A 55,704-nucleotide genomic window follows, 5' to 3' on the forward strand; every position below is an offset into this window, starting at 1 on the left:
GCTGGCCTTCATCATGCCCCAGGGGGTGCGCGGCGACGAGCCGCTGGACGACTACCTGGTGAGCATCGACGAGGTGGAGGCACGCACCGGCTTGAACTTCTTCCCACGCCTGCCTGTAGAGGTCGCCGAGGTGCTGGAAGGGGAGGTGGTCGCCGAAGGGTGGGCATTGGAGGAGGTGGCGCGGCTGCCGGGGCGGTTTCAATAGGCCTTCGGTGATTGGCAGGCACAAAAAAACCGCGATCGTTTCGCGGTTTTTCCTATTGGTACGGACTTGTTGTGTTACGTCCGCCCATCGACTCTGCATGACGCGGCGTGCTTGTGAAAAGCAGTGGTGCCCAGGAGAGGACTTGAACCTCCACATCCTTACGGATACTAGCACCTGAAGCTAGCGCGTCTACCAATTCCGCCACCTGGGCGCATCATGCCAATCGCTGCGATCTTGCCATTCTAACGACCGCTTTTCCGTCTGCCAACTCGTCCCTTCCAACTAGCGACTCTGCCATCGTTCGTTTATCGTCGTGGCCGCCGGGCATTGCCATCGTAATGGTGCCCAGGAGAGGACTTGAACCTCCACGTCCATACGGACACTAGCACCTGAAGCTAGCGCGTCTACCAATTCCGCCACCTGGGCGAACACGAACGACTGAACCGACAAAGAGCCTGGGGAGAGTTCTCCCCGATGCCCGACCTGGTGCGGCAGGGTATCGATGGTGCCCAGAAGAGGACTTGAACCTCCACGTCCTTACGGACACTAGCACCTGAAGCTAGCGCGTCTACCAATTCCGCCATCTGGGCAGGCGACGCGTATGTTACCCAATTTCGGGCTCAATGCAAGGCCGAGAAGGGGGCATAGGGGATAAATTTGCCATGACAGGGCGTTATGTAACCCGCCATGGTTGGGTAGTTTCCTCGCCGGCGCTATACTGCGCGCATGACAATAGACCCTAATAGCAACACCCTACGCCCGCGGCGCATTGCCTGCGCCCTCTCGAGAACGCCGTCCCCGACGTTGCCAAGGATGCCCTACGCATGACTCACTGGACGCTCAGCGACGACCCGCACGCCAGCCGCGAGGCCCATAAGTACGACAAGCCCGCCCCCAGTCGCGAATACCTGCTGGCCAGAATGGAAGAGCATGGCAAGCCGGTTACCCATGAAGCCATGAGCCGCATGCTGGGCCTCGACGACGAGGAACTCCAGGAGGCGGTGCGCCGGCGGATGGCGGCCATGGAGCGCGACGGCCAGGTGCTGCGCAACCGTGCCGGTGCCTATGCCCTGATCGACAAGCTGGATCTGGTCAAGGGCAAGGTGCTTGGCCACCGTGACGGCTTCGGCTTTCTGCTGCGCGACGATGGCAAGAAGCCGGACCTGGTACTGCCGCCGCGACAGATGCGTCGTGTCTTCCACGGTGACGCCGTGCTGGCACGGGTCAGTGGTCGCGACCGGCGCGGGCGCGACGAGGCGACGATCTCCGAGGTGCTCTCGCGCAATACGCAGACCATCGTCGGCGTCTATCGCGCCAACACCGCCGAGTTCGGCGTGCTGATTCCGGAGAACCCGCGGATTACCCAGGAAGTGATCATCCCCCATAGCGCCTGTGGCGGCGCCAAGGATGGTCAGGTGATCTCTGCGAAGATCGTCCAGCAGCCCGAGACCCGGGTGCAGCCGGTGGGCGAGGTGGTCGAGGTGCTCGGCGAGCGCATGGATCCGGGGATGGAGATCGATATCGCCATCCGCAGCTACGAGATCCCCTCGGAGTTCCCGCCGGAGGTTCAGGACCAGATCGCCGGCATGTCGGCCGAGGTGGTGGATGCCGACAAGCAGCATCGCATCGACCTGCGCGACGTCCCCTTCGTGACCATCGACGACGAGTCGGCCAAGGACTTCGATGACGCCGTCTGTGCCTGGAAGACCAAGTCGGGCAGCTGGAAGCTGCTCGTGGCCATCGCCGACGTCTCCCACTATGTGCGCCCCGGAAGCGCCCTGGACGAGGAAGCGATCACCCGCGGCAACTCGGTCTATTTCCCCGGTCAGGTCGTGCCCATGCTGCCGGAGCTGCTCTCCAACGGGCTCTGCTCGCTGAATCCCAGCGTCGATCGGCTGGCGCTGGTCTGCGAGATGAATATCTCCCAGTCCGGCGCCATCAGCCGCTATCGCTTCTACGAGGCGGTCTTCCAGTCGCATGCGCGGCTGACCTACAACAAGGTCGCGGCCATCCTCGACGAGCAGAGCGGCGAGGGGAAGGCCCTGCGCGAGGAGTACCGCGCCCTGGTGCCTTCGCTGCAGAACCTGCATTCGCTCTATCGGCTGCTGCGCGAGGCCCGCGTGGCCCGTGGCGCCATCGATTTCGAGACCACCGAGACGGCGATTCTCTTCAACGAGGAGCGCAAGATCGAGAAGATCGTGCCGCGCTCGCGCAACGATGCCCACAAGATCATCGAGGAGTGCATGCTGGCGGCCAACGTGGCCACCGCCCGCTTCCTCGACAAGCACGATCTTCCGGCGCTGTACCGTATCCACGAGAAGCCCTCGCCGGAGCGCCTGGACAAGCTGCGCCTGTTCCTCAACGAGCTGGGTCTTTCGCTGGGCGGCGGTGACGACCCGAGCCCCGAGGATTACCGCGACCTGGCCGAGGTGATCAAGGATCGTCCCGATTCCGACGTGATCCAGACCGTGATGCTGCGCTCCATGAGCCGGGCGGTCTACTCGCCGCACAACGAAGGCCACTTCGGCCTGGCCTATCCGGCCTATGCCCATTTCACTTCGCCGATCCGCCGCTATCCGGATCTGCTGGTCCACCGGGCCATCCGGTCGGTGATCCGCGGGCCGCGTCAGACCGCCACGGTGCTGCGCGCCGAAGGCGCCAAGGTGGAGCCGCCCAGCAAGTGGTGTCCCTACACCTTCGAACAGATGCTCGGGCTGGGGGAGCACTGCTCCATGACCGAGCGTCGCGCCGATGACGCCACCCGCGACGTCGAGGACTGGCTCAAGTGCGAGTTCATGTCCGACAAGCTGGGCGAGGTCTATGAGGGTACCATCGCCTCGGTGACCCAGTTCGGCATCTTCGTGCGTCTCGATGAGGTCTATGTGGAAGGCCTGGTGCACGTTACCTCGTTGCCCTCGGATTATTACCATTACGAGCCCGAAAAGCACCGCCTGAAGGGCGAGCGCACCGGCATGAGCTATCGCCTCGGCGACGGGGTCACCGTGCAGGTGGCGCGTGTCGACCTCGACGATCGCAAGATCGATTTCGCCCTGGAGGACGAGAAGCCGCGTCCCAAGCGTCAGCCGCGCAAGCGGCGTGGTGGCAGCGAGCCGGATAGCGCCACACCGCCGGCCGCCGGCACTGGTAAAGGCGATGCCAAGGTCGGCAAGGATGATGCCAAGGGCGGCAAGGGCAAGGGCGGCAAGCGTCGCCGCGGTCCGCGCAAGCCCAAGGCGCGTAGCTGATGGGCAAGCGCCAGGGCTCTCGCCAGGAGGGCGGAGTGCGACCCGATAACCGGAAACGCCACGGGAGCAAGCGGTCGCCCCAGCCTGGTGGGGTGCCGGGTGGCCTCGATGCCGTCTTCGGCGTGCATGCGGTGCGCGCGCTGCTTGATCGCGGTGAAACACCCAGAGAGCTCTGGGTGCAGGAGGGCGATGCCGAACAGCGCCTGGCCGAGCTGGTCGATATGGCTCGCCGGGGCGGCGCGCGCGTCATGCTTCGTCCTCGCGATGACCTCGAGCGCCTGGCCCAAGGCGCGGCGCATCAGGGAGTCGTGGCGTTCTGTCCGCCGCTGAGCGCCGAGAGCGAAGCCTCGCTGTGGTTCAAGCTGGAAGCCTGGCCGCTGGAGGTGCCGCCGCTGCTGTTGGTGCTGGACGGGGTGACCGATGTGCACAACTTCGGCGCCTGCCTGCGCAGCGCCGATGCTGCCGGCGCCCATGGCGTGATCGTGCCCAAGGACAAGTCGGCCCCCCTCAATGCCACGGTGCGCAAGGTCGCCAGCGGTGCGGCGGAGAGCGTTCCGGTCTATCAGGTCACCAACCTGGCCCGGGCCCTGGCTCGGCTCAAGGAACTTGGCGTCTGGGTGCTGGGTGCCGCCGGCGAGGCCGAAACGGGATTGTTCGATGCCGATTTCACCGGCCCGGTCGCGTTGGTCATGGGTGCCGAGGGCAAGGGCATGCGTCGCCTGACCCGCGAGGCCTGCGACACGCTGGTCAAGCTGCCCATGGCCGGCAGCGTTTCCAGCCTGAACGTCTCCGTGGCAGCGGGGATCGGCCTGTTCGAAGCCGTACGTCAGCGGCGTAGCGCCCAGCCCTGAGTGCCTGCCTTCAGCAGGGTCCTTGCAAGTCGCGCCGCAGCTCTCTAGAATGCATGCGCCCGTTCCTGTGTGAGCGGGCGCTTCCATTTGACTATCACTCCTTGCTTCCCCTGAAGGCCCGAAGCGGCCTCACGCGGAAGCTGCCAACCCGCAAGGAGACCCCATGCGTCATTACGAAATCGTGTTTATGGTCCATCCGGACCAGAGCGAGCAAGTGCCGTCCATGGTCGAGCGTTACTCCAGCATCGTCACCGAAAGTGGTGGCACCGTGCATCGTCTGGAGGACTGGGGCCGTCGTCACCTGGCCTACCCGATCAACAAGATCCACAAGGCTCACTACGTGCTGATGAACGTCGAGTGCAGCGGCGAGACTCTCGATGAGATCGAGAACATCTTCCGTTTCAACGACGCCATCATTCGCAGCCTGGTGGTGCGCTGCAAGGAAGCCATCACTGAAGCTTCGCCAATGATGAAACCGGCAGATGACAAGCGTGTTCGTCGTGACGACAGGTCGCGTGACACCGAAGAAACTGCCGAAGCCAACTGATCCGCACCGCCTGAAGGAGTCTTTACATGGCACGCTTTTTTCGCCGTCGCAAGTTTTGCCGTTTCACCGCCGAGGGTGTGAAGCAGATCGATTACAAGGATCTGGACACGCTCAAGGCCTATGTTACCGAGACCGGCAAGATCGTTCCCAGCCGGATCACTGGCACCAAGGCCCGCTATCAGCGCCAGCTGGCGACTGCCATCAAGCGCTCGCGCTACCTGGCACTGCTGCCCTACACCGATAGCCACCAGTAAGCCACGTAACCGATGCTACCGATTGCCCGCTGGTTGATGCGCGGCACGCCCTATGCCGCTGGCGGGGCTGCCTTGGCCGCCATCATTCCCTGGCTGTTCTGGTTCAGTGGCGCCATCGTGGCGCTGGCGACCCTGCGGCAGGGACTCATTCCGGCACTGCCCGTGCTGGTGGCGGCGGCTATCCCGGCAGGGTGGTGGTGGACCCAGGGGGACGCCATACCACTGGCCAGCGTATTGCTGGTCACGCTGATGGCGGTGGTGCTGCGAGAGCGCATGCGCTGGAGCGAAGCGCTGATCATCGGCACCCTTGCCGGGGCGATGATGATCCAGTTGGGCATCTTCGTTCCACCGGGTGGCACCGAGCAACTGCTGGAACAGCTGCGGCAGGGCTCGGTCGAGATCGATCGTATGCTCACCGAGCTGGCTCGCCAGGGCTTCGACACCCAGGAGCTGGCCACCTTGCTGATCGGTGGTATCACCGGCCTGGTGGTGCTGGTGGCCGCTATTGGTTGTCTGGCCCTGGCGCGAGCCTGGCAGGCGGGACTCTACAATCCCGGCGGTTTTCGGGAGGAGTTTCATGCCCTGCGTCTCACGCTGCGTGAGCTGGTCGTGCTGGTCGTGCTGGGCGTAGTGGGCATGGTACTGGGCATTCCGTCGTTGAGTATGCTGGCCTGGGTGCCGCTGCTCGTGGCCGGTATCGCGCTGGTGCATGGTTTCATCGGTATGAAGGGCATGAACGGGCTATGGCTGATCGCTTTCTATCTGTTGCTGATCACCACCTGGCCCATGATTCTGATCGTGCTGCTGGTGGCCTTTATCGATGTGTTCGCGGACTTCCGCGGCCGTCTGGCCCCACGTGGCGACTGACAAGAGGTTGACGAGATGGAAGTGATTCTGCTCGATAATATTGGCAAGCTGGGCGGTCTGGGCGACAAGGTCGCCGTCAAGCCTGGCTATGGCCGCAACTACCTGGTTCCCTACGGCCTGGCCGTGCCGGCAACCAAGGACAACGTGGAAGCCTTCGAAGCGCAGCGCGCCGAGCTCGAAGCCCAGGCCGCCGAGCGCAAGGCCGAAGCCGAAGCCCGTGCCGCCCAGCTCAACGAGATCGAGCTGTCGCTGGTTTCCAAGGCCGGCGAAGAAGGCAAGCTGTTCGGTTCCATCGGTCCGCGCGATCTGGCTGAAGCGCTGGGTCAGGCCGGCATCGACGTCGCCAAGAGCGAAGTTCGCATGCCGCAGGGCCCGATCCGTCAGACCGGCGAGTACGACATCGACCTGCACCTGCATGCGGAAGTCGACGCGACCGTGCGTGTCGTGGTGGTAGCCGAGTAAGGCCCACCTCGTCACGTCGTACGCCAAGGGGCGCGGGGAAAATCTCCCCGCGCCCCTTGTTTTTGGTGATATCGAAGGGCGCGTCTATTTCGACTTTGGTAGCAAGATGGCTTTTTTTCTTTGCGTCGGCACGCTTAAACGATTAAGTTTTTCGCGACATGCCCGACGCCTTCCGTTTCGTCGGGCCTGTATGGTGAGGCCGGCTGGCGTTTTTTTGTCCATGAGCTTAATCGATTAAGAGATTAAGGAATCTGCCGAGGCTCTTGCCGGCTTACTTGTAAAACAACCATAAAAGGACTCACTGCCATGAAGATTGCCTTGCTCAGAACCCCTCTCGCTGCCGCCGTGGCAGTGGCTAGTATCGGCATGACCGGGCTCGCCACCGCCGATAGTCTGGAGCAGCGTCTGCTCGACCTGGAGAATCGCGTCGCGGCAGCGGAGCAGCGCGCTTCAGCTGCGGAACAGCGGGCCGAACTGGCCGAAGCCCAGGCAGAAGGGCGCCTGAGTGGCGACGAGGTGGAAGAGCGCCTGGCCAAGGTCGAGCGCCAGGCCAGCGGCGAAGAGGGCTTCTCGTTCAACGCCTATGCCCGCTCGGGACTGCTGCTGGGCGAGGATCGCAAGAGTATCGAGGGCGGACCTTACGTGACGCCGGCCGGTGGGCTGGGAGGGGCCGTGGGGCGACTGGGCAACGAGCCCGACACCTACGCCGAGGCGATCCTCAACTATCGAATGCAGTTCGACAACGGCGCCAAGGCCCACTACCGCACCATGCTCGCCAGTGGCACCACCACCAGCAACGACTGGGACGGCGATTCCAACCTCAACGTGCGCCAGGTCTACGCCGAGTTCAGCGACCTGCCGAGCTTCACAGGCACCTTCGAGAACGCCTCGATCTGGGCCGGCAAGCGCTTCGACCGCGACAACTTCGACATCCATTGGCTCGACAGCGACTTCATCTTCCTTGCCGGCACCGGAGCCGGTATCTACGACATGCAGCTGGCCGACAATTGGCGCTCCAATGTCTCGGTCTACGGGCGCAGCTTCAGCGACTACCCGGTGCGTCCCGAGTTTCCGGGAGACGATGGCAGCACGGACAGCTTGATCCTGACCTCAAACAACTACTTCGGTAACTGGCAGTGGATGGTCAATGCCCTGTCGGCGGCCGATAACGACGAGCGCGATATCGGCGAAGGACAGGCCGCCGACAGTGGTTTTCACACCATGGTGGCCTACCACGGCGACAGCTTCTTCGGCCTGGGTGAAGGCAACTACAAGGTGGCGCTGCTCCACGGCCAGGGCCTGGGAGCGGAGGTCAAGGGGCTAGGCAGCGACGGTGAGCTGACCGAAGATGCACAGGCCACTCGACTCGGCATCTATGGCACCACCTACGTGGCGCCCAACTGGCGATTCGCTCCGGTGCTGTTCGGTGAGGTGAGCAAGGACCGGTATGTGGACGGCGACGACTACAAGTGGCTGACCCTCAATGCCCGCCTGGTCAACGAAATCACCCAGAACTTCGAGATGCAGTACGAGGCGAGCTACCAGTACATGGACCTCGACCCCAATGGCCGCGGCGATCTGAATACGGTGAACGGCGACTTCGGCAAGTTCACCATTGCCCCGACCTTCAAGCCCCAGGTGGGCGGCTTCTGGCAGCGGCCCGAGATCCGCCTGTTCGCTTCTTACACCGACTGGGATCGCGAGCTCAACGACTACGATGCGGACGCCGCTTTCGGCAGCGATGGTTTCACCGGTGGCCAGTGGAGCTTCGGTGTGCAGACCGAGGTATGGTTCTGAGATAGCGGCTCCAGGTAATTGCCCGGCTATTGTCGGGCAATGGCTCGCGTACTGTTTCGATACCTTGCCGCGACCGGAAACGGTCGCGGTTTTTGTCGCTTCGAGAGGTGGGGTGGACCACGGGCATCGGGTAGAATGGCACGGCCCGTTTTCATGTAGGTGGCCATGCCATGAACGACACTCTCGAGCTGGATCAGGAAACCGCTGCCCTGAAGATGCCACCTCATTCGCTTGAGGCGGAACAGTCGGTGCTGGGCGGCCTGATGCTCGACAACCAGGCTTGGGACAACGTGGCCGAGCGGCTGGTGGCGGATGACTTCTACCGCTACGAGCATCGCCTGATCTTCAACGCAATGACCGGCCTGGCCGAAGCCAGTCAGCCGCTGGATGTGGTGACGCTGTCCGAGGCGTTGGAAGGGCGTGATCAGCTCGGTACCATCGGTGGCCTCGCCTACCTGGCAGAGCTGGCACGCAATACGCCCTCGGCGAGCAATATCCGCGCCTACGCCGATATCGTTCGCGAGCGCGCCACCCTGCGCAAGCTGATTCGGGCGGCCAGCCAGATCGCCGATGGTGCCTTTAGCCCCCAGGGCCGGCCGGCCGACGAGCTGCTCGACGAGGCCGAGCGGCTGGTGTTCCAGATCAGCGAGGAGCGCCCCAAGTCGGGTGGCCCCATCGGCATGAGCGAGCTGCTGGCCAAGGCGGTGGACCGCATCGACGAGCTGTTCAACATGAAGGGCGAGATGACGGGGCTCTCAACCGGCTTTCGCGATCTTGACGAGATGACATCGGGACTACAGCCCTCCGATCTGGTGATCATCGCCGGGCGTCCCTCTATGGGCAAGACCACCTTTGCCATGAACCTGGTCGAGCATGCCGTGATCGCCAGTGACAAGCCGGTCATGGTGTTCTCCATGGAGATGCCCGCCGAATCGCTGATGCTACGCATGCTGTCGTCGTTGGGGCGCATCGACCAGACCCGGGTGCGTACCGGTCAGTTGGAGGACGAGGATTGGCCGCGGCTGACCTCGGCGGTGAACCTGCTCAAGGACAAGCAGCTGTTCATCGACGACACCGCAGCGCTGTCGCCCAACGAGATGCGCTCGCGGATCCGTCGGCTGGTGCGCGAGCATGGCAACATGGCGCTGGTCATGATCGACTACCTGCAGTTGATGCAGATCCCGGGCTTCTCGGAAAACCGGACCGGCGAGATATCGGAAATCTCCCGCTCGCTGAAGGGCATGGCGAAAGAGTTCGGCTGCCCGGTGGTGGCGCTGTCGCAGCTCAACCGCTCGCTGGAGCAGCGCCCAAACAAGCGACCGGTCATGTCCGACTTGCGTGAATCAGGCGCCATCGAGCAGGACGCCGACGTCATCGCTTTCGTCTATCGCGACGAGGTCTATAATCCAGACAACCCCGACAATCAGGGCCTGGCCGAGCTGGTTATCGGCAAACAGCGTAACGGCCCCATCGGCACGGTACACATGGCCTTCATTGGCAAGTACACCCGCTTCGAGGACCTGGCGCCGGACAGCTACGGTGAGTCCTTCGGAAACTGATCGCTGTCCCCGGCCTTGAGCCTGTGGGTGGGCGCCGTATAATGCCGACCCTTGACAGATACACCAGGAGGCAGCATGGCAGGCGGATTCAGACGTGGCAAACAGCAGCGTGCCCCGAAGCTCGAGGCGCGTGGCGAACTCCAGTCGCTGGAGCGGGAAGGACCTTTCAAGGAGTGGCTGGGCATGCCTGACCTTTACCGTTTTCATCTGGTTGTGGAGGGCGAGGCGTACAGCTATCAGACCGAGGATGCCGAACTTGCGGTGGCCGTCGGTGATCGCGTGGTATTTCGCTATAAGGAAACCAAGGCGGGTAAGTGGGTGGACCGTCGCTCACTGGCCAAGGCCATCGATCCCTCCGATTACCAGTAGGCGTTTATCCAGACCTCCTTTGAAAAACTGCCTTATCGCAACTCTGTCGCAATACCGACTGCCGGAGCCCGCGTCCCGGAACCCTCCGGCTGTCATATAGTCACAAGATCAATATGCTACTGTCATGCTAATGCTATCGGGCACAGTCATGCTGTGCCCGAGCGGTATCAGTTTTATGCCACCAATGTCCGCCACATGGAGGGAACCATGGACTTCGATGACCTCAAGGCCTTTGCGGCCAGTCACGATAATTATGAAATTCGCGTCATTACCCACTCCGGCAGCCACTGCTACCAGGTAGAGTTGGAGGATATGGAAGGTGCCAGACACATGCTGACACGACGTGGCAAGCCTGTTGTGTTCCGCTCGCTGGAGGATGTCTATCTGGAGCTGCAGCGGGCTGGTATCCATCGTGCCTTCCTGGTACAGCATGTGCCTCAGGATGAGGTGATTGGCCGCGAAGCCCACTATCAGGATCCACTCACGTCGCGCATTCCGCTGGTATTCTGAGCGACGCCTTCCTTCGGCGTGAGTGCCACAATGGCAGCGCCGCCCCGTCCTCCCGCTTCAGTCCCTTGCCTTTCGTCGCCGCCCCTTCAGCCAGCGCCCCAGGCGCACCCGGCGGCGCGCGAACCAGAGATATGTCGTATCCATGAGCCACGCCAGCCCAGGCTGGGTGCTCAGCCATACCAGGCGGCGATAGCCCAGCACGGCGTAGAGTGCGCGACTGGCGTCCATTCCGATGAACCATCGTCCTTGGGCGTCGCGCAGATGCAGCTGTCCCATCATCTCCACGAAGCGCCTGTCTACGGCCTCGGCATCGAAGCCCGGGGCCTGAATATCCACCAGTATCACCCGTTCGCGTCGAGGATGGCGAGACAGCCAGGCAACCTCCCGCTGACACAGCGGGCAGTGGCCGTCATGGTAGAGGGTGATCGGGGCGAGGGCATCGAGGGTCTCGCGTCGGCTCATGGTATCTCCTGGGTGTAGCCGTCCAGATGGAGGCCATGTCGTAGCGGAGCGGCCACACGCCTTCTCCTTGGGCTGTACAAATTATAGCAATGGTACAACTTTGTTCTGCCCGTGTGGCGTGATGCTGGTAAACTGGCTGGCGTTGCCAGTCGACGATCAGAAGGAAGGCCTTGCATGACAGATGTGAACGCGCCGCATGACAGCTCGGATAGCCGTCATCCCGAACATGCCCCGGCTGACCACCCCAGGGTGTCGCCGCGCAAGGTGGGGGTGGTGGTGGCCAATCTCGGCACACCGGATGCCACCGACTACTGGTCGATGCGTCGCTACCTCAATGAGTTCCTCTCCGACAAGCGGGTGGTGGACTACCCGGACTGGAAGTGGCAGCCACTGCTTCAGCTCATCATTCTGTCGCGACGCCCTTTCAGCTCCGGCGAGGCTTATCGCGGTATCTGGAATACCGAAAAGAACGAAAGTCCGCTCCTTACCATCACCCGCGATCAGACGCGCAAGCTCGCCGATGGGCTCGAGGCGCTGTATGGCGACCAGGTGGTGGTCGACTTCTGCATGCGTTATGGCAATCCTTCTACCGACAGCGTGCTGCGGCGGATGCAGGCACAGGGCTGCGATCGCATCCTGTTCTTTCCGCTCTATCCCCAGTACGCCTCGCCGACCACCGCCACGGCCAACGACCAGGCGTTTCGTACGCTGATGAAGCTCAAGTGGCAGCCGGCGTTTCGTACCGTGCCGGCCTATTTCGATGAACCGGCGTATCTCGACGCCCTGGCAGCCTCGGTGGAGGAGGGCTACGCTGCCGCCGAAACGCCGCCGGAGGTACTGGTAGCTTCCTATCACGGCGTGCCGAAGCGCTATCTGATGGAGGGTGACCCCTACCATTGCCAGTGCCAGAAGACGACGCGACTGCTCAAGGAGCGCCTGGGCTGGCGCGACGAGGCCATCGTCACCGCATTCCAGTCGAAGTTCGGTCCGGAGGAGTGGGTGGGGCCGGCCACGGTAGAGCATGTGGCCGAACTGGCCCGCCGCGGCCACAAGCATATCGCGGTGGTCTCGCCTGCCTTCTCCGCCGACTGCGTGGAGACCCTCGAGGAGATCGAGGAGGAGATCAAGGAGAGCTTCCTTGCCGCCGGCGGTGAACGGTTCACCTATATTCCGTGCCTGAACGACCGCGATGACCATATCGCCGCGCTGCTTGCGGTCATTCGGCGCGAACTGTCTGGATGGTGCTGAGAGCGCCTTTCGTTCGGCAAGTCAGTCAATGAACTACGAAGAGGGCTGCCGATCGGCAGCCCTCTTCGTTAGTGTCTTGAGTAACAGTGTCTCAGCGGCGCATGCGCGAGCGTTTGGCCTTGCGATACTTCCACGGGTGTTTGGCTCGCGCCGGACGCGCCACACGGCTCTGGCCGACGTCCTCGTCGCGGAATTCAGGAATCGAGCCACGGGTGCCGGTGATGAAGCGTAGGTGCATGTGCAGCCCGGTCTTGGCCAGCATGTGACCGGTAACCGGTGCGGTGATGAACAGGAACAGGGTGATCAGCAGCTCCTGGACATGGAGTTCGCGCTGGGTCACGGTGAAGTAGAGCATTGAGGCGATCAGAATGCAGCCGATTCCCAGGGTAGTGCCCTTGGTTGGCCCGTGCAGACGCATGAAGAAGTCCTTGAACTGCAGCATGCCCAGCGAGCCGGTAAAGGCAAATATTCCACCGGCAACCAGCAGGAAGGCGATCACGCCTTCGGCAATGACATAGAAGGTCATGGCGTCTTCCTCATTCGATGATATCGCCGCGCAGCAGGTAGCGGCAGATGGCCATGGTACTGACGAAGCCGAGCATGGCGATCAGTATCGCCGCCTCGAAGTAGGTCTTGGTATTGAGCCAAAGCCCCAGCAGTACGATCAGTGCGATGGAGTTCACGTACAGGGTGTCCAGTGCCAGAAGGCGGTCCGGGATGTCCGGACCGATGGCGAGCCGATAGATATTCATCGCCATGGCCAGGACGATCAGCGTCAGGCTGATCAGCAGGGCGGTATCTAGCATTCGAAGATCTCCTTGAGCGGCCGCTCGTAGCGTTCGCGAATCTCGCGCACCAGTTCCTGCTCCTCGTTCATGTCGAGTACGTGAATCAGCAGGGAGGAGCCGTCCAGGCGGATATTGGTGGATACGGTGCCTGGCGTCATGGTGACCGTATTGGCCAGCAGCGTGATGACCAGCCGATCCTTGACCTCCAGCGGATATTCGACGAAGCCTGGGTGTGGCTCGCGGCGGGGCAACAATATCAGCAGGCTGACATGTGCGTTGGCCTTGACGATATCCCACATGACGTAGGTGACGAACCAGGCCAGCTTGAGCGGGTGCTTCACCCGGGGCAGGGGATCCCAGAAGCCCTGGGTCAGCAGCGGTATCCCCACGGCCAGGAAGGTGCCCAGCAATAGCTGGCCTGGCGAAATGCTGCGCACCATGAGCAGCCAAACCACCAGCAGGACAAGCGAGAGGGTGGGGGTGGGCAGGTAGCGTCCCATTGCTCTCATGGCGCTTCTCCGGTGGTCTCTTGAAACTGCACGATCTCTCGCGCCGGGTCGTCACCCAGCAGCTGGCGAATCGGTTCTTGAGGGTTGGCCAATTGCTCGGCAGCTGCCTGAGTGTATGCGCTCACCGGTCCGCCGAAGACAACCAGCAGGGGAGCACTGGCCAGCAGCCATAGCACACCGGCCAGCTGGGCCCGACTCACCTTGCCGGTGGCGACCTCACCCTTGTAGCTGGCCCAGAAGAAGACCGAGCCTGCCCGGGACATGGCGATCAGGGCGCAAAGACCGGCCAGAAGCAGCAGCGGCCATAGCCAGAGTCGTGCGCTGCCTTCCGCGGCCTGCATCAGCAGCAGCTTGCCCAGCGCACCGGCAAGCGGTGGCAGCCCGGCCACGGCCACGGCGGCCAGCAGGAACATGCCGCCAAGCAGGTGGCGCTGGTGCAGGCGTCGGGCTCGAACCAGGCGGGTACCTGCCTTGCCGCGCTGCTGGCCGATCATTTCGGCGATCAGGAACAGGGCGCCACAGATCAGAGTGGTGTGGGGAAGGTAGTAGAGCAGGGCAGTAGTCGCTTCTGGCGTTCCAAGTGCCGCTCCCGCCAGCAGTGTGCCCACCGAGACGAGTACCAGATAGGCGATCAGGGGGCGCAGGTCGCGGGCGGCAAGCACGCCAACCGCCGCCAGCACGATGGTAGCCAGGCCCGACCACCACAGCCAGGCGGTGATGCCGCCTGCCGCAGAACTGTCGACGAAAATCATCGTCTGAACACGCAGAATGGCGTAAAGCCCCACCTTGGTCATGATGGCGAACAGCGCAGCAACCGGTGCTGGTGCCGCCGAGTAGGTCCGCGGCAGCCAGAAATAGAGCGGCAGCAGCGCCGCCTTGAGGCTGAATACCACCACCAGCAGCAGCGCCCCGGCGGTGACCAGGGCTGACTGGTCGCCCGTCATGGTAGCAACGCGGCGCGCCATGTCGGCCATGTTCAGGGTGCCTGTGGCGCCATAGAGCACCCCCAGGGCAATGAGGAACAGGGCCGAGCCCGCCAGGTTCAGGATGACATAGTGGAGCCCGGCACCGACACGTGCCTTGCCGCCACCATGCATCAGCAGCGCGTAGGAGGCGAGCAACAGGATCTCGAAGAAGACGAAGAGGTTGAACAGGTCACCGGTGAGGAAGGCGCCATTGAGGCCTACCAGTTGGAGCTGGAAGAGGCCGTGAAAGTTGCTGCCCTTGGCATCGTCACCGGCGCTGGCGAAAAGAACGCAGCCCAGGGCCAGCACGGCGGTGAGCGTCAACATCAGGGCCGAGAGCCGGTCGAGCATCAGCACGATGCCAAAGGGTGCCTGCCAATTACCCAGGCCGTAGAAGCTCAGCTCGCCGCTGGCGGCACGGTCCAGCAGCAGCAGGCTGATGAAAACCAGGGCGGCGGTGAGCGACACGCTGACGCGGCGATGGGTGGTAAAGCTGGCCTTGCCCATCAGCAGAAGTGTCAGGGCGCCCACCATCGGCAGCAGGATGGGCAGGATAATGAGATGCTGGTTCATCGACTCACGTCTCCCTCTTCGCCCTGCTGGCCATCCACATGGTCGCTACCCAGTTCACTGCGGGCGCGAATGGCCAGGATCACCACGAAGGCGGTCATGGCAAAGCCGATGACGATGGCGGTCAGCACCAGGGCCTGGGGCAGGGGGTCGGTGGGCGAGATCGACTCTCCGATGACGGCTGCCGCATGGGTGTTGAGGCCGCCGGTGGAAAACAGGAAGAGGTTGACGGCGTAGCCGAGCAGGGCCAGGCCGACGATGACCGGAAAGGTCCGGCCGCGCAGCAGCAGGTAAAGGCCGCTGGCGGAGAGTACGCCGACCACCAGCGAGAACAGGGCTTCCATCAGCGTTCCTCCAGCGTTGGGCGGTTCACGGTGGTGACGCGGCCCAGGTTGACCAGGATCATCAGGGTGGCGCCGACCACTGCCAGATAGACTCCCAGATCGAAGAGCATGGCCGTAGCCAGCTCGATCTCGCCGATCAGCGGAATATGGAAATGGCCGAACGCCGAAGTCAGGAAGGGGTAGCCGAATAGCCAGCTACCAAGTCCCGTGGCCGTGGCGATGGCAAGACCGGATACCGCCACTACCGGATAGGAGATCGGCAGGCGCTGCCGGGTCCAGTCATGACCGCGGGCCAAGTATTGCAGGATCAGGGCCACGGCCGTGACCAGCCCGGCGATGAAGCCACCGCCAGGCTGGTTGTGACCGCGCAGGAAGATGTAGACCGACACCAGCAATGCCAGCGGTAGCAGAATCTGCGCCACCACCGCCAGAATCATCGGATACCGATGCTTCGACCAGCGTATGCCCTCCAGGTTGCCCGACGGCATGAACAGGCGCATGCGGTTGAGCAGCTTGAAGGTGGCAAGGCCTGCCAGGGTCAGTACGGTGATCTCACCCAGGGTATCGAAGCCGCGGAAATCCACCAGGATCACGTTGACCACGTTGGTGCCGCCACCGCCAGGCAGGCTTTCCCGGAGGAAGTAGTCGGCGATGGTCAGTGTTTCACGGGTCAGCAGGGCGTAGGTGAGCATCGCCACCACCACACCCAGGGAGGCGGCCAGGATCAGGTCGCGCAGGATTCGCCGTCCCGAGACCAGCAGGGGCGGGCGCTGGGGAAGGAAGAACAGCGCCAGGATCATCAGGATCATCGAGGCGACTTCCACCGATAGCTGGGTGAGCGCCAGGTCTGGGGCAGAAAACCGCACGAAAGTGAGCGAGACGGCGAGACCCACCACCGACAGCATCAGCAGCGATACCAGCCGCCAGCGATGGCTCAGGGCGCTGCCGATGGCGCCGAAGATGATCAGCCCCGCTCCCAGGATCATCATGCCGTCCAGCGGCTGCTGACCCAGCTCGCCGGTGAGGGAGTCGAGCTGGGTCAGGCCGATACCGGTCATGATCAGGGCACAGAGAATCAGCAGTGCCTGATAACGCTGCAGCGAGCCGTTTTCCAGGCGCAGGGTCAGCCATAGCGTGATCTTGATTGCCCGCTGCATGGCCGCCTCGAAGACCAGCCCGGCGTCACGGGACGGAAAAAGTGCTGCGATGCCGGCGAAGTAACGCTGATGACGAAGCACCAGGATGCCTCCCGCCACCGCCGCCAGGCTCATCAGTAGGGGGGCGTTGATGCCATGCCACAGCGCCAGGGTAAATAGCGGTGTGGTTTCGCCCTGTACCGCCAGGCTGGCTGCATTGACCAGCGGGGCGGCCAGCGTCATCGGGAAGAGACCTACCAGCAGGCTCATCGCTGCCAGGAAGAGTCCCGGGGCCAGCATGCCGCGCGACGGGTCGTGGACTTTCATCGGCGGCTGGGCCTTCTGCTCACGGGTGAGCTTGGGCTCGGCGAAGAAGAGGCTATAGATGAGTCGTAGCGAATAGGCGACCGAGAGCATGGCAGCCACCACCACCAGCAGTGGGATAACCACGCTGAGTGCGCCCAGCAGGTTATTGATGAGGCTCTGTTCGAACAGCATCTCCTTGGAGAGGAAGCCGTTGAACGGAGGAAAACCGGCCATGGCGGACCCGGCGAGGATCGTCATGGTGCCGGTGAGCGGCATCATCGACCATAATGCCCCGAGGCGGTCGATATCCCGGGTGCCTGTCTCATGATCGATGATGCCCACCATCATGAACAGTGCCGCCTTGAAGGTAGCGTGGTTGAGGATATGAAAGACCGCAGCGACGATGGCCAGCGGACTGCCCAGCCCCAGCAACAGGGTGATAAGACCCAGGTGGCTGACAGTAGAAAAGGCCAGGATGCCCTTGAGATCGCGCTCGAGCAGGGCGAACCAGGCGGCATAGAGCATGGTGGCAAGGCCCACCAGCGACAGTGCCACGGCCCACAGCGCCGTATCGCCCAGCGCCGGATTGAGCCGCGCCATGAGGAAGACACCGGCCTTGACCATGGTCGCCGAATGGAGGAAGGCCGACACCGGTGTGGGGGCGGCCATGGCATGCGGCAGCCAGAAGTGGAACGGAAACTGGGCCGACTTGGTAAAGGCGCCAAACAGAACCAGCACCAGAATCACCGGATAGTGGGCCGAGGCGCGTATCGTGTCGCCGGCAGCCAGCACATCGCCCATGGCAAAGCTGCCGGCAGCCTGGCCGATCAGCAGGATGCCGGCCAGCAGGGCAAGCCCCCCGGCACCGGTGACCGTGAGCGCCATGCGTGCGCCGCGTCGGGCGTCGCTACGATGGCCCCAGAAGCCGATCAGCAGGAATGACGAGATGCTGGTCAGTTCCCAGAACAGCCACAGGAGCAGCAGGTTGTCGGCCATGGCAATACCCAGCATGGCCGTCATGAACAGCATCATGTAGGAGAGGAAGCGGCCATCGTCTTCGGCGGCACTCAGGTAATGCCCGGCATAGAGCAGGATCAGACTACCGATACCCAGGATCAGCAGAGCGAACAGCAGCGTAAGGCCGTCGATTCGCAGGGCCAGGTCGAGTCCCAGCAAGGGCATCCAGGGTATCTGTAGGCTGACCACGTTGCCGTCGAGTACGGCAGGCGCATGCATCAGCACCAGGCTCAGCGCCAGCAGGGGGGCGATCAGGGTGGCTGCAACACAAGCCTTGCGGCCATAGCGAGACGTCATTAACGGCACCAGCGTGCCAATAATGGTGAGAAGAGGAATCCACAGCAATGACATTGGTGGTTCATCCATTCTGGCGGCGGATCGGTGACATTGCGCCACGTTATGGGATAGTGAGGCGTGGTCTGGAATGTGCCGGTTACCACGTGGCTCATCGGAGCGATCAAGGATCGCTTGGCTGGCGCATTGGTGGCGACGAATGAAGAAACGGAGGGAAATCGCTATACTACCAAGCCGTTTCGTCGAGCGGTCTATGCCGATTGCTGCCAGCTGCGGCGCAGAGTTTAAAGCTTTTGCGGTGCAATAAACAGCCTGAGAAGGTCGTATGGGGCTTATCCATTGGGCGTAATTTCTCGCTCGACGATGACGGAGAAACACCTGGAGTGCGGTGTTCATTTGCAGGTTCGATGAGCGCTTGTCAAAGTGGCAGTGGTGCGCCATGCCGCTCTCGTGCATGACGGAACAGATCGCCTGCCGCCTAACGAGACAGGCTTCGACAAGGAAGTAACGATGCCGGTACCCCCTGACGGAAGAACGACTATGAAGAGAGCTGCATGATGCAACTAGCCGTGCTATCGGGATTCGTACTGGCCGCTTTCGCCCCGCTGCTGCATCGCTGGTTCGGGGCGGGTACCAGCTTCGTGCTGGCCGCCTTCCCGGCCGCCCTGGCTCTGGGATTCCTGAGTCTCATGCCCGCGGTGATGGACGGTGAGGTGGTGACGTATGCCGTGGAGTGGGTGCCTTCGCTGGGCATGAGCCTGACCTTCGTCATTGATGGCCTTTCGCTGCTGTTTGCGCTGCTGATCACGGTTATCGGTACCTTCGTGCTGATCTATGCCGGCGGCTATCTCAAGGGCCATCCCGACCTGGTGCGTTTCCATATCGTCCTCGTCGCCTTCATGGTATCGATGCTCGGCCTGGTGCTGGCCGATGGCCTGATCACGCTCTTCGTCTTCTGGGAGCTGACCAGCATCACCTCCTATCTGCTGATCGGCTTCAATCATGCCGACCTGGAGGCGCGCAAGTCGGCTCGTCAGGGGTTGTTCGTCACCGTTGGCGGTGGGCTGGCGTTGATGGCAGGCCTCGTGATGCTTGGTACAGCCGGTGGCAGCTGGTCGCTCGCCGAGCTGGGCACCATGGGGGATGTGCTGCGTGAGCACGACCTCTATGCCCCACTGCTGATCTGCCTGCTGCTTGGCGCTTTCACCAAGTCGGCCCAGTTTCCGTTCCACTTCTGGCTTCCCAACGCCATGGCGGCACCCACCCCGGTGTCGGCCTATCTGCACTCGGCGACCATGGTCAAGGCCGGTATCTATCTCATGGCGCGACTCCAGCCGAGCCTGGGCGGCACTGAAATGTGGATCGGTATCCTCTCGGTGGTGGGGGCATTTACCATGTTCACCGGTGCCTTCCTGGCCATTCGCCACACCAATATCAAGAAGCTGCTGGCTTACTCCACGATCATGGCACTGGGCACCCTGACCATGCTGCTGGGTATCGGCACCGAGGGGGCGCTGATTGCCTTCGTCACCTTCCTGCTGGCCCACTCCCTCTACAAGGGCGCATTGTTCATGGTGGCGGGGATTCTCGATCATGAGACCGGTACCAAGGACGTGACCGCCATGGGGGGACTGCGCTCGTTGATGCCGGTGACGGCTCTGGTGGCCATGCTCGCCGCCCTGTCGCTGGCCGGCATACCACCGCTGTTCGGCTTCATTGCCAAGGAGCTGATGTTCGAGTCGGTTCTCGAGGCGGGAGCCTTTCGCTGGCTGATCCTGCTGCTGGCCTTTTCGGCGGCTTTTCTGACCATTGGCGTGGCTGCCATCGTGGCGTTGAGGCCCTTCTTCGGCGAGCGGCGCGCTACCCCGCGTGTGGCTCACGAGGCACCGGTCTCGATGCTTCTCGGCCCTGCCGTGCTGGCGGTGCTCTCTCTGCTGCTAGGACTCGTCCCGGTCCTTGCCAGCATGGGATTGCTGACGGCGGCCGCCTCGGCGGTGATGGGCGAGCCAGTCACCGTCTCGTTGTCGCTGTGGCACGGCGTGAACCTGCCTCTGATCCTGTCGCTGGTCAGCCTGGCGCTGGGCTATGTGCTGTTCCGTCAATGGGATCGGGTGCGTGCGCGCCTGGCGAGGCTCGATCCCCTGATTGCGCGAGGTCCCGAGTCGGGGTACGACGCCTTTATGCACTGGATCACCGTCGTCTCCGACTGGCAGACCCGCATCCTGCAGAATGGCTATATGCGAAACTACCTGATGGTGATGGTGCTGACCCTGATCGCGCTGATCGGTAATTCCCTGTTGCTTCGCCACTCCCCGGAAATCGCCTTCCATCTCGACGTTCGCTTCCATGAAGTGGTCGTGGTGTCGCTGATGGTGATGGGGGCGTTGTTCGCCGCCATCACCCGGTCACGGCTAAGCGCGGTGGTCTCGGTAGGTATCATGGGCTTCTCCATTGCCCTGACCTTCATTCTGTTCAGCGCTCCTGACCTGGGCATCACCCAACTGCTGGTGGAAACCCTGACCGTGATCCTGCTGGTGCTGGTGCTCTTCCGGTTGCCCCGCTTCGCCACCCTGTCGACTCCCCTTGAACGGGTGCGCGACTTCCTGGTGGCGGGGTGTGTCGGTGTGCTGATCACACTACTGGTGTTGACAGCCTGGGGGATCGACCAATTCGTGCCCATTTCGGGCTACATGATAGAGAACAGCGTGACGCTGGCTCATGGACGCAACATCGTCAACGTGATCCTGGTGGACTATCGGGCGCTGGATACCTTGGGCGAGATATTCGTGTTGGCACTGGCGGCGATCGGTGTCATCGCCATGCTCAAGCTGCGTGCGACGGAAAAGTCCAAGCCGGCGTCCAAGGAGAAGGAATCCACCGATGGTTAAGTCCGGTACCTTGATACTGCATACCGCCGCTCGGATTCTTATGCCGCTGCAGCTGCTGTTTTCGGTGTTCCTGCTGCTGCGGGGGCATGACGAGCCGGGCGGGGGCTTCATCGCCGGGCTGGTGGCCGCCGGCGCCTTCACGCTCTACCTGTTCGCCTTCGGAGTCAGCGCCACCCGGGAAGTGCTGCGCATGGTCGACCCCCGTGACCTGATCGGGATTGGCCTGTTACTGGGCATGATCTCGGTGTTTCCCGCCTGGTTCATGGATCAGCCGTTTCTGACGGCCCAGTGGTGGGAGATCCCCGGTATCGATTTCAAGGCCTCGACTCCGCTGATTTTCGACGTCGGGGTCTACCTGGCGGTGCTGGGGTCGGTGCTGGCCATGGTGATGACGCTGATGGAGGTGGACAAGGATGAGCCCTGATCGAACCGGTGTTTCCGCCGTCGCCCCGTCAACTCGTGCTGGAGGTTCGTTATGGAGCCGGTGATGGCCGTGGCCATAGGCCTGCTGTATGCAGCAGCAATCTTTCTTATGCTGCGTCGCTCGATCGTCAAGCTGGTGATCGGACTGATGCTGCTCTCCAATGCCGCCAACCTGTTGATCTTCACCTCCGCGGGCATGACCCGTGGGGCGCCGCCTCTGATCCCCGAAGGGCTTGCGGCACCCCTTGGCCCGGTGGCAGATCCCTTGCCCCAGGCGGTGGTGCTCACCGCTATCGTGATCGCCTTCGGCGTGCTGGCCTTTGCCGTGGTGTTGATCCGTCGTGCCTACGAAATCGTCAAGGCCGATGACCTGGACAAGATGAAGGAAACCGATACGTGAGGCCTGAAGTTGCACTGCCCGTTCTCCTGCCTTTGCTGTCGGGTGCCTTGTCGCTGTTGTTCTGGCGCTCGCGATCCACGCAGCGCTTCATCGCCGTGGCTGGAAATATCGCCCTGCTGGGCGTGGCACTCTGGCTGCTGATATCGGTGAGTCTCGATGACTATGTGGTGATCCAGATAGGGGGCTGGGAGGCCCCGATCGGGATCACCCTGGTTGCCGATATGCTCAGCGCGGTGATGATCGTGCTGACCGGGATCATCGGTCTGGCGCTGGCGGTCTATTCACTGGCTTCCACCGGTCTTGGCCACGAGAAGTTCGGTTACTATCCGTTGATGCACCTGCTGCTGGCCGGTGTCGCCGGTGCCTTTCTCACCGGTGACATCTTCAACCTCTATGTCTGGTTCGAGGTGATGTTGGTGGCCTCCTTCGCGCTGCTGATTCTGGGCGGCGAGAAGGCGCAGATGGAGGGGGCAATCAAGTATGTCACCCTCAACCTGCTGGCGTCGGTGATCTTTCTCACCGCCATCGGGCTGCTCTATGGGATGGTTGGCACGCTCAACATGGCCGATATCGCCCAGCGCCTGGCTGTGGCGGAGAATCAGGGGATGGTCGAGGTACTGTCGGTCATGTTCATGATCGCCTTCGGTATCAAGGCGGCGGCATTTCCGCTCTTCTTCTGGCTACCCGCTTCCTATCACACGCCACCAGTGGCGGTTTCGGCCCTGTTCGCGGGGCTGCTGACCAAGGTGGGGGTCTACTCGCTGTATCGTGTCTTCACGCTGATGTTCGACCAGACACTGGGTTATACCCAGGATCTGTTGCTGTGGGGAGCGGCGCTGACCATGGTGACTGGCGTGCTCGGGGCCGCAGCGCAATTCGAGTTCCGTCGCATCCTCTCCTTCCATATCGTTAGCCAGATCGGCTACATGATCCTTGGGCTTGCGCTGTTCACACCGCTCGCCATTGCCGGGGGAATCTTTGCGGTGATGCACAACATCGTCGTCAAGACGAATCTGTTCCTGATCAGCGGCATCACGCGGCGGCTCCAGGGTACCTATGAGCTCAAGAAGATGGGCGGGCTCTATCGCGAACGCCCCTGGCTGGCCGTGGCCTTCTTCCTGTCGGCCTTTTCCCTGGCCGGCATACCGCCCCTGTCCGGTTTCTTTGCCAAGTTCGTTATCGTACGCGCCGGTATCGAGGCCGGCGCCTACGTGGTCACCGGCGTTGCGTTGGCGGTCGGTCTGATGACGCTCTATTCCATGGTCAAGATATGGAACGAGGTGTTCTGGAAGACCCTGCCCGAAGACAACCTGGTGCCGGTGGAGCAGACCGTAGTGGGTGATGACAGTCGCATGGTGCCGGCCAGCCTCTGGCTGATGTATCTGCCGGTGGCGGTGTTGGCACTCTTCGCCCTGTTGATTGGTCTGTTTGCCGAACCGCTGTTGATCATCATGAACCACATCGGCGACCAGCTGATGAATCCGCAAGGCTATATCGAAGCGGTGCTGGGGGCCGAGGTGGGTATCGAGGATGTTCTGGTCGAGAGGCTGGACGAGGAGATGACGCCATGACGGGGGCGATATGGAACCTGCTGCTTGCCCTGGCCTGGGTCATTCTCAGTGGCGACTTCTCGGGTCCGAATCTGGTGGTCGGTCTTGTATTCGGCTATATCACCCTGGTGCTGATCGAACCCCAGGTGCCGGCTCTCAAGGGCTATCCGGGCCGCGTTCCACGCATCCTGCGTTTCCTGGGCTTCTTCATCAAGGAGCTGGTCCAGGCCAACCTGCGTGTGGGTTTCGACATCCTGACGCCACCCTGGCACATGAAGCCCGGCGTGATCGCCATGCCGCTGGAGGCGCGGACCGAACTCGAGATCACCATGGTCGCCAACCTGATATCCCTGACACCGGGCACACTGAGTCTGGATGTCTCCGACGACCGCAAGGTACTCTACATTCACGCCATGTTCCTCGACGACGAGGAGGAGCTGCGCCGCAACCTCAAGGAAATGGAATGTCGTGCCCTGGAGCTGTTCCGTTGAGTTCGATGATGGTGAGGTGGTGATGTGGATACCGTAATCCTGCTCAGCCAGGTACTCATGAGCTTTGCCCTGATCCTGGCTTTCGTGAGAGTGGTGCGTGGCCCCAGTCTGCCCGATCGGGTGGTGGCGCTGGAGCTGTTTGCCAGCATCGTTGTGGGCATGGTGGGTGTCTATGCCATCAAGATGGACGTTTCCAGTTTTCTGGATGCCGCCATCGTGATTGCGCTGATGGGCTTTCTGGCTGCCATCGGCTTCGCTCGTTTCCTGGAGCGTGGAGGACCTCGGGATGATTGAGATGATCAAGGGGTTTCTGATTCTCACCGGGGCACTGTTCATGTTACTGGCGGCCCTGGGTATCCTGCGCCTGCCCGACCTGCTTACCCGCATGCATGCCACGACCAAGGCCGCGGCCCTGGGTGTGATTCTGATCATGCTTTCCGTTGCCGTGCATTTTGGCGAGGTGGCGGTGGTGGCGCGTGCCTTCGCCATCATCGTTTTCGTGGTCATGACGGCGCCGGTGGCGGCACACGTGATTGGTCGGGCCGGCTATTTCGTGGGTTCGAAACTCTGGTCCGGCACCGTGAAGGATGAGCTGCGGCCCAACTATGACCCTCTGACCCATGAGCTGAAGAGCGGGCTGGAGACCGAAGCCAATGCGGTACACCAGCCCCGGGAGAGTGACCGCTAGAATGCCAGAGTTTCGCTGTCATCAGAGGCCGCCTACGGGCGGCCTTTCGCGTTAGACGCGTTGGTGAATGGGCCTTGGTAGGTAGAAAGAGCCTTGGTAAAAGTAGCGACAGGACTATATATTGTACGAGACCTGTACGATTATCATATCTTGTCCAATTTTACCGAGGTGTGCGATGCACGGCAAGTCCCACCCGTTCAATGAGCCCTTCGGCCAGCACCACAGGCGCGGCATTCCACAAAGCCGGTGGGCCCGCTGCCGGGAAGGCATGTATTATTGCAGTGAGCGCCATGAGCCACTGTCACCTTGCCAGGGAGGAGCACCATGAGCCTGACGCTCGTCTGGCTGCGCCATGACCTGCGCCTGGCCGACAATCCGCTGTTCCATTTCGATCCATCTCCGGATCAGTTGATGTGCGTTTACGTGCTCGATCGCGCCTGGCTTTCCCCCCTGCCGGGGCTGAGCGAACCGCGCATCGGGCCAGCACGGCTACGTTTTTTGTGGGAAAGCCTGATTGCGCTTCGTGGCGAACTGCTCAAGCGAGGCAGTGACCTGCTGGTACGTGTCGGCGATCCGGTGAAGGTCGTGGCTGAACTTGCTGCCGGTCATGACGTGACTCAGTTGAGGCTTCGCCGAGATGCCGGCAGCGATGAGACGCGAGATGTACAGACACTGGTTGACCGGCTGGGAGCGCGCGTCGATGTTTGGCAAACCGATGGTGGACTGTTGTTCGGCGAGGCCTCACTTCCGATGCCGTTGTCAGCACTGCCGGCTAGCTTCTCGGCCTTTCGGCGCAAAGCGGAGCGCGGTTGGGTGGTGCCCACCGCTTGCCAGGCGCCGGTGACGCTTCCACCCTGGCCGCGAGCAGCACCACGCGGCCTGCCGCCGCTCAGCAAGATCTGCACCGGGGCGGCCAGATGGGTGCCCGACCCGCGGGGTGGGTTCCATTTCGCCGGCGGCGAGGCGTCGGGACTCTCGCGGCTTGACCACTACCTGTGGGAGAGCGGAGCGGTGGCTGGCTACAAGCAGAGCCGAAATGGTCTGCTAGGCCCGGACTTTTCCACCCGGCTTTCACCATGGCTGGCCCATGGGTGTCTCTCGGCTCGGCAGGTGCGCGATGCGGTGCGGGCTTGGGAGGCCCAGCACGTCACTGGCGAATTGAGCGACTGGGTCATTTTCGAGTTGCTGTGGCGCGACTACTTCCACTGGGCGGCGCGTCAGGAGGGTAGGGCGCTGTTCGGGCGTCGGGAGCTACCGACACCGTCAGAATCTTTCTCGGCATGGTGTGAAGGCCGCACAGGAGTCCCCTTCATTGATGCCGCCATGTGTGAGCTAAAAACCACCGGCTGGCTTTCCAACCGCGCTCGACAGAATGTAGCGAGCTTTCTGTTGCATGAGCTGGATGGCGACTGGCGCTTGGGCGCGGCCTGGTTCGAGCACTGCCTGATCGACTACGACGTGGCCAGCAACTGGGGAAACTGGCGTCACGTGGCCGGTGTCGGTCGGGACACACGCATTCGCAGGTTCAATGTTCTCAAACAGGCCGAACTGTATGATCCCCTGGGAGCCTACGTGGCCCACTGGCGGCCTGAGTTGGCTGAATCGCCGCCGGGTCGATTGCAGCATCAAACTGATGTGGGGCCTCGCCGGGGTGTGAAAGAGGACTGGTGACGACCGTGATTGTGCGCGATGATCGCTCTCTAACACAGCCAAGGAAAGCAGGAGCAAGAATGAAACGGATCCTTGTCATCAGTCTGGCGACTCTCGTGCTGGGAGGCTGCCAGAGCGGCCCGGTACAGGAGGCGACAGCCGCCGAACGTTCGCATGATGCAGCCGATGAACAGGCTGCCAGCGGACAAGAGGTCGAGACCGCTAGTGAGCAGTCGGCCAGTGGACGTACGGAGCCCGAGGCGACGCCGGCCGACTTCAACGCATGGCTGGCAAGCTTTCGCCGCGAGGCTCGCGCCGAGGGCATCGGCGAGACGACGTTAGCCCGTGCGCTGGACGGGGTTCGCTATCGGCCTCGGGTGATCGAGCTGGATCGTTCCCAGCCGGAGTTCGTGCGGCCCATCTGGCAGTATCTGGATAGTGCTGTTTCATCAACTCGTATCCAGCAGGGGCGTGCCAAGCATGCCGAGCATCGTGACACCGCACGCCGCATGGAGGAGCGCTATGGCGTTCCGTCCGAGATCATCGTCGCCATCTGGGGCATCGAGAGCAACTACGGTGGTAATTTCGGTGATTTCTCGACCCTCGAGGCGCTGGCGACCCTGGCCTTCGAGGGGCGCCGCAGCGATTTCGCCCGCGGCGAGTTGATGGCCGCGCTGCGTATCATCGACGCCGGCGATATCCCCCCGGAGCGCATGGTAGGCTCCTGGGCCGGGGCCATGGGCCATACCCAGTTCATTCCCTCGAGCTTCGAAGCCTACGCCGTGGATGGTGATGGCGACGGCCGCCGTGATATCTGGGACAGCATCCCCGATGTCATGGCCTCGACCGCCAACTATCTCGCCCGGGCCGGTTGGCAGCCAGGTCAGCCCTGGAGCGTGGAGGTCCGCCTGCCCGACGATTTCGACTATGCCCAGACCGAACTGACCACCCGTCGTGCCAGCCGTGAATGGGCTGCCCAGGGGGTGCGCGTCATCGGTGACGAGAGCTTGCCCGATTTCGCCGACGCCTCTGTCATTGCGCCCGCCGGTGCCGACGGGCCGGCCTTTCTGGTGGGCACCAACTTCCGGGCCATCCTGCGCTACAACAATGCGACCAGCTACGCCCTTGCAGTGGGCACGCTGGCCGACGAGATTGCCGGTCGTCAAGGTATCCGTTCCAGCTGGCCGCGAGATGAGCAGCCGCTGACGCGCAGCCAGGTCCGCGAAATGCAGCAGGCGCTCAATGCCCGTGGCTTCGAAGTCGGTACCCCGGATGGCATCCTGGGGCCCAATACGCGCAGCGGCCTGCGCAGCTATCAGCGTTCGATCGGTGTGACCCCGGATGGTTTCGCCACGGTCAGCCTGTTGCAGCGCCTGCAGCGCTGACGAGGAAAGGCCCCGCCCGCGGGGGTGGGGCCTGGCGACAGGCTTTCCTATTGTGCTCAGTCTGTGAGCTGTGCTCTCTGAAGGCAGTTGTTAGAGCAGGCGGCTCAGGCCGAGTGCTGGCGGATCAATCGTTATTGGTCCAATTGTCGAGCAGGTCGCTGACCGCTTGGCCGGCTCTCTGGGCGCCTTCCTGGGTACGTTCCCAGGCGCGTTCGGCACCCTCGCCGATGCGGTCGGTACCTTCGCGAGTCTGGTGCCAGGCGCTTTCGGCACCCTCGCCAGCGGTATGCCAGGCATCCCGCGCGCGCTGCCGTGCCATGTTCCACCAGTCCTGGTCGTAGCGTGGCATGGCCGTCAGGGCATCTTCGTTGGCGTCCACGAGCACGTCATGGGTGGTTTCGCCATCCTCTTCATGGGTCACCAGCTGGTAGTGGGCATTGGTGACCACGATATGGTCGCCATCCTGTCCCACATCGGCATGGGAGCGTATGACCAGGGCGTGAACCTGCATGTCGTCACCGAGCAGCATATCGACGACATCGCTGGGCTGGCTGTCCGGTGCGGCTTCGAAATGTACCTCGGCATCGAGAATCGACCTGGCTGAATAGAGCCCCTGGGGCTCGAACTGGGCGTGTGCCCCGGCAATGGTGAGGCCGGCGACCAGCAGGCCAACCGAGGTGGCAAGTGTCGTCCTTGCAATGCGTTGCTGTGTCATACAGTGTCCTCCTTTTCCTTGATGACGCCTTCAGTGTAGTAGATGTACCTAAAGTTTGTTGTCCGGTAACCGCATGCCGGGGAGTGGAGCAGCCTGGGCTGCTGGCATTCGGGAAAAATGACGCTATTCTTTTGGATTTCGACAGGGAGATGGCATGAAAGCAGATTCGTTGCTGCGTCGTTGGAAGAGCGCTCTGGTGCTGAGCGCATGGCTGGGGGTCGCTCTTGCGCCCGCTGCGATGGCTGAACAGGCGGTTTACGGCTGGGTCGAGAAGGCGACGCTGGAGCCTTGGGGGGTAGAGGTCAAGGCCAAGCTCGATAGCGGTGCTCTCACCTCGTCGCTCGATGCCCGCGATATCGAACGTTTCGAGAAGGAGGGCGAAGAGTGGGTGCGGTTTCGCCTGGAACTCGTGGACGAGGCAAACGGCGAGACGTTCTCCGAGACGCTGGAGCGGCCGCTTCATCGCGACATCCGCGTGCGTGGTGCAGGTGGTCGAGACGAACGCCTGGTGGTGCTGATGAAGGTGTGCATGGGCAACACCGTCTATGAGGAGCAGGTCGGTCTGCGCAACCGCGAGGAGATGCACTATCCGCTTCTCCTCGGACGGCGCACTATCGGTCATCTGGGTCTGCTCGACGTGACCCGGACCTTTCTCAATGCACCCGGCTGCGACGAAGATGCCGAGGTGAAACGTTACGAGAACGATGACGCAGGGAGTGACGAGGACGACGACGAGGAGGATTGACCCGCATCGCCGGGGCGTCCCTCAGAACAGTCGGGCCAGCAAGGCAGTCACTGCGGTTTCTACCCGCAGGATGCGCGGCCCGAGATGGATGCCTTCGCAGCCGGCTTCGATCAGCCGTTCCACCTCGAAGGGAATGAAGCCCCCTTCGGGCCCCACCAGCAGCGCGACCGGCTCTTCCAGGCCCCTGGGGCAGGCCTGTGCCATCTCGGGGTGTGCCAGCAGGCCTCGTCGTGCCTCGAGGAGCTCCGGCAGCCTATCCTCGACGAAGGGTCGGAAGCCCTTGGCCAGGCTCACTGTGGGCATCACGGTGTCGCGGGCCTGCTCCAGTCCCAGTACGAGATGGGTCTGGATCTTGTCGGGAGCGAGTTCCGGCGACTGCCAGTAGCTCTTTTCCACCCTTTGGGAATGCAACAGCGTGATCGCTTTCACCCCGAGAGCCGTGGCGTGCTCGAGGCTCCTGGCCAGCATCCGCGGACGCGGCAGCGCAAGCACGAGATGCACCGGCAGCGGGGGCGGTGGCAGGGTGTCCATGGCGCCGAGGGCAAAGCGTGCCTCGTGCTCATCCAGCGCCAGCAGCTCGCCGCGGCCGATGCTCCCGCCTGCTATGCCCAGGGTCATGGAATCGCCGACTCGGGCGCGGTGCACCTCCTTGAGATGGCGCAGGCGCCGGGGGTCTCGCACGCACGCCAGTTGGTCGTGTTCGATGTCGTCAGGGGCGAGCAGGATCAGATTCATCGGGTCTCGTTAATTCGGTTCGATTTGCAAGGGCGGTGGCGCGGTGCACAATAGCAGCAAAGGGCAAGCCTGCCTTTCATGACAAGGAGTGCCACCGTGCGCGTGATTCGCAAGTATGCCAACCGTAGGCTCTATGATACTCAACAGAGTCGCTATGTGACGCTCGAGGACCTGCGGCGCCTTATCCTCGATGAAGAGCCTTTCCGGGTCGAGGACGCCAAGAGCGGTGAGGATCTTACCCGCACCATTCTACTGTCGATCATTATCGAGCAGGAACAGGCGGATGGGGACTCCGAAGTCTTCTCCAACGACCTGCTGGCCCAGTTCATCCGCGTCTATGACATGGCTCAGCCGCTTCCCCTGGCGCGCTACCTGGAGCAGGGCACGCAACTGATGCTCGAGCAGCAGAAGCGTATGAAGGACCAGTGGCAACAGGCCATGCGCCATTCGCCCATGGAACTGATGCGCGAGATGGCAGAGGAGAACATGCGTTTCTGGCAGAAGACCATCGGTCAGGGCCAGGCCAATAATGATGATAGTCACGATGATGACAAGCGCGATGGCAAGGGCGACGAATCCAAGAAGTCCTGAGCAGGGCGCGTCGACGGCGGCTTTCTGACATAATGCCGCGACGATTTCCACGCCCGTTTTCATGAAGCCCGGCATTTTGCGCGGCCAGGCATCGTCAAAGCCCGGTTCACCCAGACAGAGATAGGTAGTGTAGCGGATGAAGGTTCTGATCATCGGCGGCGGCGGCCGCGAACATGCCCTGGCCTGGAAGGTCGCCCAGTCGCCACGCGTCGAACGCGTTTTCGTGGCTCCCGGCAACGCCGGTACTGCCCGGGAAGACGGCGTGTCCAATGTCGCCATCGATGTGAACGACCTGGACGGGCTGGTGGCATTCGCCCAGAACGATGCCATCGACCTGACCATTGTCGGCCCGGAGGCGCCGCTGGTCGCGGGCGTCGTCGATCGCTTTCGCGAGGTCGGGCTGGCCATTTTCGGCCCCACCGCCGGGGCGGCCCAGCTCGAAGGTTCGAAGTCCTTCACCAAGGACTTCCTGGCGCGTCACGCCATTCCTACCGCTGCCTATCGCACCTTCACCGAGGTCGAGCCGGCGCTCGACTATCTGACCGAACAGGGTGCGCCCATCGTGATCAAGGCGGACGGCCTGGCGGCGGGCAAGGGTGTCATCGTCGCCATGACCCTGGCCGAGGCCGAGGCGGCCGTGCGTGACATGCTGGAGGCAAATGCCTTTGGCGATGCGGGAGCGCGGGTAGTGATCGAAGAGTTCCTCGAGGGCGAGGAGGCGAGCTTCATCGTCATGGTCGACGGCAGCAACGTACTGCCCATGGCGACCAGTCAGGATCACAAGCGGGCGCTGGACGGTGACGAAGGCCCCAATACCGGTGGCATGGGCGCCTACTCGCCGGCACCGGTGGTGACCGATGCGGTATACGAGAGAATCATGCAGGAAGTGATCATGCCCACGGTTCATGGCATGGCGGCGGAGGGGCATCCGTACAGCGGCTTTCTCTATGCTGGATTGATGATCGATGCCGAAGGCAAGCCGAGGGTCATCGAATACAATTGTCGCTTTGGCGACCCGGAAACCCAGCCGATCATGCTGCGCCTACAGTCCGACCTTGCCGAGCTGTGCCTGGCAGGGGCGAAAGGAGAACTGGCGGGTCAGACCTGCGATTGGGACGGAAGAGCCGCCGTGGGTGTGGTGCTGGCGGCCGGTGGCTATCCGGGCGATTACCGCAAGGGTGATATCATCGAAGGGCTCGGGGCGGCTGCAAGGACCGGCTGCAAGGTTTTCCATGCCGGCACCGCCGAAGACGACCAGGGCCGTGTCCTGACCAGTGGTGGGCGCGTGCTCTGTGTCACTGCGCTGGGGCAGGGTGTGTCCCAAGCGCGCGACCTGGCTTACCATGGGGTGGCGGCAATCAACTGGGACAGTGTCCAGTTCCGTCGGGATATCGCCTACCGCGCCATTGCCCGCGAGCAGCAGGCCGGCTAGGCGGTGTCTGAGCGTCGCGAGTCTGTACTGACCGACAACAAGCACCAGGGAGTGAGGATGGACCGCATCAAGCTGGAATTTCCCGAAGCGGCTATCGTGCACCGTCAGCCATTGTCGGTTCGCATCACCGACATGAACTATGGTCGGCACCTTGGGCATGACACCCTGGTATCGCTGCTCCACGAAGCGCGCATTCAGGCGTTCGGCTCCCTCGGGTTGACCGAGTGGGACCTGGGTGGCTATCCCAGCGTAGTGGCCGACCTCGCCGTACAGTATCAGTCCGAAGCGCGCTGGCCCGATGCCCTGGTGGTGGAGACTGCCATCCCGGCTCCGACAGGCAAGGTAATTGTCGTCTATCATCGCGTATGCCATGCCGAAGGCGGCCGGCCGGTGGCTATCGCCCGCCTCAATGTCGTGCTGATAAACCCTGCCCAGGGGCGTAGCGTTGCGATACCCGAGGTCGTGTGGCAGGCCCTCACCAGGGCGGAGAGCGCCTGATGTCGCGCGAGTATCCGATCATCGCCGTCACGGGCTCCTCCGGGGCCGGCACGACGACGGTGAAGCGAACCTTCGAGCGGATGTTCGCCAGGGAGGACGTGCATGCCGCTATCGTCGATGGCGATGCCTTCCATCGTTACACCCGAGACGAACTGGCGCGCATCTTCCGCGAGGAGCCCGAACGCAAGGATGAGCTGTCCCACTTCGCCGTGGAGGCCAACCTGCTGGACCGGCTCGAGGCGCTCTTTCTGGAGTATGGCGAGCACGGCACCGGGACCTTTCGGCACTATATCCATGCCGAAGACAAGCAGATGATCGAGGCCGGCTACCGGGTCGGCACCTTCACCGAGTGGCAGCCGCTGCCCTGCGGCACCGACCTGCTCTTCTACGAAGGCCTGCATGGCGGCCTGGTCACCGCCGAGCACGATATTGCCCGGCACGTGGACCTGCTGGTGGGTGTCGCACCGACCATGAACCTGGAGTGGATCCAGAAGATCGATCGCGACATCAAGATGCGCGGTTACTCACAGGAGGCGGTGATCGATACCATCCTGGGGCGCATGGGCGACTACGTGCGCTATATCCAGCCGCAGTTCTCCCGTACCCATATCAACTTTCAGCGCGTGCCCACGGTGGACACTTCCAACCCCTTCGAGGTGCAGGATATCCCCAACGACGCCGAATCCTTCGTGGTCATCCGTTTCCGGGACCCCTCCACCGTGGATTTTCCGTGGCTGCTGGCGATGATCCAGGACTCCTTCATGAGTCGCCCGCACACCCTGGTCGTACCCGGTGCCAGGATGTCACTGGCCATCGAACTGATACTGGCGCCACTGGTGCGCCATCTGCTCGCTCAGCGGCGCTTTCGCTGAGCGCTGTACGACTTCCTTTCTTTCACGACGACAGGAGCATGACATCGATGGACTGCCTGTTCTGCAAGATCATCAAGCGTGAGATTCCCGCGGACATCGTCTTCGAAGACGAGCATGTCCTGGCATTCAACGATATCAACCCCCAGGCGCCTACCCACATCCTGATCATCCCCAAGCAGCACATCGCCACCTTGAACGATATCGAGGAGGCTGACCTGGCCCTGGTCGGCCGCCTGCAGTTCACCGCGGCACGGCTGGCGCAGGAGCGTGGCTTCGCCGACGATGGCTATCGCGTGGTGATGAACTGCAATGACCAGGGCGGGCAAACGGTCTATCATATTCATATGCACCTGATGGGCGGTCGACGCTTTACTTGGCCGGCTGGCTAGCCGGCGCCCTGCGGTGAAAACCGCGCGCGTCGAGGCGTGCGACGCATCAGGTGCATACCCGCAAACGCCACCCGCGAGGGTGGCGTTTGCGGTATTCAACGTCGGCTCTTCCAGGCGATGAGCGCCTTGGCTGGGTCGGTGGTTTGATTCGTCTGTGTTGAAACGAGGGTGCCATGACCCGCAAGCTGAGCCATGCCGATACGCTGATCCACCAGTTCGATACCGTACTGCGCACACTGGTGCCCCATGCCGCACGCTCGTCGCGTCCCTCCCCGGTCACCGCGGATATCGACGATGACCCCATGACGCTGGACGAGCGTCGCCACGCGGCGGGGCTGATGCGTGTCAATCATACCGGGGAGGTGTGTGCTCAGGCGCTCTATCAAGGGCAGGGATGTACCGCCAAGCTGCCCGAGGTGCGTGAGCAGATGGAGCAGTCCGCCCAGGAGGAAATCGACCACCTGGCTTGGTGCGACGAGCGTTTGCAGGAACTGGGCGGTCACACCAGCCTGCTCAACCCGCTATTCTATGCCGCTTCCTTCGGGCTAGGCGCCGTGGCCGGTGCGGTGGGCGATCGTGTCAGCCTCGGCTTCGTTGCGGCAACCGAAGAGCAGGTGGGCAAGCACCTCAACGAACACATGGAAACCCTGCCGCCGGGCGATCACCGCTCCCGGGCGGTGCTGCGCCAGATGGCCATCGACGAAGCGCACCATGCCCAGCTCGCACTGGAAGCCGGCGGGGCGCGCTTCCCGACACCGGTGAAGTTCGGCATGTCGCTGATGTCCAAGGTCATGACCAAGAGTGTCTATCGGCTCTGAGCACGTTTACCGGCAGCTGGCCCTGTGGTGGATAGTCATGCGCCCGGTGGTCTGTTCAGGCATCTACGATGGTGTAGGAGTGGCTGAGCTCGACGCCGCCCTTGGCCAGCATGATGGAGGCGCTGCAATACTTCTCGGCGGAGAGTTCCACTGCGCGTTTCACCTGGCTCTCCTTCAGGCTGTGGCCCGCCACGGTGAAGTGGATGTGGATCTTGGTAAAGACTGCCGGCACGGCATCGGCACGCTCGGCCTCGACCTGGGCGACGCAGTCGGTCACGGCAGCGCGCGACTTGTCGAGGATCTCCAGCACATCGAAGGAGGCGCAGGCACCCATGCCCATCAGCAGCATCTCCATGGGGCGTGGCCCGGTGTTGCGGCCGCCATGGTCGGGGGGGCCGTCGATGACCACGCTGTGGCCGCTGCCTGATTCGGTGACGAACTGGCGACCGTCGGTCCATTTGATAGTGGCTTTCATGGCAAGGGTTCCTGTCGAGAAATGGGATAACGATGGGAGCAGCATATCATTCGATGGTGCTCAGCTCAGCTCAGCTCAGCTCAGCTCAGCCCAGCTCAGCCCAGCAGGCAGCGCAGCCGCCGATCCAGCTGGGCGAGCCGTTCCGGCGTCCCCACATCGACCCAGGCGCCACGATGGTGGCTCCCGCCAATATGTCCTGCGCTTATCGCCTCGCGGAGCAGCGGGGCCAGTGGAAATGCTCCGGGCGCCTGATCCGCCACCAGCGCCGGGTCGAGCAGGCTGATTCCGGCGAAAGTCAGCCGGGGCTCCCCCAGCTCGAGCACGCGTCCTGTGGGAGTCAGGTGGAAATCGCCTCGCGGATGATGGTCGGGGTTGTCGACCAGTACCAGGTGAGCGAGATCGTCATCAAGAGGGGGAAGGCTGGCCGGGTCGAAGTCGCACCAGATGTCGCCGTTGACCAGCAAAAAGGGCGATTCACCCAGCAGGGGCAGCGCGCGCAGGATGCCGCCGCCGGTCTCGAGCGGTGTCTCCTCCCGGCTCCAGGCGATGGCGACGCCGAAGGCCGACCCATCGCCCAGGGCCTCGATGATCTGCTCGGCCCGATAGCTGACGTTGATCACCACATCGCGAATGCCGGCCGCCGCCAGGCGTTCCAGGTGATGGACGAGAAGCGGCTTGCTGGCCACCGGTAGCAGCGGCTTGGGGCAGCGGTCGGTGAGGGGGCGCATGCGTGTGCCGAGTCCGGCGGCCAGGATCATTGCTTTCATGGTCGGGCTCCGGACTCGATGCCCTCGGCCACGAGCCTTGCCTCGAGCGCAGGGCGGAAGGTGGCGATAAGCCAGCCGTGAAAGGCCTCGTGACCGGGCAGGCCGGCCAGGCTCTCCTCCAGGTGGCAAAGGAAATGTGGCAGGCGCTGAAGATAGCCCTCGCGTCCATCGCGCAGCGTCAGGCGACAGAAGATGCCGAGCACCTTGAGCGCCCGCTGGGCGGCCATGGCCTGTGCCTGATGCAGGAACGCTTCGGCGGAGATGGCATGGGGCAGGCGCCCATCTGCGACCGCTCGCTGACGGAAGGCCTCGACCCAGGCGGCGAAGCGCTCCGGGGGGAAGCGGCAGTAGCGGCCGCGCAACAGCGAGATCGGATCGTAGCTGATGGGGCCGGCTACGGCGTCCTGGAAATCGATCAGGTAGAGTCGCTCGCCGTGGACCATCAGGTTCATGGCGTCGAAGTCACGATGTACCGTGACTACCGGCTGGGCCAGGGCGGATGCGATCAGCGCGTCGCGCAGCGCGCTCCAGCCCGGCGGTAACTCAGGCATGCCGAGCCACTCCCTCAGGCACCAGTCGGGGAAGAGCGCCAGCTCTCGCCCCAGCAGGGTGGCATCATAGGGCGGCAGGTCGTGGGGGCCGGCACGATTCTGTAGCTCATGGATCATGTCGAGGGCACGGTCGTGCCAGTCCAGGGTGGCAGCATGGTGGTCGTCGGCGAAGCAGTTCTGCAGCGGTGTGTCGCCAAGATCGTCGAGCTCCAGGAAGCCTGCATCGAGATCGACCGCATGCAATGCCGGCACCGGCAGGCCGCCGGCCCGCCAGCGCCGGGCGATCTCGACGAAGGGGCGGCTGTCCTCCTGGTCAGGTGGGGCGTCCATCAGCATCCGCGTGGTACCGTCGGGCAGGGCGAGGCGGAAGTAGCGGCGAAAGCTGGCGTCGCCTGCAGCCAGCTGCAGATCGAACGCATCGACGGGCAGGCTGTGGCTCTCGGCCACCCAGCGGCGCAGGGCGTCGAATCGCTTCGCGGTGTCGGCCTGGGGCATGTGGGCTCCTTGCTGATGTCGGGCGGTGCCGGTTGACGCCCGTTGGGCACCGCCGCATGCTCGTTCAATGACATACGACAGGCCGGGTACGGTCTGTATAATACCGATTCTCTCCGGCAAGGACATCGTGGACCATGGGCAAGGGACAAGCAGGGGCAGCGCTGGCTGGCCTGATCACTTACGGCCTGACCTGCGGCGCGCTGGCAGCGGTGGCGCTGGAGCCCCTGCCGGCCGCGCAGCTCGACTGGCACGCCTGGGGCGACGACCGCCCGGCGGGTGCGCTGTGCCGTGGCACCTATGTGATGCCTGAGTATCGCCTGCCGGCGACAGATGACCCAGAGCAGGTGAGATCCGAGTCCGACAGCGCCTTCTATGGCGAAGAGGGCGAGACGATTCTTGGCGGCGAAGTGATCCTGCGACGTGGCGACAGTCAGCTGGAATCCCCGAGGGTTAGCGTGCCGGCATCGCGCGAGCAGGCTTTTGCCGAGGGGCCGCTGGCATTACGCGACCAGAGTTTGCTGGTTCGGGGGCAGGCGGCCGATGTCTCTCTGGTCAGCGATGCTGCCAGCGTCGATATGGCCCACTACGTCATCCATGATCAGCGCCTGCGCGGAAATGCGTTGCAGTTGGAACGCCTGGAGGATGGGCGCTACCGCCTGACCAGGGCGAACTTCACCACCTGCGACCCGGGCGACGAGATGTGGCGTCTGGTGACCGGCGACCTGGTGCTCGACCGCGAGAGTGGATTTGGCACGGCGCGTCACGCTCGCGTGGAGATGGGGCCGGTGCCGGTCTTCTACTGGCCCTGGGTGCGCTTCCCTATCGATGATCGTCGTCAAACTGGATTCCTGTGGCCGGAGATCGGTCTCTCCGGTGGCGGCCTGGACTATGCTCAGCCGTTCTACTGGAATATCGCGCCCAATCACGATGCCACCATCACGCCCCGCTGGATATCCGATCGGGGCCTGTTGCTTGGGGGCGAATATCGCTACCTGTTCCCCACCGATGTTGGTCAGGTCGAGGGCGCCTACCTGTCGAGCGACGGAGGTGGTTCCAGCGATGACCCCAACGCTGCCTCGGGTCGATTCGAAGGCGAGGATCGTTGGTATCTCGATTACCGACACTCTGGTTACTTTGACCGGCGCAACCGCTATGACCTGCGTTACGGGGCCGCCAGCGACGGACGTTATTTTGACGACTACGGCAGTATCTTCGGTGACGATCCCGACAACATGCACCGCTTGGCCCGCCTGCGCCATCTTGGCGACGTCTGGCAATTCGATGCCCGGGCCGAAGGTTTCCAGCGCCTTGACGACCCGCTGCGCGATCGTGACAAGCCCTTCTATCGGCTGCCCAGCCTGACGGCGAACGCGCGCTGGACCCAGGAGAGCGGCTTTTACCAGCAGTGGCGCTCCAACCTCACCTACTTCTGGCGTGACGTGAACGAAGTAGCCATTCCGCTTGATCGGGAGGCGGCAGTGGGCAGTCGGCTGCACCTCTCCCCGGCCACGGGTTGGCGCTTCGATAACAGCTGGGGCCATCTCGAGCCTCGCGTCGAGTGGCTCTATACCGCCTATGCCCTGGACTATGGGCAGCGCGAGACCGACCGGGATACCTCACTGCAGCGGGCCGTGCCGGTGTCGTCCATCGACGGAGGCCTGGTCTTCGAGCGTGAGCTGGAGCTCGGCGGACGTGACTACCGCCATACCCTGGAGCCGAGACTCAACTACGCCTACGTACCGGGCACTGACCAGAGTGAGTTCCCCGACTTCGATGCCGGCGAGCGCGCTTTCTCCTGGAACCAACTCTGGTCGCCGCACCGTTTCTCCGGCGCCGACCGAGTCGGTGACCTGAACCGGCTCTCGGTGGGTCTCGAGTCACGCCTGCTGGAAGATGCCAGTGGCCGTGAGCGCGTCTCTGTAGGGGTGGGTCAGGCGTTCTACTTCGACGACCGCAACATCGACATCGATGGCGACCCCGACACCCTGCCGCCGGACTCGGATTTCGAGCGCTTCTACAATGCCACTCGCGACCGCTCGTCGCTGGTCTCGCGACTCGATTGGCAGATCGACGATCAGTGGCGCAGCCGCCTGGAGTGGCTCTACGATGATCGTCAGGAGCGTACCGAGAGAAGCTCAGCCTATCTGCAGTACCGAGCCAAGGCGGGACACGTGTTGAACCTTGGCTATCGCTGGGAACTCCAAGGCTTCGATCCATCGGTGGAGCCCGGCGATGACGAGTTCCGCGATTTCGACCGTGAGGAGTTCGACATGTCGTTCGCCTGGAAGGCTTCGCCGCGAGTGGACCTGATCGGTCGGGCGCTCTACGACCACACCAACGACCGTTTTCTGGACCAGCTGGCGGGTGTGCAGTGGAACGACTGCTGCTATGGTCTGCAGCTGGTCTGGCGCCAATGGATCGATGACAGTGGTACCGCCCGGATCGATAACGACGTCACCGAGCGAGGGGTCTTCCTGCGCTTCGTGCTGAAGGGGCTGGGGGGTGTCGGTGGCGACGCCGGCGACTATTTCGAACAGGCTGTTCCGGGTTATCGTGCGACCGCTTTTTGAGGTCGCCCCAGCAGGTTTTTTATCAGAGATACCATGAGAGGAAAGAACGTTATGCGCATCCCGCGAATCGCCACACTGGGCGCAGCCCTTGGGCTGGTCCTGTGCCTTGGGGCCTTGCCTCTGATGGCTATGGCCCAGGATTTCCAGCCGTTGCAGCGCCAGTCGCTGGACCGCATCGTGGCGGTTGTCAACCAACACGCCATCATGGAGAGCGACCTGGCCGAGCGCGTGGAACTGGTGCGCAGCCAGGTGGCGGCTCAGGGCCAGGGTCTCCCCCCAGAAGCGATGCTGCGTGAGCAGGTGCTCGAGAGCATCATCGTCGAGGAGATCCAGCTGCAGAAGGCAAGAAGTGCCGGACTTGGCATCGACGACACCGAACTCAACCGCCAGATGCGGGCCATTGCCGAGAGCAACGGCATGACACTCGAGGAGTTTGCCGATGCCCTGGAGGCCGACGGCCTGACGATGGCTGCCGTACGGGAGGAGATTCGCCGCGAGATGCTGATGCGCGAACTGCACCAGCGCCAGGTGGGCTCGAGTGTCAACGTCAGCGAGCGGGAAGTGGAGCGTTTCATCGAGCAGCGGGGCGGTGGTGTGAGCCGTGACCAGGCCCGCCAGATGGTCTTCCAGCAGAAGGCCGAAGAGGCCTTGGATGCCTGGATCCAGGAGATCCGCGCCGAGGCCTTCGTCGACAATCGCCTGTCCACCTCCCGCTGATGGCAGTGGCGGTTCAGTCGCCTGTCCTGGCAGTGACCACTGGCGAGCCTGCCGGTATAGGGCCCGAGCTGGTGCTGCAGCTGGCAACCGGTGAGCCGTTCCCGGCACGGGTCGTGGCGGTGGGTGACCCGTCGCTGCTGGCCGAGCGTGCCGCAATGGTAGACGCCCGGGTCGAGCTGATGACGCTGGCACCGGATGAACCCGTGCCAGCGCCGAAGGCCGGTGTGCTGCCGGTCTGGCCGGTGGCGCTGCGGGAGCCGAGCCTGCCGGGCCGGCTGGCGGTCGCCAATTCCGACTATGTGCTGGAAACCCTGGACCTGGCGGTACGGGCGTGTCTGGCCGGTGATGCTGCCGGTATGGTCACCGCCCCCCTGCACAAGGGGGTGATACTCGATGCCGGCCATGCGGGGTTCAGCGGCCATACCGAATACCTTCGCGACGCCTGCGGCGTCGATGAGGTGGTGATGTTGCTGGCCACCGACCAGGCGCTGCATGCCAGCGAAGCGAGCTGGCAGGGTGGGGCGGCCCTGAGGGTGGCGCTGGCCACCACTCACCTGCCACTGAAGGACGTGGCCGGCGCCATTACCGACGAACGCCTGGCGCGTATCCTGCGTATCCTGCGGGCCGACCTCAGGCGCTGGTTCGGTGTGACCGAGCCACGCATCGCCGTCTGTGGCCTCAACCCCCATGCCGGAGAAGGGGGCCACCTGGGTCGCGAGGAGATCGATGTCATCGTGCCCTGCCTCGAGCGGCTGCGCGGCGAGGGCCTGCGCCTCGATGGGCCGCTGCCGGCCGACACCCTGTTCACGCCGCGACACCTGGCAGGCGTGGATGCCGTGTTGGCGATGTATCATGACCAGGGCCTGCCGGTGCTCAAGTATGCCGGCTTCGGCCGTGCCGCCAATATCACCCTGGGGCTGCCGCTGGTGCGGACCTCGGTGGATCACGGCACGGCGCTGGATCTGGCAGGCCGCGGCGTTGCCGACCCGGGCAGCCTGCGCGTGGCCATCGCGCTAGCCGCCGACATGGCCCGCCTTGGCGCGGCCGCTTCAATATCCTGACGAACGACAAGACAAGGACTTTTTCATGGCATCGCGCCCGCCGGTCCACCGCGCTCGCAAGCGCTTCGGCCAGAATTTCCTGCGTGACCCCGGCATCATCTCGCGCATCGTGCGGGCCATAGCCCCCCGCCCTGGCGATCGCCTGGTGGAGATCGGTCCTGGTCAGGGCGCCCTGACCGAACCCCTGGTAGAGGCGGCCGAGGGACAGCTCGAGGTAATCGAGCTGGACCGTGATCTGATACCCGGGTTGCGGGTGCAGTTCTTCAACTACCCCGACTTCATCATCCACGAGGGTGATGCGCTCAAGTTCGACTTTCACGCCCTGCGCGGTGAGGGCGAGCCGCTGCGGGTGGTCGGTAACCTGCCCTATAACATCTCCACGCCTCTCATCAGTCACCTGCTCGAGGCGGGAGACGCGATAGCCGACATGCACTTCATGCTGCAGAAGGAGGTGGTCGAACGCCTGGCCGCCGAACCGGGCGGCCCCGACTGGGGGCGGCTGTCGGTCATGGCCCAATACCGCTGTCGGGTCGATGCGCTGTTCACCGTGCCCCCGGAAGCCTTCGTGCCTCGCCCCAAGGTGGAGTCGGCCATCGTCCGGCTGACGCCTCATGCGAGCCTGCCGTATCCGGCTAGCGACGAGGCGCTGCTCTTCCATGTGGTGCGCCAGGCCTTCGGCCAGCGCCGCAAGACGCTGCGCAACAACCTCAAGGGGCGTATCGATGCCGATGCCCTCGAGGCCTTGGGCATCGAGCCATCGCGCCGTCCCCAGACACTCACGATCGAAGAGTTCGTTCGTATCTCCAACCATCTGGCCGCTTCGGAGGCGACGACATGAATCGGGTAACGGATACGCCACAAGAGAGTGAAGTGTTAGTTGACGTCGAGCCCGCCTTTCGCGATGACGAATCCTCCAGTGACGAAGCGCGCTATGTCTTCAGCTACACGGTGACCATCCACAATCATTCCGCACGCAGCATGCAGCTGCTGGCCCGTCACTGGAAGATTACCCAGGGCAGTGGCAAGGTGCAGGAAGTGCGCGGCAAGGGAGTGGTCGGGCAGCAGCCGATGATCGGCCCGGGGCAGACCTTTCGCTATACCAGTCGCGCCATCCTCGATGGGCCGGTAGGGGTCATGGAGGGTGCCTATACCTGCGTCGACACCGCCAGCCAGCGGCCCTTCGAAGTGGAGATTCCGCCCTTCCGGCTGGCTGGTCCCAACCAGGTGCACTGAGGCGTCGACAAACGGCAGGGCGACAAGGAGAGGACATGACGACCTACGCCATCGGTGACTTGCAGGGCTGTCACGCCGAATTCGTCGAACTGCTCGAACGGCTCGCCTTCGACCCCCGCCGCGACCGACTGTGGCTGGCCGGGGACCTGGTCAACCGCGGGCCGGCGTCGCTGGCCTGCCTGCGCGAAGTGCGGGCACTCGGCGAGGCCGCCGTCACGGTGCTGGGCAACCACGACCTGCACCTGTTGGCGGTGGCGCGTGGCGGGGCATCGCTCAATCGCAAGGATACCCTCGAGTGCATTCTCGACGCGCCGGACCGCGAGGCACTGCTCGACTGGCTCCAGTCCCGGCCGCTGCTGGTACGCGAGGACCTGGGCGACCATGGCGATACACTGATGACCCATGCCGGGCTTCTTCCACAGTGGTCTCCGGCGGAGGCGACCGGCCTCGCTCGCGAGGTCGAGGAGCGGCTCTCCAGCGAGCAAAGCGGTGCCTTCCTGCAACGGATGTACGGCAATGAGCCCGCCTGCTGGCACGACTCGCTCGATGGAGTCGAGCGGCTGCGCGCCATCGTCAATGTGCTGACCCGGATGCGCTTCATCGATGCCGAGGGCTGTCTCGACTTCTCTGCCAAGGAGGGCCTGGACAGCGCGCCACCCGGCTTCGCCCCCTGGTTCTGCTATCCTCGCCAGGATGAGGCTCGGCTGGTGTTCGGTCACTGGGCGGCCCTGGAGGGGCAGGCACCCGGCGCGCGCGCCCGGGTCGAGGCACTGGATACCGGCTGCGTATGGGGCGGCAGGCTGACGGCATTGAATCTCTCCACCGGCGAGCGTTCTGGCGTACCCAGCCATCAGCGCCGCTGACCTTTTCCTTCGACCCGGGAGCTAGCCATGACGCCCCCCTCGTTCCAGCATCTGACGCCCGAGGCCCTCGATGAGTGGCTCACGGCCGATGCGCCTCTCACCCTGGTGGATATCCGTGATCCAATGAGCTTTGCCAATGGCCACATTCCCGGCAGCCGTCATCTGGACAATGACAGCGTGCCGGCGCTGCTCGAGGCCTCACCCCGAGCGCAGCCAATGGTGGTGGTCTGCTACCACGGGCACTCGAGCCAGCAGGCGGCAGACTGGCTGGCGGGCCAGGGTTTTTCCCGGGTCTACAGTCTCGATGGCGGCTTCACCGAATGGCAGCATCGTCACCCGGACCGGGTGGAGCGCTGAAGCATGAAGGAACGGCGCGACCGCTATCTCGACGGGCTCGAGGCCTATCGGGTGGGCGGGGCGGTGCGTGATGCCCGGCTGGGCTGGCCGGTCACGGATACCGACTGGGTGGTGGTGGGGGCCACGCCTGCGCAGATGCGGCGGCGGGGGTTTCGGCCCGTAGGCCGCGATTTCCCCGTGTTCCTGCACCCCGAAACCCATGAGGAGTATGCCCTGGCCCGAACCGAGCGCAAGTCCGGCCATGGCTACACCGGCTTCGTCGTGCATGCCAGCCCCGAAGTGACCCTGGAGGAGGACCTGGCCCGCCGCGACCTGACCATCAATGCCATGGCGGAGACGCCTGAAGGTGACTTCGTCGACCCTTACGGCGGCCTCGACGACCTCGAGGCCCGAGTGCTGCGTCACGTGTCGCCGGCCTTCGTCGAGGATCCGCTTCGGGTGCTGCGTACCGCCCGCTTTCTGGCCCGCTATGCCGGGCTCGGCTTCACCATCGCCGATGAAACCCTGGCACTGATGCGGGAGCTGTCGGAGAGTGGCGAACTGGCCCACCTGGTGGCTGAGCGGGTCTGGGCCGAGACCGAGAAGGCGCTGGGCGAGCCCCGGCCGACGGTCTATTTTCGGGTATTGGATGAGTGCGGTGCCCTGGCCGTACTGTTGCCGGAACTGGCACGGGATACCGAAGCGCTGAGGGCGGCACTGGTGCGGCTGGATCGACTGCCGGAAGGGCTCGCGAGTAACGAGCGACGTCGCTGGCGCTGGGCACGGCTGGTGGAGCATCTCGATGCCGACAGTCGTGATGCCATTGCCGAGCGCTTGCGGCTACCGCGGGCTTACCGCGACCTGATGCGTCAGGCGGCACTGACGCGCTGGCTGCGCGCTCAGCCTGGTCCGACGCCGGCGGCGGTGAACGATTGGCTCGATGGCATCGACGCCTGGCGTCGCAGCGAGCGGGTCGCACCGTTGCTGGCACTGCTCGAACTGGAGGCGCCGGGGCTTGCCGATAGACTGGCACGCGCCTGGCGAGAGGTCTCTCGGTTGTCGCCCCGAACGCTGGTCGAGGAGGGGTTCACCGGTGGTGCGCTCGGCGATGAACTGGCCCGACGTCGTCGAGCCATTCTCGGGCAGGTGCTGGATCAGAGCTGAGCTGGCGGGCCCTAAGCTCGCGCTTCTCAGCCGTCTGCACGGATGCGGGCAATGATCTCGCGCAGCCGCACTTCTGCCTCGTCATTGGCGATCTGGCAGGTGCCGGCGTTGAGGTGCCCGCCACCGCCGTAGGCCAGGCAAAGCTCCCCCACGTTGGTGCGGCTGGAGCGGTCGAGAATCGACTTGCCGATGGCGAAGACGGTGTTCTGCTGCTTCAGCCCCCACATTACATGAATGGAAATATTGCAGTCCGGGTAGAGGGCATAGATGACGAAACGGTTGGTCGCATAGATGATCTCTTCGTCACGCAGGTCGAGCACCACCAGATTGCCGTGAACCTCGGCGCAGCGCTGGATCTGCTTTTTCGCCTTGTCGCTGTGCTCCTGATAGAGCTCGATGCGCTCCTGCACGTCCGGCAGTTCGAGAATCTGCTCGATACTGTGTTCCCGGCAGTAGTCGATCAGCTTCATCATCAACTGGTAGTTTGAGATGCGGAAGTCGCGAAAGCGACCGAGCCCGGTCCGCGCATCCATGATGAAGTTCAGCAGTACCCAGCCTTGTGGATTCAGCACCTCCTCGCGGTCAAACTGTGCCGAGTCGCCCTTGTCCACGGCATCCATCATGTCATCCCAGCGCGCGGGAAAGGCGTCGTGCCCGCCATAGTGGCGCCAGACCACCCGCGCTGCCGATGGGGCGTCGGGGTCGATGACATGGTTATCCGCCCGCTGCTCATTACGCAGCGTCTCGCTCAGGTGGTGATCGAAGGCCAGGTGGCAGCCGGGCACATAGGGCAGGTTGGTGGTGATGTCCCGCTCGCCGATCTCGATCTTGCCATCCTGCATGTCTTTGGGATGCACGAAGAGGATGTCATCGATCAGGTCGAGATGCTTGAGCAGGGCACCGCATACCAGGCCGTCGAAGTCGCTGCGTGTCACAAGGCGGAATTTGGCAGACATTCTGGTTCCTTTTCTTGTTCATGGGGCTCCTTTACGAAGCATTACCCAAGTTTACCTAACTGTCGGAGGTTGCCAACTAAATCCGACCGGCCAGAGTCGCTGGTCGGGCGCATCGAAAGCGTTCCAGAGTTCGTGATAGGTACGTCCATCGCGGGGATGACGAGCCTCCGGCAACAGCTCGGCCAGTGGCTGCAGTACGAAAGCGTGTTGCAGGATCTCTCCTCGCGGCAGCTCGACTCCATCATGATCTCCAACCAGGTCGCCCACCGTCAGCAGGTCGATGTCCAGGGTACGCGGGCTGAACTTGGGGCTCTCCTTGCGCCGACCGTTGGCGAACTCCAGACGCTTGCACCAGGCCTGGAGCTCTCCGACCGACCATTCGCTCTCGAAGGCGACGACAAGATTGAAGAAGTTGCGTCCGTCCTCGAATCCCACCGGTTCGCTTTCGAAAACACGGGAAACCGCCAGGCTGCCGAAGGTGCCCGTCAAGGCATCCAGGCAGGCGCGGACATGACGCTCACGGTCGATATTGCTGCCGATGCTGGCGCTGACCAGGGCCATCAAGCATCCTCCGGTCGGGTGCCGCGCTCGATGCGCACGCCGACAGCGGCGGCGGCGGGTACCGCGCCGGGTTTGCGCACCGTCAGCCGCAGCCAGGGAATGGCGAACTCGTCACGCAGCGTCGCCGCGAGTCGCTCACTGAAGGTCTCCACCAGGGCGAAGTCGTGGTCACTGGCGAAGCGAGCGACCCTCTGGCTGATGGCGGCATAGTCGAGGGTAAGGGTGATATCGTCACTGGCGGCGGCGGGGCGGATGTCGGTGGCCAGCTCCAGATCGAGCAGCAGGCGCTGGGTGATGGTGCGTTCCCAGTCGTAGACGCCGATCACGGTTTCCACTGCGAGCGACTCGATCAGTACACGGTCCATTGTGTCTCCCCGTAGGCGGAGGATGCGGCTGGCATCCGGTTTGGCGCCTGATTGTACGTGAGCCGGTGGGGGGATGACAGGGACCCCGCGCTGTCTTAACGGCGCCGGGGCAGGCAGAATCTGTTCATGAGCATGACAGGAGGCGAGCATAGGTGACATCGGTCGAGTGGTTGCTGCCGCTACTGGGGTTGGGCTACCTCAGCGGCTCCTGGTTGGGTGCCTTGAGTGTGTGTCGAATCGCGGGCGTGGAGGACCCGCGGCTGGCGGGTTCCTGCAACCCCGGGTTTTCCAACGTGCTGCGGCTGCATGGCCGATGGCTGGCGTTGGCGACCCTGCTGCTGGACGCGATCAAGGGCATGCCGGCGCTCTGGCTGGCCATGGGGCTTGGGCTGGCGCCCTGGGCTCAGGGCGTGGTCGGCCTGTCGGTACTGTTGGGTCACAGCTACCCCTTCTGGCACCGCTTTCGCGGCGGCAAGGCCGTCGCCAGCGCCTTCGGCGTGATGCTGGTACTGACACCCTGGGTGGCTCTGTGCTGTGCGCTGCTCTGGGCGGTCCTGGCCTGGCGGGTGCGCACCGCGGCGGTGGCGTCCCTGGCCAGTGCCGGTCTGGCGCCGCTGGCCAGCGTCTGGCTGGCGCCGGACTATGTCATCGTGGTAATGGCCTTTACAGCGCTGGTACTGGCGCGGCATATGCTGAATATCCAGCGCCTGGGGCGCGGCGATGAGCCGGGTCTGTAACAGATCACGGGTACCGGCAGCTATGCCTGAGCTGAACCAGGCGTTTCCAGCGTATCCATCGGCCAGCGTGGCACCGCCTTCATGATGCCGACCTCGTCATGTTCACCAGCCAATAAACGCTGGGCGCCCACATAGGCGATCATCGCGCCGTTGTCGGTACAGAAGCGGCCGCGCGGGTAAAAGGCCCGGGCACTGCGTTTGGCAGTCTCCCGCTCCAGCCGTTCCCTCAGGCGCATATTGGCGCTGACGCCGCCTGCCACCACCAGCCGCTTGTGGCCGGTGGCATCCAGCGCGCGGCGGCACTTGATCACCAGTGTATCCACCACCGCTTCCTCGAAGGCTCGGGCCACGTCGGCCCTGGCCTGGTCGTCGAGTGCGTCATTCTGTTCCAGCTGTTTCAGGGTGGTCAGGGTGTGGGTCTTCAGCCCCGAGAAGCTGAAGTCGAGCCCCGGGCGGTCGGTCATGGGGCGGGGAAAACGAAATCGACCGGAGTCACCCCGCTCGGCGAGCCGGGCGACCTGTGGCCCGCCCGGGTAGGACAGCCCCAGCATCTTCGCCGCCTTGTCGAAGGCCTCGCCGGCGGCGTCGTCCACCGACTCGCCCAACAGCCGATAGCCACCCAGCCCCTGGACCTCGACCAACTGAGTGTGGCCCCCCGATACCAGCAGCGCCACGAAGGGAAAGGCCGGTGGCGATGTTTCCAGCATGGGGGCCAGCAGGTGCCCCTCCATGTGATGAACCCCCAGCACGGGAATGCCCAGCGCACGCGCCATGCCATGGGCGGTGCTGGCGCCCACCATCAAGGCGCCAACCAGCCCCGGGCCCGCGGTATAAGCAATGGCATCCAGCTCGGCGCGTGTCGCCCCGGCTTCGTCGAGTATCTGCTGTATCAGCGGCAGTAGCCGGCGGGTATGGTCCCGGGAGGCGAGCTCGGGCACCACGCCGCCGTATTCGGCATGCATGGCGACCTGGCTGTAGAGTGCGTCGGCGACCAGGCCTCGTTCGGTGTCGTAGAGCGCAACGCCGGTTTCGTCGCAGGAGGTTTCGATGCCGAGTACTAGCATGGGGTGGGCTCGTGAGGAGTGATAACCGGGATTCTACCAAACTGATACCAGCTGGGCTGGGGTTAAGTGTTCGCTCGAAGGCAAGGACGACATCCTGCGTGCCAAAGCGCCGAATCGGCCCAGCAGGCCGATGCGTTGGTCTTGTCATCCACGGCCGATGTAGCGCGCGGGGGGCGTCTGTTCGGGGCCATGGCTTCAGGGGCAGGTATCGAGGGAAGCGTCATGGCTTGCTGCGGTGACTGCGTCCTGTGAGAAGGCCGCCTGCACCAGAGCGATCAGTTCTTCGTCCCGGCAATCGCTGGGCAGCCAGCCCTGGAGCAGGCCGCTTTTGACGAGCTCGGTGGCCTGGGCGGTGTCCTCCGGAGCGGCAAGGGCGAGGCAGGCGACTTCGGGATAGAGGGCTCGAATGCGCTTGAAGAGCTCCAGGCCTGGCATCTCCGGCGGGTGCAGGCCACCGACCACCACGCGAATGCCGTGCAGGGCGAGCAGGTCGAAGGCTTCATCGATATGTGTGGCGTTCACTGGGTGGTAGCCGGCCTTTTGTAGCGGAGTACACAGCGCGGCAAGTGCATTTGCATCGGTATCCATCAGCAGCAGCGAGCGGTCGTCGGCCGAATTGCTGTCGGGCAACGTCATGCGTCGCCGTTCCCTCAACAGGGTCTCCAGCTCCCTCGCCGGCAGCGGGCGACTGAACAGATAGCCCTGCAGTTGGTCGCAGCAATGGCGGCGCAGGGTGGCGGCCTGGGCTTGGGTTTCCACCCCTTCAGCCACCACCTGAAGGCGTAGCCCGCGCCCCATCGCGATGATGGTCTGGGCGATGGAGGCCTCATCCGGTGAGGTGGTGATGTTGGTAATGAAGCTGCGGTCGATCTTCAGCGTATCGAAGGGGAAGCGGCGCAGGTAGGCCAGGCTGGAATAGCCGGTTCCGAAGTCGTCCACGGCTAGGCGCACGCCGAGGGACTTGAGTTCGTTCAGGACTCTGATGGTTTCCTCGGGGCGCTCCATGACCGCACTTTCGGTCAGCTCCAGCTCCAGCAGTTCGGGGGAGAAGCCTGTTTCGGCCAGGATCCTGCCGACCGAGGCGGCCAGGTCCACCTGCTGTAGCTGGCGGGTCGAAAGGTTGACCGCCATATTCAGCGGGCCAAGTCCCTGGAGCTGCCAGGCCTGACCCTGCAGGCAGGCCTGGCGCAGGGCCCACTCACCCAAGGGCTGGATCAGGCCGGTATCCTCAGCGATCGGGATGAAGGTCATGGGCGAAACGTTGCCTTCGCTGGGGTGGTGCCAGCGGGCCAGGGCCTCCATGCCGACTACCTCGCCAGTGGCCAGGTCCACCTTGGGCTGGTAGTGCAGCTCAAGGGCGTTGTCCTCGAGCGCACGGCGCAGGTCCTGCTCGAGTGCCAGGCGCTGCTGGGCCGCCGCATTAAGGTCTTCGGTGAAGAAGCGATAGGTATTCTTCCCTTCCCGCGCCGCCAGATGCTGGGCCGTGGTGGCGTTGCCAAGGAGGGATTCGAGATCCTGGCCGTCCTGTGGTAGCACGCTGATGCCAGCATGCATGCTGATGCGCAGATCATGGCCTTCGATGGTCAGCGGGCGAAAAACCGTGTCGATCATCCGCTGGGCAACGGCGGCGATGCCGTGGGAATCAGGCGCGTCGGACAGGATGACGACGAATTCATCTCCCGCATAGCGAGCCACCATATCCTGCTGTCGAGCGCATTCCGACAACCGCTGGCCAACAGCCTGCAACACCTTGTCGCCAACGCGATGGCCCAGGCTGTCATTAAGCAGGTGGAAGCGGCTGATATCCAGCGACAGGAGGGCAACCTTTTTGCCTCGCTGCAGGGCTTGGCTTGCCAGCGTATCGAATTGCTGCGCCAGCAGGGTGCGGTTGGGCAGGTCCGTCAGGCTGTCATAAAAGGCCAGATGGTTTATCTGTTCCTCCATCCGCTTGCGTTCGCTGATGTCGTACTGGATGCCAACGAAGTGGGTGATAATGCCGTGGCGGTTGCGAACCGGACTGATGGAGGTCAGCTCCCAATAGGGTTCTCCATCCTTGCGCTGGCTCAGCACTTCCCCCTCCCACACCTTGCCTTGCTGTAGTGTCCTGCGCAGGTTCCGGTATTGGCTGCGCGGGAGGCGCCCAGGCTCGAGCAGGTGAATGCGCTTGCCCTTGATCTCTTCGGGTGCGTAGCCGGTGGTGCGTGTGAACTGGGGGTTGACGTATTCGGTAATGCCATTGGCATCGGTGATGACGATAGAGCTGACGCTTTGATCGATGGCCTGATTGAGCTTCTTTAGCTCCTGCTCTGCATGAATACGTTCAGTGACGTCCCTGCTATTGGCGACATAGTGGGTAATCTCGCCGCCCTGGTCGAGCAGCGGAGAAACGGCGATCTCTTCATAGTACGTCTTGCCGTTGGCACCCAGGTTGAGCAGCGTGGCACGGAAGGTGTCGCCTTTCTCCAGGGCATCACGCAAGTTCTGATACAGCTCGGGTGAGTTGCGCTCATGGCTTTTGAAAATTCGCGCATTCATGCCGATGATGTCTTCTCGCTGGTATCCACGCAGCTGCTCAAACGCCTTGTTGACGTATTCAATTTCCCGCTGCCGGTTGGTGATGATGACCGAATCGGCACTCTGCTCGACGGCGTGGGAGAGTTTGCGCAGCTCTGCCTCCGTCGCTTCACGTCGTTCGATGTCATCGACAAGGTTAGCGCGAAGGGACTCGAAGGCCTGCGCTAGGCTGCCAATTTCATCACGGTTAAACGCCGGCAACGGCTGTTTCAAGGCGCCAGTGGCGACATGATTCATCGATGTCTCGAGACGCAAAAGTGGTTGAAGGATACGGCGCCTGATAGACCAGACGGCAAAAGCGAAGATGCTCACGGCAGTGAGAATGGAGAAGGCCACCATGGCCACGGAGAGCATGACGCCGTCACGCAACCTGTCGAAGCTGGTTTCGAAATGATCACTTACGGCTTCCGAAAGAGTCAGCACAGATCCGATGCCTGCCGTGGCTTGCTGGTACCACTCGGCTGCACTGACCGGATAGGCGGCTCGATCATTGTCGGCTTCATAGACTGCAAGGCGCAGAGCCTGGTACTCATCGAGAAAGTGGGCGTCCAGCTCAGCTCTTGCCTTTGTCAGGGCAGGCATGTCAGGCAGTTGCTGGATCAGGGTCTCGACTCGGGCAAGCGAGGCTTCGACGATGTCGCGATAGCGCTGTAGTGTCGCTCGTTCGGGTTCACTCAGGGGGCTCTGCTGGGCAATGGCCGAGCCGATGATTGCCCGTTCTCGCCCGGCATGCTCGCTGACATTGAACAGGGCATCCTTGATCAGCGGATTGGTGGTGTAGGAGTAGATATTGTCCGGCATGGGGTGAGCGGTGGCATCACGCAGCTCTGACAGGACATCGATATAGCGTGTTGCCAGACCGATCCATTGGCTTTCATCGATCTCTGCGGCCTCGCTGGTGATACGCTGGTCGACCTTCTGGCGCGCGGTTGCCATTGTGTCGTGGTTCTGGGTGAGTTGGTGCAGGCCGCGGCGGAGGGGGTGAGTGTCGTCGATTCGAGAAAGGCTCGGCAGCTCTGAGGCGGAGTCCAGGATGGAACGATAGAGTGCATCGACATCGTGTCGTTGCCGGGCCATCTCGTACATCATGTCCGGGCTGGCCTGGGCCGGGTGAGAAAGGATGGCGGCGGTGATTCCGCGCTCCATGGCCATGACACCGCTCGCGCGAAGGGAAAGGTCTGCCACTCGATTGCTCTGGTGGACCCACTGCGCGGCGTTTAGCTTGGCCCGGATCTCACGGATTTCCCAGCTCGAGCCCAGCAGGATCAGCATTCCCATCAGGGTCAGCAAGGAAATTAGCAAGTTGCGAATGCTCACCGGTCGCACCACGCAATAGCTCCGCCCCACCCTTTGTCACATGTCATGCTCGTTCCCGTGCTAAAAATTGTTAAAATATTTAACACATGCGTAATGGAACGCTACCCCGGCAGGCGGAGAGAGGGCAAGCCAAAATGCCAGCGCAGTGCAGGGCGTCAAGGGTTAGTCGACTTTCGCCCCCAAGCGTTTGCAAAGACCCGGTCTGACGTCTAGAATACTGTGCGCTGTAGGACTGGGTCGTGCATCCAGCAGGGGATCTTCCGCTTTCTCATGCAGTCTGGGCATCGGTGGCTTGCTGCCGGCCGAGGTTCCGTGATGACGGGAGTGGTCCGAAGGGGGTGTGCGTACAAACCGAACTCAAGAAATTTTAAGGTAGGTGAGTGCTTAATGCCTTCTGTAAAAGTACGTGATAATGAGCCGTTTGACGTAGCGCTGCGTCGTTTCAAGCGTTCCTGCGAAAAAGCCGGCATTCTGTCCGAGGTTCGCCGTCGCGAGCACTACGAGAAGCCGACTGCAGAGCGCAAGCGCAAGGCAGCCGCCGCGGTGAAGCGTCACGCCAAGAAGCTCCAGCGTGAGCGGAAGCGTTTCGAAAGGCTCTATTGATCCGTACGATGGGGTAGTCGACGCGTTCTGCATCGGCTGTTCCGGAAGGATGACCAAGCGGCCGCCGGCGGGTGGCCGTTTGTTTTTCCGCTGAGCCCGCCACGCCCTTGATCCGCCTGTCCAGTCTGGAGGAGGCGATACCCGCATGGCCGGTCAGATACCGCAGCGTTTCATCGATGACCTGCTGGCTCGCGTCGACGTGGTCGAAGTGGTGGGTGAGCGGGTGCAGCTGAAGAAGGCCGGGCGCAATCATGCCGGGCTTTGCCCGTTTCATCAGGAAAAGACGCCGTCGTTCACCGTCAGCGCCGACAAGCAGTTCTACCACTGTTTCGGCTGCGGCGCCCACGGCAACGCCCTGCGATTCCTGATGGAGTACGACAACCTGCCATTCCCCGAGGCCGTCGAGCAGCTGGCCTCCCGGCTTGGCCTGGAAGTACCGCGGGAAGGAGCCGACGACCCCCGTGCCCAGGCACGGGAGCGCAAGCGCCAGGAGGGCGTCAACCTGCTGGAGCTGTCGGCAAGCTTCTTTCGGGAGCGCCTCAAGATGCCGGAAGGGCAGGGTGCTCGCCACTATCTTGCAGAGCGCGGGCTTTCGCCCGAGATCCAGGCCGCATTCGGTATCGGGTATGCGCCGGACGAGTGGGAGTCTCTCAAGCGCCATCTGTCGGCGCGAGACATTCCCGAGGCCGTTCAGATCGAGTACGGGCTGCTGGTTCACCGCGAAGAGAGTGGGCGAACCTACGATCGCTTCCGCGATCGGGTGATATTCCCGATTCGCGACGTTCGTGGCCGAACCATCGCCTTCGGCGGGCGGGTGCTGGGCGATGCCAAGCCCAAGTACTTGAACTCGCCCGAAACACCGGTGTTTCACAAGGGGCGCGAGCTCTACGGGCTGTTCGAGGCACGCCAGGCCAACACTCGGCTGGAGCGGTTGGTGATCGTCGAAGGCTACATGGACGTAGTGGCCCTGGCCCAGTTTGGAATTCGCAATGCGGTGGCTACCCTGGGCACCTCGACCAGCGAAGATCATCTGTCGCGCCTGTTCCGCATGGTCGACGAGGTGGTGTTCTGCTTCGACGGGGACCGGGCCGGCCGCCAGGCGGCCAGCCGGGCGTTGGAAGTCGTCTTGCCGCTGATGATCGATGGTCGGCAGGCGCGATTCCTGTTCCTGCCCGAGGGGGAGGATCCGGATACCCTGGTGCGGCGCGAGGGGGCAGAGGCCTTTGTCGACCGAATCACCTGTGCCAGCCCGCTGTCGGAGTTTCTTTTCGACCAGGCGGCCCGGGGACGTGATCTGGCCCGCATCGAGGACCGCGAGCGCTATGCCAGCCAGGTGCTGGCGGCCATCGGCGAACTGCCGGAGGGTCTGCTGAAATCGCTGATGCTCAATGAGCTATCGCGGCGTACCGGTGTCGAACGATCACGCTTCGAGACGTTGATGGCGCGGTACGGAAGTGGTGTGGGCCACTCTGCCGAGGCGGAAGTCGCCCCCGCTTCGGCGGCATCGACGGCCGTGAAGGAGGCGGGTGTTGCGGCGCGTTCCGACCGGGTGTCGGTGGGACTGGTGGGGCGAATACTTCAGTTGTTGGTGCATGAGCCGATATTGGTAGAGCGGCTGCCCGACGCGGAAGACTGGTACCCCGAGGGGGATCCGGATGTCCCGCTTTGCCGCGAGGTGGTGCGCCTGTTGCGTGCGGGTCGCTATCGCAGCGGGCAGGTGTTGCTGGCGCACTTTCACGGCAGCGACCAGGGTCAGCGGCTGGCGGCGCTAGTGAAGCGCGAGATGCTCATTCCTCGTGACGCCCGAGCCCAGGAGCTCGATGGCCTGGTTGAGCATTTTCGCCGGCGCCAGATGCGGCCATCGTGCCAGGAACAGATCGATGCGCTGCTGGCAAAGCAGCGTTCGGGAGAACGGCTTTCGCCTGAGGAGCGGCAGCGGCTCATGGCGCTGTTGGCCGAGCTGGGAAGCTGAAATGCAAGTGCCTGGATGGCGAAGGGTGTTGGGGAGGGGTTGAATTCTTTTCTACCATCACCACATAGGGAGCATGGATTCGGCCCCCGCGACAGCACAACCGGATAAATTAACACACCTGAGTGACCGAGCAAATGGGTCGAGCTGGCGGAAAGGCGTGATTAACCGCTATACTATTCGGCTTCATGAGTTTTCTCCACCCAGCGCTTCAGGTGCTTCATTCTTCTTCGTCGAGATAGGGTTTCTATGGCTGGAAATGCGCAGCAGCAGTCACGTCTGAAGGAGTTGATCGCGCGCGGCAAGGAACAGGGTTACCTGACCTATGCCGAGGTCAACGACCACCTTCCCGAAGATATCGCCGATCCCGATCAGGTGGAAGATATCATCGGCATGATCAATGACATGGGCATCAGTGTCGTCGAGGAAGCCCCCGATGAAGATACCCTGATGATGTCTGATCACTCCACCGACGAGTCGGCGGCCGAAGAGGCAGTGGCCGCGCTGGCCGCGGTGGAGAGCGACGTAGGACGGACCACCGATCCGGTGCGCATGTACATGCGTGAAATGGGCACCGTCGAACTGCTGACCCGTGAAGGCGAAATCGAAATCGCCAAACGCATCGAGGAGGGCACTCGAGAAGTCATGTCGGCGTTGGCCTGGCTGCCCGGTGCCGTGGAATCGATTCTCGACGCCTATGACGCGACTCAGGATGAGGAAGCGCCCGGCCGGCTGTCGGACCTGTTCTCCG

General features: G+C 63.1%; 57 protein-coding genes and 3 tRNA genes (2 of these 60 running past the window's edge). 40 read left to right on the top strand and 20 right to left on the bottom strand.

Annotation, left to right across the window (positions count from 1 at the left end; translation table 11 throughout):
* On the top strand, positions 1-205 hold the end of the coding sequence (locus tag DU505_RS16390; RefSeq protein ID WP_114480059.1) for a DNA/RNA non-specific endonuclease. It extends 683 nt beyond the left edge of the window; the window shows 205 of its 888 coding nt (coding positions 684-888); the start codon falls outside the window, past its left edge; the stop codon is at positions 203-205.
* A 124-nt stretch (positions 206-329) separates the two neighbouring features.
* Here the strand turns inward: DU505_RS16390 and DU505_RS16395 are convergent.
* The 3 genes from DU505_RS16395 to DU505_RS16405 form a co-directional block, all read right to left on the bottom strand.
* A tRNA-Leu gene (locus tag DU505_RS16395) sits at positions 330-416 on the bottom strand.
* 128 nt (positions 417-544) lie between these two features.
* Positions 545-631, bottom strand: a tRNA-Leu gene (locus DU505_RS16400).
* 77 nt (positions 632-708) lie between these two features.
* Positions 709-795, bottom strand: a tRNA-Leu gene (locus tag DU505_RS16405).
* Positions 796-1,029: 234 nt separating this feature from the next.
* On the opposite strand from DU505_RS16405, the gene rnr reads away from it, so the two are divergent.
* The 10 genes from rnr (at position 1,030) to DU505_RS16455 (ending at position 10,666) form a co-directional block, all read left to right on the top strand.
* The gene (rnr, locus tag DU505_RS16410; RefSeq protein ID WP_114480060.1) at positions 1,030-3,450 is read left to right on the top strand and encodes a ribonuclease R; all 2,421 of its coding nucleotides are present in this window, start codon (positions 1,030-1,032) and stop codon (positions 3,448-3,450) included.
* Complete coding sequence (rlmB, locus tag DU505_RS16415; RefSeq protein WP_114480061.1) at positions 3,450-4,301, top strand: 23S rRNA (guanosine(2251)-2'-O)-methyltransferase RlmB; 852 nt, start codon at positions 3,450-3,452, stop codon at positions 4,299-4,301. The genes rnr and rlmB overlap by 1 nt, the downstream gene beginning before the upstream one ends.
* 163 nt (positions 4,302-4,464) lie before the next feature.
* Entirely contained in the window at positions 4,465-4,848 is a 384-nt protein-coding gene (gene rpsF, locus DU505_RS16420; RefSeq protein WP_043512854.1) for a 30S ribosomal protein S6, read from the top strand.
* A 26-nt stretch (positions 4,849-4,874) separates the two neighbouring features.
* Entirely contained in the window at positions 4,875-5,102 is a 228-nt protein-coding gene (rpsR, locus tag DU505_RS16425) for a 30S ribosomal protein S18 (RefSeq protein ID WP_027967732.1), read from the top strand.
* A gap of 12 nt (positions 5,103-5,114) precedes the next feature.
* Complete coding sequence (locus DU505_RS16430; protein ID WP_114480062.1) at positions 5,115-5,969, top strand: YybS family protein; 855 nt, start codon at positions 5,115-5,117, stop codon at positions 5,967-5,969.
* A 15-nt stretch (positions 5,970-5,984) separates the two neighbouring features.
* Positions 5,985-6,431 carry a 50S ribosomal protein L9 gene (rplI, locus tag DU505_RS16435; protein ID WP_114480063.1) on the top strand — a complete coding sequence of 149 codons (447 nt, stop codon included), beginning with the start codon at positions 5,985-5,987 and terminating at the stop codon, positions 6,429-6,431.
* A 306-nt stretch (positions 6,432-6,737) separates the two neighbouring features.
* Positions 6,738-8,228, top strand: coding sequence for a carbohydrate porin (locus DU505_RS16440; RefSeq protein ID WP_114480064.1), 1,491 nt, complete (start codon positions 6,738-6,740; stop codon positions 8,226-8,228).
* 170 nt (positions 8,229-8,398) lie between these two features.
* Complete coding sequence (gene dnaB / locus DU505_RS16445; RefSeq protein ID WP_114480065.1) at positions 8,399-9,787, top strand: replicative DNA helicase; 1,389 nt, start codon at positions 8,399-8,401, stop codon at positions 9,785-9,787.
* A gap of 75 nt (positions 9,788-9,862) precedes the next feature.
* Positions 9,863-10,156: a hypothetical protein gene (locus DU505_RS16450; protein WP_114480066.1), complete on the top strand. Its 294-nt coding sequence runs from the start codon at positions 9,863-9,865 to the stop codon at positions 10,154-10,156.
* A 207-nt stretch (positions 10,157-10,363) separates the two neighbouring features.
* The gene (locus DU505_RS16455) at positions 10,364-10,666 is read left to right on the top strand and encodes a DUF6482 family protein (RefSeq protein WP_114480067.1); all 303 of its coding nucleotides are present in this window, start codon (positions 10,364-10,366) and stop codon (positions 10,664-10,666) included.
* Between the two features lie 57 nt (positions 10,667-10,723).
* Here the strand turns inward: DU505_RS16455 and DU505_RS16460 are convergent, their stop codons facing one another.
* The gene (locus DU505_RS16460; RefSeq protein ID WP_114480068.1) at positions 10,724-11,128 is read right to left on the bottom strand and encodes a thiol-disulfide oxidoreductase DCC family protein; all 405 of its coding nucleotides are present in this window, start codon (positions 11,126-11,128) and stop codon (positions 10,724-10,726) included.
* A 174-nt stretch (positions 11,129-11,302) separates the two neighbouring features.
* Between DU505_RS16460 and hemH the strand changes: the two genes are divergently transcribed.
* Positions 11,303-12,376: a ferrochelatase gene (hemH, locus tag DU505_RS16465; RefSeq protein WP_114480069.1), complete on the top strand. Its 1,074-nt coding sequence runs from the start codon at positions 11,303-11,305 to the stop codon at positions 12,374-12,376.
* 91 nt (positions 12,377-12,467) lie between these two features.
* Here hemH and DU505_RS16470 read toward each other — a convergent pair whose 3' ends face one another.
* From DU505_RS16470 to DU505_RS16495, 6 genes are read right to left on the bottom strand one after another with little or no spacing between them, the layout of a single operon-like run.
* Positions 12,468-12,902: a Na+/H+ antiporter subunit G gene (locus DU505_RS16470; RefSeq protein WP_114480070.1), complete on the bottom strand. Its 435-nt coding sequence runs from the start codon at positions 12,900-12,902 to the stop codon at positions 12,468-12,470.
* A gap of 10 nt (positions 12,903-12,912) precedes the next feature.
* Complete coding sequence (locus DU505_RS16475) at positions 12,913-13,182, bottom strand: K+/H+ antiporter subunit F (protein ID WP_114480071.1); 270 nt, start codon at positions 13,180-13,182, stop codon at positions 12,913-12,915.
* Positions 13,176-13,673, bottom strand: a complete 498-nt coding sequence (locus tag DU505_RS16480; protein WP_114480072.1) for a Na+/H+ antiporter subunit E — start codon at positions 13,671-13,673, stop codon at positions 13,176-13,178. Before DU505_RS16480 ends, DU505_RS16475 begins: the two co-directional genes overlap by 7 nt.
* Positions 13,670-15,211, bottom strand: coding sequence for a monovalent cation/H+ antiporter subunit D (locus DU505_RS16485; protein ID WP_114480073.1), 1,542 nt, complete (start codon positions 15,209-15,211; stop codon positions 13,670-13,672). The genes DU505_RS16480 and DU505_RS16485 overlap by 4 nt, the downstream gene beginning before the upstream one ends.
* Positions 15,208-15,552: a Na+/H+ antiporter subunit C gene (locus DU505_RS16490; RefSeq protein ID WP_114480074.1), complete on the bottom strand. Its 345-nt coding sequence runs from the start codon at positions 15,550-15,552 to the stop codon at positions 15,208-15,210. The genes DU505_RS16485 and DU505_RS16490 overlap by 4 nt, the downstream gene beginning before the upstream one ends.
* Positions 15,552-18,362, bottom strand: a complete 2,811-nt coding sequence (locus DU505_RS16495) for a monovalent cation/H+ antiporter subunit A (RefSeq protein ID WP_114480075.1) — start codon at positions 18,360-18,362, stop codon at positions 15,552-15,554. Before DU505_RS16495 ends, DU505_RS16490 begins: the two co-directional genes overlap by 1 nt.
* A 500-nt stretch (positions 18,363-18,862) precedes the next feature.
* On the opposite strand from DU505_RS16495, the gene DU505_RS16500 reads away from it, so the two are divergent.
* The 9 genes from DU505_RS16500 to DU505_RS16540 all read left to right on the top strand — a co-directional run bounded on the left by DU505_RS16500 (position 18,863) and on the right by DU505_RS16540 (position 27,780).
* Entirely contained in the window at positions 18,863-21,193 is a 2,331-nt protein-coding gene (locus DU505_RS16500) for a putative monovalent cation/H+ antiporter subunit A (RefSeq protein ID WP_114480124.1), read from the top strand.
* Complete coding sequence (locus tag DU505_RS16505) at positions 21,186-21,617, top strand: Na+/H+ antiporter subunit B (protein ID WP_114480076.1); 432 nt, start codon at positions 21,186-21,188, stop codon at positions 21,615-21,617. The genes DU505_RS16500 and DU505_RS16505 overlap by 8 nt, the downstream gene beginning before the upstream one ends.
* 51 nt (positions 21,618-21,668) lie before the next feature.
* Complete coding sequence (locus DU505_RS16510; protein WP_114480077.1) at positions 21,669-22,016, top strand: Na+/H+ antiporter subunit C; 348 nt, start codon at positions 21,669-21,671, stop codon at positions 22,014-22,016.
* The gene (locus DU505_RS16515; RefSeq protein ID WP_114480078.1) at positions 22,013-23,587 is read left to right on the top strand and encodes a Na+/H+ antiporter subunit D; all 1,575 of its coding nucleotides are present in this window, start codon (positions 22,013-22,015) and stop codon (positions 23,585-23,587) included. The genes DU505_RS16510 and DU505_RS16515 overlap by 4 nt, the downstream gene beginning before the upstream one ends.
* Entirely contained in the window at positions 23,584-24,057 is a 474-nt protein-coding gene (locus DU505_RS16520; RefSeq protein WP_114480079.1) for a Na+/H+ antiporter subunit E, read from the top strand. The genes DU505_RS16515 and DU505_RS16520 overlap by 4 nt, the downstream gene beginning before the upstream one ends.
* 24 nt (positions 24,058-24,081) lie before the next feature.
* Positions 24,082-24,351 carry an MrpF/PhaF family protein gene (locus tag DU505_RS16525; RefSeq protein ID WP_114480080.1) on the top strand — a complete coding sequence of 90 codons (270 nt, stop codon included), beginning with the start codon at positions 24,082-24,084 and terminating at the stop codon, positions 24,349-24,351.
* Positions 24,344-24,745, top strand: a complete 402-nt coding sequence (gene mnhG, locus DU505_RS16530; protein WP_114480081.1) for a monovalent cation/H(+) antiporter subunit G — start codon at positions 24,344-24,346, stop codon at positions 24,743-24,745. Before DU505_RS16525 ends, mnhG begins: the two co-directional genes overlap by 8 nt.
* A gap of 324 nt (positions 24,746-25,069) precedes the next feature.
* Positions 25,070-26,416: a DASH family cryptochrome gene (locus DU505_RS16535; protein ID WP_114480082.1), complete on the top strand. Its 1,347-nt coding sequence runs from the start codon at positions 25,070-25,072 to the stop codon at positions 26,414-26,416.
* 59 nt (positions 26,417-26,475) lie between these two features.
* Positions 26,476-27,780 (top strand): lytic murein transglycosylase, encoded by a 1,305-nt coding sequence (locus DU505_RS16540; protein WP_114480083.1) that lies wholly within the window; start codon positions 26,476-26,478, stop codon positions 27,778-27,780.
* A gap of 124 nt (positions 27,781-27,904) precedes the next feature.
* On the opposite strand, the gene DU505_RS16545 is transcribed toward DU505_RS16540, so the two are convergent.
* Positions 27,905-28,495 carry a PRC-barrel domain containing protein gene (locus DU505_RS16545; RefSeq protein WP_114480084.1) on the bottom strand — a complete coding sequence of 197 codons (591 nt, stop codon included), beginning with the start codon at positions 28,493-28,495 and terminating at the stop codon, positions 27,905-27,907.
* A 154-nt stretch (positions 28,496-28,649) separates the two neighbouring features.
* Between DU505_RS16545 and rloA3 the strand changes: the two genes are divergently transcribed.
* Complete coding sequence (gene rloA3, locus DU505_RS16550; protein WP_114480085.1) at positions 28,650-29,240, top strand: retropepsin-like aspartic peptidase RloA3; 591 nt, start codon at positions 28,650-28,652, stop codon at positions 29,238-29,240.
* A gap of 21 nt (positions 29,241-29,261) precedes the next feature.
* Here the strand turns inward: rloA3 and DU505_RS16555 are convergent, their stop codons facing one another.
* On the bottom strand, positions 29,262-29,975 hold the full coding sequence (locus DU505_RS16555; RefSeq protein ID WP_114480086.1) for a 16S rRNA (uracil(1498)-N(3))-methyltransferase: 714 nt from the start codon (positions 29,973-29,975) through the stop codon (positions 29,262-29,264).
* Between the two features lie 96 nt (positions 29,976-30,071).
* Between DU505_RS16555 and phaR the strand changes: the two genes are divergently transcribed.
* The 6 genes from phaR to coq7 all read left to right on the top strand — a co-directional run bounded on the left by phaR (position 30,072) and on the right by coq7 (position 34,575).
* On the top strand, positions 30,072-30,566 hold the full coding sequence (gene phaR / locus DU505_RS16560) for a polyhydroxyalkanoate synthesis repressor PhaR (RefSeq protein WP_114480087.1): 495 nt from the start codon (positions 30,072-30,074) through the stop codon (positions 30,564-30,566).
* Between the two features lie 136 nt (positions 30,567-30,702).
* Positions 30,703-31,998, top strand: coding sequence for a phosphoribosylamine--glycine ligase (gene purD, locus DU505_RS16565; RefSeq protein ID WP_114480088.1), 1,296 nt, complete (start codon positions 30,703-30,705; stop codon positions 31,996-31,998).
* A 57-nt stretch (positions 31,999-32,055) separates the two neighbouring features.
* Entirely contained in the window at positions 32,056-32,496 is a 441-nt protein-coding gene (locus tag DU505_RS16570) for an acyl-CoA thioesterase (protein ID WP_114480089.1), read from the top strand.
* Entirely contained in the window at positions 32,496-33,368 is an 873-nt protein-coding gene (locus DU505_RS16575; RefSeq protein WP_114480090.1) for a phosphoribulokinase, read from the top strand. Before DU505_RS16570 ends, DU505_RS16575 begins: the two co-directional genes overlap by 1 nt.
* A 47-nt stretch (positions 33,369-33,415) precedes the next feature.
* Entirely contained in the window at positions 33,416-33,757 is a 342-nt protein-coding gene (locus DU505_RS16580) for a histidine triad nucleotide-binding protein (RefSeq protein ID WP_114480091.1), read from the top strand.
* Between the two features lie 173 nt (positions 33,758-33,930).
* On the top strand, positions 33,931-34,575 hold the full coding sequence (gene coq7, locus DU505_RS16585) for a 2-polyprenyl-3-methyl-6-methoxy-1,4-benzoquinone monooxygenase (protein WP_114480092.1): 645 nt from the start codon (positions 33,931-33,933) through the stop codon (positions 34,573-34,575).
* 55 nt (positions 34,576-34,630) lie between these two features.
* Here coq7 and DU505_RS16590 read toward each other — a convergent pair whose 3' ends face one another.
* The 3 genes from DU505_RS16590 to DU505_RS16600 all read right to left on the bottom strand — a co-directional run bounded on the left by DU505_RS16590 (position 34,631) and on the right by DU505_RS16600 (position 36,863).
* Entirely contained in the window at positions 34,631-35,050 is a 420-nt protein-coding gene (locus DU505_RS16590; protein ID WP_114480093.1) for an OsmC family protein, read from the bottom strand.
* Between the two features lie 95 nt (positions 35,051-35,145).
* Entirely contained in the window at positions 35,146-35,817 is a 672-nt protein-coding gene (gene murU, locus DU505_RS16595) for an N-acetylmuramate alpha-1-phosphate uridylyltransferase MurU (protein ID WP_114480094.1), read from the bottom strand.
* Positions 35,814-36,863, bottom strand: coding sequence for an aminoglycoside phosphotransferase family protein (locus DU505_RS16600; RefSeq protein WP_114480095.1), 1,050 nt, complete (start codon positions 36,861-36,863; stop codon positions 35,814-35,816). Before DU505_RS16600 ends, murU begins: the two co-directional genes overlap by 4 nt.
* A gap of 134 nt (positions 36,864-36,997) precedes the next feature.
* On the opposite strand from DU505_RS16600, the gene DU505_RS16605 reads away from it, so the two are divergent.
* The 8 genes from DU505_RS16605 to DU505_RS16640 are packed head-to-tail and all read left to right on the top strand — an operon-like array spanning position 36,998 to position 44,807.
* A complete protein-coding gene (locus tag DU505_RS16605) occupies positions 36,998-39,433 on the top strand; it encodes an LPS-assembly protein LptD (protein WP_114480096.1) in 2,436 nt (811 codons plus the stop codon).
* A gap of 51 nt (positions 39,434-39,484) precedes the next feature.
* Positions 39,485-40,150, top strand: a complete 666-nt coding sequence (locus DU505_RS16610; RefSeq protein ID WP_114480097.1) for a SurA N-terminal domain-containing protein — start codon at positions 39,485-39,487, stop codon at positions 40,148-40,150.
* Positions 40,150-41,211: a 4-hydroxythreonine-4-phosphate dehydrogenase PdxA gene (gene pdxA / locus DU505_RS16615; protein WP_114480098.1), complete on the top strand. Its 1,062-nt coding sequence runs from the start codon at positions 40,150-40,152 to the stop codon at positions 41,209-41,211. The genes DU505_RS16610 and pdxA overlap by 1 nt, the downstream gene beginning before the upstream one ends.
* Before the next feature lie 25 nt (positions 41,212-41,236).
* Positions 41,237-42,049: a 16S rRNA (adenine(1518)-N(6)/adenine(1519)-N(6))-dimethyltransferase RsmA gene (gene rsmA / locus DU505_RS16620; RefSeq protein WP_114480099.1), complete on the top strand. Its 813-nt coding sequence runs from the start codon at positions 41,237-41,239 to the stop codon at positions 42,047-42,049.
* A complete protein-coding gene (apaG, locus tag DU505_RS16625; RefSeq protein ID WP_114480100.1) occupies positions 42,046-42,444 on the top strand; it encodes a Co2+/Mg2+ efflux protein ApaG in 399 nt (132 codons plus the stop codon). Before rsmA ends, apaG begins: the two co-directional genes overlap by 4 nt.
* A gap of 35 nt (positions 42,445-42,479) precedes the next feature.
* Positions 42,480-43,307, top strand: a complete 828-nt coding sequence (locus DU505_RS16630) for a symmetrical bis(5'-nucleosyl)-tetraphosphatase (protein WP_114480101.1) — start codon at positions 42,480-42,482, stop codon at positions 43,305-43,307.
* A gap of 27 nt (positions 43,308-43,334) precedes the next feature.
* The gene (gene glpE / locus DU505_RS16635; RefSeq protein WP_114480102.1) at positions 43,335-43,664 is read left to right on the top strand and encodes a thiosulfate sulfurtransferase GlpE; all 330 of its coding nucleotides are present in this window, start codon (positions 43,335-43,337) and stop codon (positions 43,662-43,664) included.
* Between the two features lie 3 nt (positions 43,665-43,667).
* Positions 43,668-44,807, top strand: coding sequence for a tRNA nucleotidyltransferase/poly(A) polymerase-related protein (locus DU505_RS16640; RefSeq protein WP_114480103.1), 1,140 nt, complete (start codon positions 43,668-43,670; stop codon positions 44,805-44,807).
* Positions 44,808-44,833: 26 nt separating this feature from the next.
* On the opposite strand, the gene DU505_RS16645 is transcribed toward DU505_RS16640, so the two are convergent.
* The 3 genes from DU505_RS16645 to folB are packed head-to-tail and all read right to left on the bottom strand — an operon-like array spanning position 44,834 to position 46,689.
* Positions 44,834-45,763, bottom strand: coding sequence for a DHH family phosphoesterase (locus tag DU505_RS16645; RefSeq protein WP_114480104.1), 930 nt, complete (start codon positions 45,761-45,763; stop codon positions 44,834-44,836).
* Between the two features lie 51 nt (positions 45,764-45,814).
* Positions 45,815-46,324 (bottom strand): 2-amino-4-hydroxy-6-hydroxymethyldihydropteridine diphosphokinase, encoded by a 510-nt coding sequence (folK, locus tag DU505_RS16650; RefSeq protein ID WP_114480105.1) that lies wholly within the window; start codon positions 46,322-46,324, stop codon positions 45,815-45,817.
* Positions 46,324-46,689 carry a dihydroneopterin aldolase gene (gene folB / locus DU505_RS16655; RefSeq protein ID WP_114480106.1) on the bottom strand — a complete coding sequence of 122 codons (366 nt, stop codon included), beginning with the start codon at positions 46,687-46,689 and terminating at the stop codon, positions 46,324-46,326. Before folB ends, folK begins: the two co-directional genes overlap by 1 nt.
* A gap of 152 nt (positions 46,690-46,841) precedes the next feature.
* Here folB and plsY point away from each other — a divergent pair, with 152 nt between their 5' ends.
* A complete protein-coding gene (plsY, locus tag DU505_RS16660) occupies positions 46,842-47,426 on the top strand; it encodes a glycerol-3-phosphate 1-O-acyltransferase PlsY (RefSeq protein ID WP_245948011.1) in 585 nt (194 codons plus the stop codon).
* A gap of 20 nt (positions 47,427-47,446) precedes the next feature.
* On the opposite strand, the gene tsaD is transcribed toward plsY, so the two are convergent.
* Positions 47,447-48,490, bottom strand: coding sequence for a tRNA (adenosine(37)-N6)-threonylcarbamoyltransferase complex transferase subunit TsaD (tsaD, locus tag DU505_RS16665; protein WP_114480107.1), 1,044 nt, complete (start codon positions 48,488-48,490; stop codon positions 47,447-47,449).
* A 195-nt stretch (positions 48,491-48,685) separates the two neighbouring features.
* Positions 48,686-52,366, bottom strand: coding sequence for an EAL domain-containing protein (locus DU505_RS16670; protein WP_147273092.1), 3,681 nt, complete (start codon positions 52,364-52,366; stop codon positions 48,686-48,688).
* Between the two features lie 402 nt (positions 52,367-52,768).
* Here DU505_RS16670 and rpsU point away from each other — a divergent pair, with 402 nt between their 5' ends.
* From rpsU to rpoD, 3 genes are all read left to right on the top strand, one after another.
* On the top strand, positions 52,769-52,984 hold the full coding sequence (rpsU, locus tag DU505_RS16675) for a 30S ribosomal protein S21 (protein ID WP_010629611.1): 216 nt from the start codon (positions 52,769-52,771) through the stop codon (positions 52,982-52,984).
* Between the two features lie 145 nt (positions 52,985-53,129).
* Positions 53,130-54,956: a DNA primase gene (gene dnaG / locus DU505_RS16680; RefSeq protein ID WP_114480109.1), complete on the top strand. Its 1,827-nt coding sequence runs from the start codon at positions 53,130-53,132 to the stop codon at positions 54,954-54,956.
* A gap of 246 nt (positions 54,957-55,202) precedes the next feature.
* Positions 55,203-55,704, top strand: partial view of an RNA polymerase sigma factor RpoD gene (rpoD, locus tag DU505_RS16685; RefSeq protein WP_114480110.1) — the 5' end (the start) only. It continues 1,340 nt past the right edge of the window; 502 of the gene's 1,842 nt are visible here — the first part of the coding sequence; it begins with the start codon at positions 55,203-55,205; the stop codon falls past the right edge of the window.

Source organism: Billgrantia montanilacus (assembly GCF_003336675.1).
Lineage (GTDB): Bacteria > Pseudomonadota > Gammaproteobacteria > Pseudomonadales > Halomonadaceae > Halomonas > Halomonas montanilacus.

Coding starts and splice junctions, on each gene's coding strand:
- folB (WP_114480106.1), bottom strand. CDS start 46,689: ATGGACCGTGTACTGATCGAGTCGCTCGCAGTGGAAACCGTGATCGGC.
- DU505_RS16580 (WP_114480091.1), top strand. CDS start 33,416: ATGGACTGCCTGTTCTGCAAGATCATCAAGCGTGAGATTCCCGCGGAC.
- DU505_RS16440 (WP_114480064.1), top strand. CDS start 6,738: ATGAAGATTGCCTTGCTCAGAACCCCTCTCGCTGCCGCCGTGGCAGTG.
- DU505_RS16480 (WP_114480072.1), bottom strand. CDS start 13,673: ATGAGAGCAATGGGACGCTACCTGCCCACCCCCACCCTCTCGCTTGTC.
- DU505_RS16450 (WP_114480066.1), top strand. CDS start 9,863: ATGGCAGGCGGATTCAGACGTGGCAAACAGCAGCGTGCCCCGAAGCTC.
- rpsR (WP_027967732.1), top strand. CDS start 4,875: ATGGCACGCTTTTTTCGCCGTCGCAAGTTTTGCCGTTTCACCGCCGAG.
- DU505_RS16490 (WP_114480074.1), bottom strand. CDS start 15,552: ATGGAAGCCCTGTTCTCGCTGGTGGTCGGCGTACTCTCCGCCAGCGGC.
- rlmB (WP_114480061.1), top strand. CDS start 3,450: ATGGGCAAGCGCCAGGGCTCTCGCCAGGAGGGCGGAGTGCGACCCGAT.
- rsmA (WP_114480099.1), top strand. CDS start 41,237: ATGGCATCGCGCCCGCCGGTCCACCGCGCTCGCAAGCGCTTCGGCCAG.
- pdxA (WP_114480098.1), top strand. CDS start 40,150: ATGGCAGTGGCGGTTCAGTCGCCTGTCCTGGCAGTGACCACTGGCGAG.
- DU505_RS16605 (WP_114480096.1), top strand. CDS start 36,998: ATGGGCAAGGGACAAGCAGGGGCAGCGCTGGCTGGCCTGATCACTTAC.
- rplI (WP_114480063.1), top strand. CDS start 5,985: ATGGAAGTGATTCTGCTCGATAATATTGGCAAGCTGGGCGGTCTGGGC.
- DU505_RS16590 (WP_114480093.1), bottom strand. CDS start 35,050: ATGAAAGCCACTATCAAATGGACCGACGGTCGCCAGTTCGTCACCGAA.
- DU505_RS16485 (WP_114480073.1), bottom strand. CDS start 15,211: ATGAACCAGCATCTCATTATCCTGCCCATCCTGCTGCCGATGGTGGGC.
- DU505_RS16460 (WP_114480068.1), bottom strand. CDS start 11,128: ATGAGCCGACGCGAGACCCTCGATGCCCTCGCCCCGATCACCCTCTAC.
- DU505_RS16500 (WP_114480124.1), top strand. CDS start 18,863: ATGCAACTAGCCGTGCTATCGGGATTCGTACTGGCCGCTTTCGCCCCG.
- DU505_RS16455 (WP_114480067.1), top strand. CDS start 10,364: ATGGACTTCGATGACCTCAAGGCCTTTGCGGCCAGTCACGATAATTAT.
- mnhG (WP_114480081.1), top strand. CDS start 24,344: ATGATTGAGATGATCAAGGGGTTTCTGATTCTCACCGGGGCACTGTTC.
- DU505_RS16470 (WP_114480070.1), bottom strand. CDS start 12,902: ATGACCTTCTATGTCATTGCCGAAGGCGTGATCGCCTTCCTGCTGGTT.
- rnr (WP_114480060.1), top strand. CDS start 1,030: ATGACTCACTGGACGCTCAGCGACGACCCGCACGCCAGCCGCGAGGCC.
- DU505_RS16520 (WP_114480079.1), top strand. CDS start 23,584: ATGACGGGGGCGATATGGAACCTGCTGCTTGCCCTGGCCTGGGTCATT.
- glpE (WP_114480102.1), top strand. CDS start 43,335: ATGACGCCCCCCTCGTTCCAGCATCTGACGCCCGAGGCCCTCGATGAG.
- DU505_RS16575 (WP_114480090.1), top strand. CDS start 32,496: ATGTCGCGCGAGTATCCGATCATCGCCGTCACGGGCTCCTCCGGGGCC.
- DU505_RS16600 (WP_114480095.1), bottom strand. CDS start 36,863: ATGCCCCAGGCCGACACCGCGAAGCGATTCGACGCCCTGCGCCGCTGG.
- DU505_RS16505 (WP_114480076.1), top strand. CDS start 21,186: ATGGTTAAGTCCGGTACCTTGATACTGCATACCGCCGCTCGGATTCTT.
- coq7 (WP_114480092.1), top strand. CDS start 33,931: ATGACCCGCAAGCTGAGCCATGCCGATACGCTGATCCACCAGTTCGAT.
- dnaG (WP_114480109.1), top strand. CDS start 53,130: ATGGCCGGTCAGATACCGCAGCGTTTCATCGATGACCTGCTGGCTCGC.
- DU505_RS16430 (WP_114480062.1), top strand. CDS start 5,115: ATGCTACCGATTGCCCGCTGGTTGATGCGCGGCACGCCCTATGCCGCT.
- DU505_RS16570 (WP_114480089.1), top strand. CDS start 32,056: ATGGACCGCATCAAGCTGGAATTTCCCGAAGCGGCTATCGTGCACCGT.
- hemH (WP_114480069.1), top strand. CDS start 11,303: ATGACAGATGTGAACGCGCCGCATGACAGCTCGGATAGCCGTCATCCC.
- apaG (WP_114480100.1), top strand. CDS start 42,046: ATGAATCGGGTAACGGATACGCCACAAGAGAGTGAAGTGTTAGTTGAC.
- purD (WP_114480088.1), top strand. CDS start 30,703: ATGAAGGTTCTGATCATCGGCGGCGGCGGCCGCGAACATGCCCTGGCC.
- DU505_RS16475 (WP_114480071.1), bottom strand. CDS start 13,182: ATGCTAGATACCGCCCTGCTGATCAGCCTGACGCTGATCGTCCTGGCC.
- DU505_RS16540 (WP_114480083.1), top strand. CDS start 26,476: ATGAAACGGATCCTTGTCATCAGTCTGGCGACTCTCGTGCTGGGAGGC.
- DU505_RS16545 (WP_114480084.1), bottom strand. CDS start 28,495: ATGACACAGCAACGCATTGCAAGGACGACACTTGCCACCTCGGTTGGC.
- rpsF (WP_043512854.1), top strand. CDS start 4,465: ATGCGTCATTACGAAATCGTGTTTATGGTCCATCCGGACCAGAGCGAG.
- DU505_RS16535 (WP_114480082.1), top strand. CDS start 25,070: ATGAGCCTGACGCTCGTCTGGCTGCGCCATGACCTGCGCCTGGCCGAC.
- DU505_RS16640 (WP_114480103.1), top strand. CDS start 43,668: ATGAAGGAACGGCGCGACCGCTATCTCGACGGGCTCGAGGCCTATCGG.
- DU505_RS16510 (WP_114480077.1), top strand. CDS start 21,669: ATGGAGCCGGTGATGGCCGTGGCCATAGGCCTGCTGTATGCAGCAGCA.
- DU505_RS16630 (WP_114480101.1), top strand. CDS start 42,480: ATGACGACCTACGCCATCGGTGACTTGCAGGGCTGTCACGCCGAATTC.
- DU505_RS16495 (WP_114480075.1), bottom strand. CDS start 18,362: ATGTCATTGCTGTGGATTCCTCTTCTCACCATTATTGGCACGCTGGTG.
- tsaD (WP_114480107.1), bottom strand. CDS start 48,490: ATGCTAGTACTCGGCATCGAAACCTCCTGCGACGAAACCGGCGTTGCG.
- rloA3 (WP_114480085.1), top strand. CDS start 28,650: ATGAAAGCAGATTCGTTGCTGCGTCGTTGGAAGAGCGCTCTGGTGCTG.
- dnaB (WP_114480065.1), top strand. CDS start 8,399: ATGAACGACACTCTCGAGCTGGATCAGGAAACCGCTGCCCTGAAGATG.
- rpsU (WP_010629611.1), top strand. CDS start 52,769: ATGCCTTCTGTAAAAGTACGTGATAATGAGCCGTTTGACGTAGCGCTG.
- murU (WP_114480094.1), bottom strand. CDS start 35,817: ATGAAAGCAATGATCCTGGCCGCCGGACTCGGCACACGCATGCGCCCC.
- folK (WP_114480105.1), bottom strand. CDS start 46,324: ATGGCCCTGGTCAGCGCCAGCATCGGCAGCAATATCGACCGTGAGCGT.
- DU505_RS16645 (WP_114480104.1), bottom strand. CDS start 45,763: ATGTCTGCCAAATTCCGCCTTGTGACACGCAGCGACTTCGACGGCCTG.
- DU505_RS16610 (WP_114480097.1), top strand. CDS start 39,485: ATGCGCATCCCGCGAATCGCCACACTGGGCGCAGCCCTTGGGCTGGTC.
- DU505_RS16555 (WP_114480086.1), bottom strand. CDS start 29,975: ATGAATCTGATCCTGCTCGCCCCTGACGACATCGAACACGACCAACTG.